45 protein-coding genes, 3 tRNA genes and 3 pseudogenes (1 of these 51 cut by a window edge) are annotated in these 57,502 nt (G+C 71.7%); 20 read left to right on the forward strand and 31 right to left on the reverse strand.

Features of this window, described 5'->3' with window-relative positions:
* Positions 1 to 320 precede the first annotated feature (320 nt).
* The 4 genes from AB0917_RS02115 (at position 321) to AB0917_RS02130 (ending at position 8,314) form a co-directional block, all read left to right on the forward strand.
* A complete protein-coding gene (locus AB0917_RS02115; RefSeq protein ID WP_366817522.1) occupies positions 321 to 1,832 on the forward strand; it encodes a cytochrome ubiquinol oxidase subunit I in 1,512 nt (503 codons plus the stop codon).
* Positions 1,833 to 1,850: 18 nt separating this feature from the next.
* A complete protein-coding gene (gene cydB / locus AB0917_RS02120; RefSeq protein ID WP_366817523.1) occupies positions 1,851 to 2,852 on the forward strand; it encodes a cytochrome d ubiquinol oxidase subunit II in 1,002 nt (333 codons plus the stop codon).
* 81 nt (positions 2,853 to 2,933) lie between these two features.
* On the forward strand, positions 2,934 to 6,527 hold the full coding sequence (gene cydD, locus AB0917_RS02125; protein ID WP_366817524.1) for a thiol reductant ABC exporter subunit CydD: 3,594 nt from the start codon (positions 2,934 to 2,936) through the stop codon (positions 6,525 to 6,527).
* An 80-nt stretch (positions 6,528 to 6,607) separates the two neighbouring features.
* Positions 6,608 to 8,314 (forward strand): GAF domain-containing protein, encoded by a 1,707-nt coding sequence (locus tag AB0917_RS02130; RefSeq protein WP_366817525.1) that lies wholly within the window; start codon positions 6,608 to 6,610, stop codon positions 8,312 to 8,314.
* Between the two features lie 68 nt (positions 8,315 to 8,382).
* Here the strand turns inward: AB0917_RS02130 and AB0917_RS02135 are convergent, their stop codons facing one another.
* The gene (locus AB0917_RS02135) at positions 8,383 to 9,228 is read right to left on the reverse strand and encodes a Cof-type HAD-IIB family hydrolase (RefSeq protein ID WP_366817526.1); all 846 of its coding nucleotides are present in this window, start codon (positions 9,226 to 9,228) and stop codon (positions 8,383 to 8,385) included.
* A gap of 255 nt (positions 9,229 to 9,483) precedes the next feature.
* Here AB0917_RS02135 and AB0917_RS02140 point away from each other — a divergent pair, with 255 nt between their 5' ends.
* Entirely contained in the window at positions 9,484 to 10,380 is an 897-nt protein-coding gene (locus AB0917_RS02140) for an LLM class flavin-dependent oxidoreductase (RefSeq protein ID WP_366817527.1), read from the forward strand.
* Positions 10,381 to 10,392: 12 nt separating this feature from the next.
* Here the strand turns inward: AB0917_RS02140 and AB0917_RS02145 are convergent, their stop codons facing one another.
* The 4 genes and pseudogenes from AB0917_RS02145 to AB0917_RS02160 all read right to left on the reverse strand — a co-directional run.
* Positions 10,393 to 10,935 (reverse strand): RNA 2'-phosphotransferase, encoded by a 543-nt coding sequence (locus tag AB0917_RS02145; RefSeq protein ID WP_366817528.1) that lies wholly within the window; start codon positions 10,933 to 10,935, stop codon positions 10,393 to 10,395.
* A 148-nt stretch (positions 10,936 to 11,083) separates the two neighbouring features.
* Positions 11,084 to 12,034 carry a MerR family transcriptional regulator gene (locus AB0917_RS02150; protein WP_366817624.1) on the reverse strand — a complete coding sequence of 317 codons (951 nt, stop codon included), beginning with the start codon at positions 12,032 to 12,034 and terminating at the stop codon, positions 11,084 to 11,086.
* Positions 12,035 to 12,096: 62 nt separating this feature from the next.
* Positions 12,097 to 13,869, reverse strand: a complete 1,773-nt coding sequence (locus tag AB0917_RS02155) for an SDR family oxidoreductase (protein ID WP_366817529.1) — start codon at positions 13,867 to 13,869, stop codon at positions 12,097 to 12,099.
* Between the two features lie 95 nt (positions 13,870 to 13,964).
* Positions 13,965 to 14,105 (reverse strand): annotated as a pseudogene (locus AB0917_RS02160) (Xaa-Pro aminopeptidase); the annotation flags it as partial.
* A gap of 273 nt (positions 14,106 to 14,378) precedes the next feature.
* Between AB0917_RS02160 and AB0917_RS02165 the strand changes: the two are divergent.
* From AB0917_RS02165 to AB0917_RS02185, 5 genes are all read left to right on the forward strand, one after another.
* Positions 14,379 to 15,497, forward strand: a complete 1,119-nt coding sequence (locus tag AB0917_RS02165) for an ABC transporter ATP-binding protein (protein WP_366817530.1) — start codon at positions 14,379 to 14,381, stop codon at positions 15,495 to 15,497.
* On the forward strand, positions 15,494 to 16,402 hold the full coding sequence (locus tag AB0917_RS02170; protein WP_366817531.1) for an ABC transporter permease: 909 nt from the start codon (positions 15,494 to 15,496) through the stop codon (positions 16,400 to 16,402). The genes AB0917_RS02165 and AB0917_RS02170 overlap by 4 nt, the downstream gene beginning before the upstream one ends.
* Positions 16,399 to 17,310, forward strand: coding sequence for an ABC transporter ATP-binding protein (locus AB0917_RS02175; RefSeq protein WP_366817532.1), 912 nt, complete (start codon positions 16,399 to 16,401; stop codon positions 17,308 to 17,310). The genes AB0917_RS02170 and AB0917_RS02175 overlap by 4 nt, the downstream gene beginning before the upstream one ends.
* A 30-nt stretch (positions 17,311 to 17,340) precedes the next feature.
* Positions 17,341 to 18,060 carry an ABC transporter permease gene (locus AB0917_RS02180; RefSeq protein ID WP_366817533.1) on the forward strand — a complete coding sequence of 240 codons (720 nt, stop codon included), beginning with the start codon at positions 17,341 to 17,343 and terminating at the stop codon, positions 18,058 to 18,060.
* A 299-nt stretch (positions 18,061 to 18,359) separates the two neighbouring features.
* Positions 18,360 to 19,067: a hypothetical protein gene (locus AB0917_RS02185; RefSeq protein WP_366817534.1), complete on the forward strand. Its 708-nt coding sequence runs from the start codon at positions 18,360 to 18,362 to the stop codon at positions 19,065 to 19,067.
* Positions 19,068 to 19,159: 92 nt separating this feature from the next.
* Here the strand turns inward: AB0917_RS02185 and AB0917_RS02190 are convergent, their stop codons facing one another.
* The 9 genes from AB0917_RS02190 to AB0917_RS02230 form a co-directional block, all read right to left on the reverse strand.
* Positions 19,160 to 19,984, reverse strand: a complete 825-nt coding sequence (locus AB0917_RS02190) for an HAD family hydrolase (RefSeq protein WP_366817535.1) — start codon at positions 19,982 to 19,984, stop codon at positions 19,160 to 19,162.
* A complete protein-coding gene (serS, locus tag AB0917_RS02195) occupies positions 19,981 to 21,258 on the reverse strand; it encodes a serine--tRNA ligase (protein WP_366391648.1) in 1,278 nt (425 codons plus the stop codon). Before serS ends, AB0917_RS02190 begins: the two co-directional genes overlap by 4 nt.
* A gap of 644 nt (positions 21,259 to 21,902) precedes the next feature.
* On the reverse strand, positions 21,903 to 22,838 hold the full coding sequence (pheA, locus tag AB0917_RS02200; protein ID WP_366817536.1) for a prephenate dehydratase: 936 nt from the start codon (positions 22,836 to 22,838) through the stop codon (positions 21,903 to 21,905).
* A 160-nt stretch (positions 22,839 to 22,998) separates the two neighbouring features.
* Complete coding sequence (efeB, locus tag AB0917_RS02205; RefSeq protein ID WP_366817625.1) at positions 22,999 to 24,282, reverse strand: iron uptake transporter deferrochelatase/peroxidase subunit; 1,284 nt, start codon at positions 24,280 to 24,282, stop codon at positions 22,999 to 23,001.
* A 38-nt stretch (positions 24,283 to 24,320) separates the two neighbouring features.
* Entirely contained in the window at positions 24,321 to 26,237 is a 1,917-nt protein-coding gene (locus tag AB0917_RS02210; RefSeq protein WP_366817537.1) for a copper resistance protein CopC, read from the reverse strand.
* Positions 26,238 to 26,247: 10 nt separating this feature from the next.
* Entirely contained in the window at positions 26,248 to 26,694 is a 447-nt protein-coding gene (locus AB0917_RS02215) for a copper chaperone PCu(A)C (RefSeq protein ID WP_366817538.1), read from the reverse strand.
* Positions 26,691 to 27,350, reverse strand: coding sequence for an SCO family protein (locus AB0917_RS02220; protein WP_366817539.1), 660 nt, complete (start codon positions 27,348 to 27,350; stop codon positions 26,691 to 26,693). The genes AB0917_RS02215 and AB0917_RS02220 overlap by 4 nt, the downstream gene beginning before the upstream one ends.
* Before the next feature lie 43 nt (positions 27,351 to 27,393).
* On the reverse strand, positions 27,394 to 28,158 hold the full coding sequence (locus tag AB0917_RS02225; RefSeq protein WP_366817626.1) for a YcnI family protein: 765 nt from the start codon (positions 28,156 to 28,158) through the stop codon (positions 27,394 to 27,396).
* 276 nt (positions 28,159 to 28,434) lie between these two features.
* Positions 28,435 to 29,307: a hypothetical protein gene (locus tag AB0917_RS02230; RefSeq protein WP_366817541.1), complete on the reverse strand. Its 873-nt coding sequence runs from the start codon at positions 29,305 to 29,307 to the stop codon at positions 28,435 to 28,437.
* Positions 29,308 to 29,612: 305 nt separating this feature from the next.
* On the opposite strand from AB0917_RS02230, the gene AB0917_RS02235 reads away from it, so the two are divergent.
* Entirely contained in the window at positions 29,613 to 30,317 is a 705-nt protein-coding gene (locus AB0917_RS02235; protein ID WP_366817542.1) for an ATP-binding protein, read from the forward strand.
* 32 nt (positions 30,318 to 30,349) lie between these two features.
* On the opposite strand, the gene AB0917_RS02240 is transcribed toward AB0917_RS02235, so the two are convergent.
* Both AB0917_RS02240 and AB0917_RS02245 read right to left on the reverse strand, forming a co-directional pair.
* Positions 30,350 to 31,831 (reverse strand): aminopeptidase P family protein, encoded by a 1,482-nt coding sequence (locus AB0917_RS02240; RefSeq protein ID WP_366817544.1) that lies wholly within the window; start codon positions 31,829 to 31,831, stop codon positions 30,350 to 30,352.
* A 125-nt stretch (positions 31,832 to 31,956) separates the two neighbouring features.
* Complete coding sequence (locus AB0917_RS02245; protein ID WP_366817545.1) at positions 31,957 to 33,330, reverse strand: PP2C family protein-serine/threonine phosphatase; 1,374 nt, start codon at positions 33,328 to 33,330, stop codon at positions 31,957 to 31,959.
* 726 nt (positions 33,331 to 34,056) lie between these two features.
* Between AB0917_RS02245 and AB0917_RS02250 the strand changes: the two genes are divergently transcribed.
* Complete coding sequence (locus AB0917_RS02250) at positions 34,057 to 34,800, forward strand: bifunctional DNA primase/polymerase (protein ID WP_366817546.1); 744 nt, start codon at positions 34,057 to 34,059, stop codon at positions 34,798 to 34,800.
* Between the two features lie 855 nt (positions 34,801 to 35,655).
* Here the strand turns inward: AB0917_RS02250 and AB0917_RS02255 are convergent.
* The 3 genes from AB0917_RS02255 to AB0917_RS02265 form a co-directional block, all read right to left on the reverse strand.
* Positions 35,656 to 36,621, reverse strand: coding sequence for a DUF5926 family protein (locus tag AB0917_RS02255; protein ID WP_366817547.1), 966 nt, complete (start codon positions 36,619 to 36,621; stop codon positions 35,656 to 35,658).
* A gap of 174 nt (positions 36,622 to 36,795) precedes the next feature.
* Positions 36,796 to 37,482 (reverse strand): ATP-binding protein, encoded by a 687-nt coding sequence (locus AB0917_RS02260; RefSeq protein ID WP_366817548.1) that lies wholly within the window; start codon positions 37,480 to 37,482, stop codon positions 36,796 to 36,798.
* Positions 37,483 to 37,565: 83 nt separating this feature from the next.
* Positions 37,566 to 38,402, reverse strand: a complete 837-nt coding sequence (locus tag AB0917_RS02265; RefSeq protein ID WP_366817549.1) for a glycerophosphodiester phosphodiesterase — start codon at positions 38,400 to 38,402, stop codon at positions 37,566 to 37,568.
* Positions 38,403 to 38,603: 201 nt separating this feature from the next.
* Between AB0917_RS02265 and AB0917_RS02270 the strand changes: the two genes are divergently transcribed.
* On the forward strand, positions 38,604 to 40,325 hold the full coding sequence (locus AB0917_RS02270; RefSeq protein ID WP_366817550.1) for a trypsin-like peptidase domain-containing protein: 1,722 nt from the start codon (positions 38,604 to 38,606) through the stop codon (positions 40,323 to 40,325).
* 84 nt (positions 40,326 to 40,409) lie between these two features.
* Positions 40,410 to 40,499: transfer RNA gene (locus tag AB0917_RS02275), tRNA-Ser, on the forward strand.
* Positions 40,500 to 40,760: 261 nt separating this feature from the next.
* On the opposite strand, the gene AB0917_RS02280 is transcribed toward AB0917_RS02275, so the two are convergent.
* Together AB0917_RS02280 and AB0917_RS02285 are read right to left on the reverse strand one after the other, a co-directional pair.
* A complete protein-coding gene (locus tag AB0917_RS02280; RefSeq protein ID WP_366817551.1) occupies positions 40,761 to 41,135 on the reverse strand; it encodes a hypothetical protein in 375 nt (124 codons plus the stop codon).
* 332 nt (positions 41,136 to 41,467) lie between these two features.
* Positions 41,468 to 42,349 (reverse strand): bifunctional DNA primase/polymerase, encoded by an 882-nt coding sequence (locus AB0917_RS02285; protein WP_366817552.1) that lies wholly within the window; start codon positions 42,347 to 42,349, stop codon positions 41,468 to 41,470.
* 332 nt (positions 42,350 to 42,681) lie between these two features.
* Here AB0917_RS02285 and AB0917_RS02290 point away from each other — a divergent pair, with 332 nt between their 5' ends.
* The 3 genes from AB0917_RS02290 (at position 42,682) to AB0917_RS02300 (ending at position 45,938) form a co-directional block, all read left to right on the forward strand.
* Entirely contained in the window at positions 42,682 to 42,996 is a 315-nt protein-coding gene (locus AB0917_RS02290) for a hypothetical protein (protein ID WP_366817553.1), read from the forward strand.
* A 576-nt stretch (positions 42,997 to 43,572) separates the two neighbouring features.
* Positions 43,573 to 44,139 carry a SigE family RNA polymerase sigma factor gene (locus tag AB0917_RS02295; protein ID WP_366817554.1) on the forward strand — a complete coding sequence of 189 codons (567 nt, stop codon included), beginning with the start codon at positions 43,573 to 43,575 and terminating at the stop codon, positions 44,137 to 44,139.
* Between the two features lie 146 nt (positions 44,140 to 44,285).
* A complete protein-coding gene (locus AB0917_RS02300) occupies positions 44,286 to 45,938 on the forward strand; it encodes a long-chain fatty acid--CoA ligase (RefSeq protein ID WP_366817555.1) in 1,653 nt (550 codons plus the stop codon).
* Between the two features lie 91 nt (positions 45,939 to 46,029).
* Here the strand turns inward: AB0917_RS02300 and AB0917_RS02305 are convergent, their stop codons facing one another.
* Both AB0917_RS02305 and AB0917_RS02310 read right to left on the reverse strand, forming a co-directional pair.
* Positions 46,030 to 50,505, reverse strand: coding sequence for a PAS domain-containing protein (locus AB0917_RS02305; RefSeq protein ID WP_366817556.1), 4,476 nt, complete (start codon positions 50,503 to 50,505; stop codon positions 46,030 to 46,032).
* A 225-nt stretch (positions 50,506 to 50,730) separates the two neighbouring features.
* Positions 50,731 to 51,288: an SSI family serine proteinase inhibitor gene (locus AB0917_RS02310; RefSeq protein WP_366817557.1), complete on the reverse strand. Its 558-nt coding sequence runs from the start codon at positions 51,286 to 51,288 to the stop codon at positions 50,731 to 50,733.
* A 398-nt stretch (positions 51,289 to 51,686) separates the two neighbouring features.
* On the opposite strand from AB0917_RS02310, the gene AB0917_RS02315 reads away from it, so the two are divergent.
* Positions 51,687 to 51,777, forward strand: a tRNA-Ser gene (locus AB0917_RS02315).
* Between the two features lie 252 nt (positions 51,778 to 52,029).
* Positions 52,030 to 52,102, forward strand: a tRNA-Arg gene (locus AB0917_RS02320).
* Between the two features lie 62 nt (positions 52,103 to 52,164).
* Here AB0917_RS02320 and AB0917_RS02325 read toward each other — a convergent pair.
* From AB0917_RS02325 to AB0917_RS02350, 6 genes and pseudogenes are all read right to left on the reverse strand, one after another.
* Positions 52,165 to 53,037: an aminoglycoside phosphotransferase gene (locus AB0917_RS02325; RefSeq protein ID WP_366817558.1), complete on the reverse strand. Its 873-nt coding sequence runs from the start codon at positions 53,035 to 53,037 to the stop codon at positions 52,165 to 52,167.
* Between the two features lie 82 nt (positions 53,038 to 53,119).
* Positions 53,120 to 53,257 carry a hypothetical protein gene (locus AB0917_RS02330; protein WP_366817559.1) on the reverse strand — a complete coding sequence of 46 codons (138 nt, stop codon included), beginning with the start codon at positions 53,255 to 53,257 and terminating at the stop codon, positions 53,120 to 53,122.
* Positions 53,254 to 53,454, reverse strand: a pseudogene (locus AB0917_RS02335) (radical SAM protein); the annotation flags it as partial. The gene AB0917_RS02330 and the pseudogene AB0917_RS02335, both read right to left, overlap by 4 nt.
* Positions 53,455 to 53,571: 117 nt before the next feature.
* Positions 53,572 to 53,718 (reverse strand): hypothetical protein, encoded by a 147-nt coding sequence (locus AB0917_RS02340; protein WP_366817560.1) that lies wholly within the window; start codon positions 53,716 to 53,718, stop codon positions 53,572 to 53,574.
* Positions 53,719 to 54,094: 376 nt separating this feature from the next.
* Positions 54,095 to 54,388: pseudogene (locus AB0917_RS02345) on the reverse strand (NUDIX hydrolase); the annotation flags it as partial.
* A gap of 11 nt (positions 54,389 to 54,399) precedes the next feature.
* Positions 54,400 to 54,675, reverse strand: coding sequence for a hypothetical protein (locus tag AB0917_RS02350; RefSeq protein ID WP_366817561.1), 276 nt, complete (start codon positions 54,673 to 54,675; stop codon positions 54,400 to 54,402).
* Between the two features lie 258 nt (positions 54,676 to 54,933).
* On the opposite strand from AB0917_RS02350, the gene AB0917_RS02355 reads away from it, so the two are divergent.
* Positions 54,934 to 55,344, forward strand: coding sequence for a hypothetical protein (locus AB0917_RS02355; protein ID WP_366817562.1), 411 nt, complete (start codon positions 54,934 to 54,936; stop codon positions 55,342 to 55,344).
* Here the strand turns inward: AB0917_RS02355 and AB0917_RS02360 are convergent.
* Positions 55,331 to 56,605, reverse strand: coding sequence for an FAD-dependent oxidoreductase (locus tag AB0917_RS02360; protein ID WP_366817563.1), 1,275 nt, complete (start codon positions 56,603 to 56,605; stop codon positions 55,331 to 55,333). The genes AB0917_RS02355 and AB0917_RS02360 overlap by 14 nt on opposite strands.
* A 95-nt stretch (positions 56,606 to 56,700) precedes the next feature.
* Positions 56,701 to 57,502 carry the 3' portion of an RNA polymerase sigma factor SigJ gene (gene sigJ / locus AB0917_RS02365; RefSeq protein WP_366817564.1) on the reverse strand. The gene runs 143 nt beyond the window's last position, so the window shows 802 of its 945 coding nt (coding positions 144-945); its start codon lies beyond the right edge, outside the window; it ends in the stop codon at positions 56,701 to 56,703.

Consider the following 57,502-nt stretch of genomic DNA (forward strand, 5'->3'; position numbering starts at 1 on the left):
CGGCGAGGTCGGCCCGTACTCGCAGCAGCAGTGGTACACCCGCGACAGCTCGGTCGGCGGCTGGACCAACGGCGTCTGGAACATGACGTTCTCGTCCGGGGCCTTCTGCGTGGGCCCCGGGGGCCTCCGGGGCCCACGGGAGCGAAAAGGGGTACCCCCGGTCGAACGGTCCGAAAGTGTGTGCGCCATAATTGCTTGTGAATGTGAACGCGTTCACAAGCGTGCCCCGTTTGGCCCACGATCAGTGGGATTAAAGGGGCAGAGTGCCCGGTGGCCACGGCGACGTGGTGTCACCACGGCGACGTAAGGAGAAAGACGACGTGGACCTCGCTCTGGCGCCGGAGACCCTGGCGCGATGGCAGTTCGGCATCACCACCGTCTACCACTTCCTCTTCGTTCCGCTGACGATCTCGCTCGCCGCGCTCACCGCCGGCCTGCAGACCGCCTGGGTGCGGACGAACAACGAGAAGTACCTCAGGGCCACCAAGTTCTGGGGCAAGCTGTTCCTGATCAACATCGCCATGGGCGTGGTCACGGGCATCGTCCAGGAGTTCCAGTTCGGCATGAACTGGTCGGACTACTCGCGCTTCGTCGGTGACATCTTCGGCGCTCCGCTCGCCTTCGAGGCGCTGATCGCCTTCTTCTTCGAGTCCACCTTCATCGGACTGTGGATCTTCGGCTGGGACCGGCTGCCGAAGAAGATCCACCTCGCCTGCATGTGGATGGTCTCGCTCGGCACGATCCTCTCCGCCTACTTCATCCTGGCCGCCAACTCCTGGATGCAGCACCCGGTCGGCTACCGCATCAACGAGGAGCGCGGCCGCGCCGAGCTCACCGACTTCTGGCAGGTGCTCACCCAGGACACCGCGATCACCCAGTTCTTCCACACCATCACGGCGGCCTTCCTGGTCGGCGGGGCCTTCATGGTCGGCATCGCCGCCTTCCACCTCGCGCGCAAGAAGCACATCCCGGTGATGCGGACCTCTCTGCGCCTGGGACTGATCACGGTGGTGATCGCCGGAATGCTCACCGCCGTCAGCGGCGACAGCCTGGCCAAGGTCATGTTCCGCCAGCAGCCGATGAAGATGGCCGCCGCCGAGGCCCTGTGGGACGGCGAGGACGGCGCACCGTTCTCGATCTTCGCGTACGGCGACGTCAGCAAGGGCCACAACTCCGTCGAGATCTCGCTCCCCGGTGTGCTCTCCTTCCTCGCCAACAACGACCCGAACTCGCACGTCCCCGGCATCAACGACATCAACAAGACGCTGGAGGAGAAGTACGGCCCCGGCGACTACCGGCCCAACATCCCGGTCGCCTTCTGGAGCTTCCGCTGGATGATCGGCTTCGGGATGGCCTCCTTCGGCCTCGGCCTCCTGGGGCTCTGGCTGACCCGGAGGAAGTTCCTGCTGCCACCGGCGCTGCGGACCGGTGAGGACGAGGTCCCCAACCTGGTCCTCTTCCGGAACAAGGCGCTCAGCCCGAAGTTCACCAAGCTCTACTGGCTCACCGCGCTCTGGACCCTGCTCTTCCCGCTCATCGCCAACTCCTGGGGCTGGATCTTCACCGAGATGGGCCGCCAGCCGTGGGTGGTCTACGGGGTGCTCCAGACCCGCGACGGGGTCTCCCCCGGCGTATCGCAGGGCGAGATCCTCACCTCGATGATCCTCTTCACCCTCATCTACGCCGTGCTCGCGGTCATCGAGGTCAAGCTGCTCGTGAAGTACATCAAGGCCGGGCCGCCGGAGCTCACCGAGTCCGACCTCAACCCGCCCACCCGGATCAACGGCCACGACGACGAAGACGCCGACCGGCCCATGGCCTTCTCGTACTGAGAGCACAGGAGCTGAGAGATGGAACTCCACGACGTCTGGTTCGTGCTCATAGCCGTCCTCTGGATCGGCTACTTCTTCCTGGAGGGATTCGACTTCGGCATCGGGGTCCTCACCAAGCTGCTCGCCCGGGACCGCAAGGAGCGGCGAGTCCTCATCAACACGATCGGACCCGTCTGGGACGGCAACGAGGTCTGGCTGCTCACCGCGGGCGGCGCCACCTTCGCGGCCTTCCCCGAGTGGTACGCCACGCTGTTCTCCGGGTTCTACCTGCCGCTGCTGATCATCCTGCTCTGCCTGATCCTGCGTGGGGTGGCCTTCGAGTACCGCGCCAAGCGGAACGGGGAGCGGTGGCAGACCAACTGGGAGACCACCATCTTCTGGACCTCGCTGATCCCCGCGCTGCTCTGGGGTGTGGCGTTCGGGAACATCGTGCGGGGCGTGAAGATCGACGCCGACATGGAGTACGTCGGCACCTTCTTCGACCTGCTGAACCCGTACGCGATCCTCGGCGGACTCGTCACGCTCTCCCTCTTCACCTTCCACGGTGCGGTGTTCGCCGCGCTCAAGACGGCCGGGGACATCCGGGTGCGGGCGCGCTCGCTGGCGCTGAAGCTCGGCCTGGTGACGGCGGTGCTCGCGCTGGGTTTCCTGCTCTGGACCCAGGCCGTCGACGGCGGCCGGTGGAGCCTCGTGGCGCTGATCGTGGCGGTGGCGGCCCTGGTGGCGGCGATCGGTGCCATCGCCAAGGGGCGCGAGGGCTGGTCGTTCGCGTTCTCGGGGCTGACGATCGTGGCGGCGGTGGGGATGCTCTTCCTGACGCTCTTCCCGAACGTCATGCCATCCTCGCTGAACGAGGCATGGAACCTCACGGTCACCAATGCCTCGTCCACGCCGTACACGCTGAAGATCATGACCTGGTGCGCGGGCATCGCCACGCCCATGGTGCTGCTGTACCAGAGCTGGACGTACTGGGTGTTCCGCAAGCGGATCGGCACCCAGCACATCGCGGACGCGCACTGATCCGCACCGGCCCCGACGGGCCGTGTTTCACGTGAAACACGGCCCGGCCCACCTCGCTGATCCCGCTGGGGGATGTTTCACGTGAAACCGATCGACCCGCGTCTGCTGCGGTACGCCCGTGCCACCCGCTTCTTCCTGGCGGCCGTGGTGGCCCTCGGTCTGGTCGGCGCCGCGCTGGTGATCGCCCAGGCGATGCTCATCGCCGAGATCGTGGTGGGCGGTTTCGAGGACGGGCTCACGGTCACCCAGCTCCGTACCCCGCTGCTCCTGCTCGTGGGGGTCGCCCTCGGGCGCGCCCTGGTCGCCTGGCTCACCGAACTGGCGGCCCACCGGGCGAGCGCGGCGGTCAAGTCCGAACTGCGCGGCCGGCTCCTGGAGCGGGCCGCGCTTCTGGGCCCCGGCTGGCTGAGCGGGCAGCGCACCGGCTCCCTGGTGGCGCTGGCGACACGCGGGGTCGACGCGCTCGACGACTACTTCGCGCGCTATCTGCCGCAGCTCGGGCTCGCGGTCGTCGTGCCGGTGGCCGTGCTGGCCCGGATCGTCACCGAGGACTGGGTCTCGGCGGCGATCATCGTGGTCACGCTGCCCCTCATCCCCCTCTTCATGATCCTGATCGGCTGGGCCACCCAGTCCCGGATGGACCGGCAGTGGCAGCTGCTGTCCCGGCTCTCCGGCCACTTCCTGGACGTCGTCGCCGGGCTGCCGACGCTCAAGGTCTTCGGCCGCGCCAAGGCTCAGGCCGAGTCGATCCGCACCATCACCACGCAGTACCGCCGGGCCACCCTGCGCACCCTGCGGATCGCCTTCCTCTCCTCGTTCGCCCTGGAGCTGCTCGCGACCCTGTCGGTCGCGCTCGTCGCCGTCACCATCGGGATGCGGCTCGTGCACGGGGAGCTCGACCTCTACACCGGGCTGGTGGTCCTGATCCTGGCGCCGGAGGCCTATCTGCCGATCCGGCAGGTCGGGGCGCAGTACCACGCGGCGGCGGAGGGGCTCTCGGCCGCCGAGGAGATCTTCGCGGTCCTGGAGACCGAGCCCCGAGCCGCGGGCACCGAGGAGGTCCCGGACTCCACGCGCCTGGAGCTGGCGGAGGTGACCGTACGCCACGAGGGCCGCACCGATCCGTCGCTGGACGCCGCCTCCCTCACCGTCGAGCCGGGGGAGACCGTCGCCCTGGTCGGGCCGAGCGGCGTCGGCAAGTCCACTCTGCTGAACGTGGTCCTGGGGTTCGCCGTACCCGACGAGGGACACGTCCGGGTCGGCGGCCGGGACCTCGCGGATCTGGACCTGGAGCGCTGGCGAAGCCGGATCGCCTGGGTCCCCCAGCGCCCGCACCTCTTCGCGGGCACGATCGCGGAGAACGTACGCCTCGCCCGGCCCGACGCCGACGACGAGGCGGTGGTGGCGGCGCTGCGGGACGCCGGGGCGTACGACTTCGTCGCCGAGCTGCCCGACGGGGAGCGGACCCGGCTGGGCGAGGACGGCGCCGGGCTCTCCGCGGGCCAGCGCCAGCGCCTCGCCCTGGCCCGCGCGTTCCTGGCCGACCGGCCGCTGCTGCTCCTGGACGAGCCGACCGCGAGCCTGGACGGGGAGACGGAGGCGGGGATCGTCGACGCCGTACGGAGGCTGGCGGCGGGGCGGACCGTGCTGCTGGTCGTCCACCGTCCGGCGCTGCTGGCGGTGGCGGACCGCGTGGTGACGCTGGAGCCGCAGGGAGCTGGTGCTCCTCAGCCCGCCGGTACCACCGCCGCGTCCGGCCTGCCCGTGCCGCAGGCTCTCGCGGGCGGTGAGCCGCTGGACGCGCGCCGCCCCGGAGACGTGCTGGAAGCCGCGGACCTGCTGGAGCCGGCGGACGTGCGCGGGTCCGAGGGCGGCCCGGAGGCCGACGCGGCCCCGGAGACCGGACTGCTGCGGGAGACCGCCGCCCGCTCCGGGCGGGTCCTCGCCCGGGTCCGTGAGGCGGCGGGCGCGCAGCGCGGGCAGCTGGCCCTGGCGCTGCTGCTGGGCAGTCTCGCCGTGGGGTCGGCCGTGGGGCTCATGGCCGTCTCCGGCTGGCTGATCTCCCGCGCCTCCGAACAGCCGCCGGTGCTCTACCTGATGATGGCCGTCACCGCGACGCGCGCCTTCGGTATCGGCCGGGCGGTGTTCCGGTACGCGGAGCGCCTCGTCTCCCACGACGCCGTGCTCAAGCTGCTCGCCGAACTCCGGGTGGCGGTGTACCGGGGCCTCGAACGCGTCGCACCCGCCGGTCTGCGCACGGTGCGCCGGGGCGACCTGCTCTCCCGGCTCGTCGCCGACGTGGACGCGCTCCAGGACTACTGGCTGCGCTGGCTGCTGCCCGCCGGGACCGCGCTCACGGTCTCCGTGGCCGCCGCCGGGTTCACCGGCTGGCTGCTGCCCGAGGCGGGTGTGATCCTGGCGGTCGGGCTGCTGGTCGCCGGGGTCGGCGTGCCGCTGGTCAGCGGTGCCTTCGCCCGCCGTACGGAACGTCAGCTGGCGCCCGCGCGCGCCGCCCTGGCCACCCGGGTCACCGATCTCCTCGGCGGTACGGCCGAGCTGACCGTCGCCGGGGCGCTCCCGGCCCGGCAGGCCCACATGCGGGCGGCCGACGGCCTGCTGACCCGGATCGCCTCCCGCGCGGCCACCGCGACGGCCCTGGGTGGCGGGCTCTCCGCCCTGGTCTGCGGGCTCACGGTGGTGGCGGCCGCGTTCGTCGCCGTCCCCGCCGTGAACGACGGCCGGCTGGCCGGGGTCGCGCTCGCGGTGGTGGTGCTCACCCCGCTCGCCGCCTTCGAGGCCGTCGCCGGAATGCCGCTCGCCGTCCAGTACCGCCAGCGGGTTCTGCGGAGTGCGGAGCGGGTGTACGAGGTGCTCGACGCCCCCGTACCCGTACGGGAGCCGGCGGCCCCGGCCGATGCGCCCGCCTCGCCGTTCCCGCTGGAGGTGCGGGGGCTGTCGGCCCGCTACCCGGGGGCCGAGCACGACGTACTGGAGTCGCTGGACCTGACCCTGGTGCCCGGCCGCCGCATCGCGGTCGTCGGCCCCTCCGGCTCGGGCAAGACGACCCTTGCCCAGGTCCTCCTCCGCTTCCTGGACGCGTCGTCGGGGACGTACAGCCTCGGCGGTGTGGAGGCGGCCGACCTGGACGGCGACACCGTACGGCGGTCCGTGGGCCTGTGCGCCCAGGACGCCCACGTCTTCGACAGCTCGATCCGCGAGAACCTGCGCCTCGCCCGTACCGGAGCCACCGACGCCGAGCTGGACGACGCCCTCTCCCGGGCCCGGCTGCTGGAGTGGGTCCGCTCCCTGCCCGAGGGGCTCGACACCCCGGTGGGCGAGCACGGCGCGCGGCTCTCCGGCGGGCAGCGCCAGCGCCTCGCCCTGGCCCGTGCGCTCCTGGCCGACTTCCCTGTCCTCGTCCTGGACGAGCCGGCCGAGCACCTGGACCTGGCGACCGCCGACGCGCTCACCGCCGACCTGCTGGCGGCGACCGAAGGGCGGACGACCGTCCTGATCACCCACCGGCTGGCCGGGGTCGAGGCGGTCGACGAGGTGCTGGTGCTGGAGGCGGGCCGGGTGGCGCAACGGGGGCCGTACGCGGAGCTGGCCGCCGAGGAGGGGCCGCTGCGCCGGATGCTGGAGCGGGAGGCGGAGACGGTGGTGGCGGGGGCGTGAGTCCGTGGGTGCCCGGCTGAGGACCCAGGGACGGGAAAACTCGACTTTCCTCACCCATCGCCACTAACTAGTCTCAGGTCATGGCAGAGCCGGACCCGCAGGACCCACTCGATGCCGCCACCGAGGCCACCCGCAGCCTGCGGGGCCTGTCCGCCGAGCTCACCGCCCGGGTCCCGCAGCTGCTGGAAGCGATGCGTTCGGTCGGCACGGGGCTGGAGCTGCACTCCACCCTGAACCGCATCTGCGCGACTGCGGCGGAGCTCGCCCACGCCCGGTACGCCGCCATCGGCGTCGTCGACGAGGCGGGCGCGGGGCTCTCCGACTTCGTCACCCACGGAGTCCCGGAGGAGGTCGCACGGGCGATCGGGCGCAGACCCGACGGCCACCGGGGCCTGCTGGGCGCGCTGATCCGCGACCCCGAACCCGTACGGCTGGCCGATCTGACCGACGATCCGCGCTCGGCCGGCTTCCCGCCGGGCCACCCCCGGATGCGGACCTTCCTCGGTGTGCCGATCCGGGTCCAGGGAGAGGTCTTCGGCAACCTCTACCTGGCCGAGAAGCAGGACGGCGGCGAGTTCAGCGACTACGACCTGCACATGGTGCGGGTGCTCGCCACCGAGGCCGGGATCGCCATCGGCAACGCCCGGCTGTACGAGGCGGCGCGCCAGCGGGAGCGCTGGATCGACGGTTCGGTGGCGGTGACCACCGCCCTCCTCTCGGGCGGGGATGCCGACGACGCGCTCTCCGTGGTCGCCGAACAGGCCCGCCACCTCGCCGATTCGGCTGCCGGGATCGTGCTGCTGCCCACCGGGGACGGCGGACTGGAGATCGTCGCCGTCTCCGCCGACGACCCCTCGGACTCGCTGGGGGTGATCATCCCGGCCCGGAGCGCGGTGGTCGCGAGGCTGATGGCCGGGGAGGCGGTCTTCATCGACGACTCGGCCGCCGACGGCCGGATGGTCACCAGACTGGCCGGCCGGTTCGGGCCCAGCATGCTGCTGCCGCTGCGGAGCGGCGGCAGGGTGCTCGGCGCCCTGGCGACGCCCCGGGCGCGGGGCGCGCGTCCCTTCAGCCGGACCGAGCGGACGCTCGCCACCCAGTTCGCCTCGCAGGCCGCCCTCGCGCTGATGATGGCCGAGGCGCAGCGGGACCGGGAGCGGCTGGCCGTCTACGAGGACCGCGACCGGATCGCCCGCGACCTCCACGACCTCGTCATCCAGCGCCTCTTCGCCACCGGGATGATGCTGGAGAGCGCCCAGCGCAGGTCGGTGGTGCCCGAGGTACGGACCGGGGTGGGCCGGGCGGTCGACGAGCTGGACGTGACCATCCAGGAGATCCGTACGGCCATCTTCGCGCTCCAGCAGGAGCCGGCCGAGGCCCCTTCCGGGCTCCGCACCCGCGTCCTGCGGGAGATCAACATGGCGGCGGTCCCGCTCGGTTTCAAGCCCTCGCACCGCTTCCTGGGCGCCGTCGACTCGCTCGTCGGCGAGCTGACCGGCAAGAACCTCGTCGCCGCGCTGCGCGAGGCCCTGTCCAACGCCTTCCGGCACGCCGAGGCATCGGTGATCGACGTGGTCGTGGACGCCACGGCGACCCTGCCGGACGGCCGGGCCGCGGTGCGCCTGTCGGTGGCCGACGACGGGGTGGGCATCCCGGAGGGCGGGCGCCGCAGCGGCCTGCGCAACCTGGCGCGCCGGGCCGAGTCGCTGGGCGGGGCGAGCTGGTTCGGCCCGGGGATCGGAGAAGGCGGGGGCGGTACGACGGTGGTGTGGGAGGCGCCGCTGTGACCGGCGGGTCGAGCGGCCGGGGCGTGCGGTCGCCGGGTGGCGTTGCGAGCCGGTGATTCGGTGGGGGATCAGCGGGCGGCGAGGATCCGCTCGATGACCACGGCCACCCCGTCCTCCTCGTTGGTGAGGGTCTGCCCCGAGGCGGCGGCCAGTGCGGCGGGGTGGGCGTTGCCCATCGCGTACGAGGCACCGGCCCAGCCGAGCATCTCGACGTCGTTGGGCATGTCCCCGAAGGCGACCACGTCGGCGGCGGAGATGCCGCGCTCGGCGCAGCAGGCGGCGAGCGTGCTGGCCTTGGAGACCCCGAGCCCGCTGACCTCCAGGAGCGCGGAGGGGCTGGACCGGGTGATGGAGGCCCGTTCCCCGGCCGCCGTACGGGCCAGGGCGAGGAAGGCGTCCGGGGGCATCTCGGTGTGGTGGGCGAGGAGCTTGAGCACGGGAGCACCGTCGCCCGGCACGTCCTCGTGGAGCAGCTTCTCCGCGATGGCGACCGTGGCGCCGGGGTCCAGGTGGAAGGGCGGGTAGGACGGCTCGTAGTTGATGCCGGTGGTCATCTCGACGGCGAAGGAGGTACCGGGGGCGACGTCGCGCAGGGTGCGCACGACGTCCAGGGCGGCCTCGCGCTCCAGCGCCCGTACGGTGAGCAACTCGCGGTCCGCCCGCAGATCGGTGACCACGGCGCCGTTCGCGCAGATCGCCAGCCCGTGACCCTGCACATGGTCGCTGACGACGCCCATCCAGCGGGCCGGCCTGCCGGTGACGAAGAAGACCTCGATCCCGGCCTCCTCGGCCGCGGCGAGCGCGGCGACGGTGCGCGCGGAGAGCGTCTTGTCGTCGCGCAGCAGGGTGCCGTCTAGGTCGGTCGCGATCAGCCGGGTCACGGCAGGCAGAGGCGCATCGGTAGCTGGGGTCACCTGGCCATTCTCGCCCACCCAGCTGCACGTGCGTGCGGAGGGGCGCACATTTGAGTGGGCGCGCCTCTGATCTGCAACCATGCCTATGGCATATGCCAGCAGGTTCCGGACGGAGGCGGCGAGCCCGTCGGCACCTTGCGGGAAGCCGGGCGGGATGGGAGAGATCCGGGCCGGAACGTGTCCTGTTCGACAACTGCCGCGGTGACGCCGCGGGGTCGATGCGCCACCTGCTCGGCCTCTCGTAGGGTCGCCCTCATGCGACTGAGCACTGTGATCCTGCCGATCGACCGCTGGCACGACGGCGGCCGAGACATGTGGCGCCGAGCCGAGGAACTCGGCTTCCACACCGCCTACACCTACGACCACCTGTCCTGGCGGAGCTTCCGCGACCGGACGTGGTTCGGCGCGATCCCCACGCTCACCGCCGCCGCGACGGCCACGCAGCGGCTGCGCCTGGGAACGCTGGTCACCTCGCCGAACTTCCGCCACCCCGTGACCCTGGCCAAGGAGCTGATCTCCCTGGACGACATCTCCGGCGGCCGGATCACCCTCGGCATCGGCGCCGGCGGCAGCGGGTTCGACGCCACCGCGCTGGGGCAGGAGGCCTGGACCCCGCATGAGCGCGCCGACCGCTTCGGAGAGTTCGTCCCGCTCCTGGACCGGCTGCTCACCGAGGACGCGGTGACCTGGCAGGGGACGCACTACTCCGCCGTGGAGGCCCGCAACATCCCGGGCTGCGTCCAGCGGCCCCGGCTGCCCTTCGCGGTCGCCGCGACCGGCCCGCGCGGGCTGAAGCTGGCCGCCCGGTACGGGCAGGCGTGGGTCACCACCGGCGACCCGAAGCTGTACGAGACCGGCACCCCCGAGCAGTCGGTGGAAGCCCTCCGGGGACAGAGCCGGAGGCTCGCCGCCGCCTGCGCGGAGATCGGCCGGGACGCGACCGAGCTGGACCGGATCCTGCTCACCGGGTTCACGCCCGACCGCAACGCCCCCATGGAGTCGGTGGACGCCTTCGTCGACTTCGCGGGCCGCCACGCGGAGCTCGGGTTCACCGAGATCGCCGTCCACGCCCCGATCCCGGGCTCCGACTTCGACATCGATCCGGCCGTCTACGAGCGCATCGCGACGGAGGTACCCGCCCAGCTGGCCTGACGGCCAGGGGGTTCACCCGCGCAGCAGCAGGAACTGAGGGGGTACGGCCTCGGCGAGCCAGACCCCGTTGGCGCTGACCCGGAAGACGTGGCCGGCGCGGTGCATGGCGCCCGCGTCCACGGTGAGCACCAGGGGGCGGCCGCGCCGGGCGCCGACCCGGGTGGCCGTCTCGCGGTCGGGGGAGAGGTGGACGTGGTGGCGGGCCATGGGGCGCAGGCCCTCGGCCCGGATCGCGTCCAGCACCCGGGCCACCGTGCCGTGGTAGAGGTACGCCGGCGGCTGCGCGGGCGGCAGGTCCAGGTCGACGGTGACGGTGTGGCCCTGGTTGGCGCGGATGCGGTCGCCGTCCACCGTGAAGCGGCGCTTGTCGTTGACGGTGACGACGTGGTCGAGCTCGGCGCGGGTGATGGCGAAGCCGTGCCGGGCCGCCGCGCTCAGCAGTGTCTCGATGTCCACCCAGCCGTTGTCGTCGAGCGCGATGCCGATGTGCTCCGGCTGGTGCCGCAGATGCTTCGAGAGGTACTTGGACACCTTGACAGTGCGACGTTCGTCCATCCCGCCAGCGTGCCCGTGGGCGGTTCATCGGCGCATCCGGATTTCTTACAGGATTCCTTTCAGCTTTTTCCGTACCGATGTTTGATCCACAGCCAACTCGGCTTATCCACAGGAGATTTGACAGCTCTGTGGACAACTGGCGGGTGATTTAACCGCTTTCATCAACCTTGCTGTGGTTTGCGTGCGATGACGCGAGTGCGTCCAACGTGCGTGCCTGCACCTCGCGTTCGGCGGCGGCGGCGACGAAGGCCGCCACCTGGTCCGCGCCGACCAGCTCCTGCACGGCCTGCGTTGTACGTGCGGGAAGCAGGACCGGGCGGGTCTCGCTCCCCTCGATGACGCTCTGCCGCGAGCCGAGGTGGTGGTTCAGGTGACGGGTGGCGAACGTCCGCATCGCGCGTGCCAGTTCGGCGTCGACCGTCTGCTGCGCGAGCGGCCGCAGGCGGCGGACCATCGATGCCGCCTCGGCCGCGTCGGAGTCGGTGGGCGGCCGGTGGCCGAGATAGCGGGCGAAGACGTGCTCGGTGGTGAACTCCAGGAAACGGGAGGCTATGTGCTCGACCTGGCCGCGCAGTTCCTTGAGGTGGCCGGAGATGGCGAGCAGCGGAACGCCCGCCGCGTACAACTCGACGGCCACCGCCAGCTCTTGCGGGCTCGGTACGAGGAACTCGTCGGCCCGGCCCGGGACGCGCTCCAGCACCCCGAGCGCCACCGCCTCCTCGATCGCCTCGTCGTCCTGCGAGCCGCCGAACCTCTCGTCCAGCTCCTCGCGGGTGATCCGGTCGGCCTCCTCGTCGGTCCAGGGGCCGTGCACCTCGGCGACCAGGCCGAGCACCCCGCCCAGTCCCCGCCCCGCGTCCCACGCCTCCAGCAGCTCCTTGATGCTGGCCAGGGTGTAGCCGCGCTCCAGCAGGTCCGCGATCCGGAGCAGCCGGGCCAGGTGCGCCTGGCCGTACACATTGGCCCGCCCGCGCCGCTCGGGCGTCGGCAGCAGCCCCCGGTCCTGGTACGCCCGGATCGTGCGCACCGTGGCCCCGCTGGCATGGGCCAGGTCCTCGATCCGGTACTCGGCGCCGCCGCCCCGGCCCTCCGCCGGCACGGGCCCCGGCCCGGAGCGCGCGCCGGCCGCACGTCCGTCCGGCGGTGCCGCCTCGCGCCTGCTCACAGCGGCGACTTCAGCCGGGCGACGCCCCGCAGCACCCCGGGACTGAGCCGGGAGAGCAGCCGCGCGCCGCGCGCCTCCGGAGTCACCGGAACCACGGCGCGGTTGCGCACGACCGCGTCCAGGATCGCGTCGGCGACCTTCTCCGGCGGGTAGTTGCGCCGCCCGTAGAGCTGGGTGGCCCGCTTCCGCAGCCGCTGCTCCTCCGCCGCGTCGGCCCCGGCGAACCGGGCGGTGGCGGTGATGTTGGTGTTGACGATGCCGGGGCATATGGCGCTGACCCCGATCGACTTCTCCGCCAGCTCGGCCCGCAGGCATTCGCTCAGCATCAGCACGGCGGCCTTCGAGGTGCTGTACGCGGGCAGGGCGCGGGAGGGCTGGTAGGCCGCGGCCGACGCGGTGTTGACGATATGGCCGCCCTGGCCCCGGTCGGCCATCTGCTTGCCGAAGATCCGGCAGCCGTGGATGACGCCCCAGAGATTGACGTCGAGGACGCTCTTCCACTCCTCGCTCGTGGTCTCCAGGAAGGGACCGGACAGCCCGATCCCGGCGTTGTTGACCAGGACGTCGACGATGCCGCACTCGGTGGCGACCTTCTCGGCGAGCTTCTCCATCGCCGCCTCGTCACCGACGTCGACCGCCTCGCCCCAGGCGGCCGGAGCCCCGATCAGCCGGGCCAGCTCCGCCGTCCTGGCCACCCCCTCCGCATCGCGGTCCACGGCCACCACGCGGGCGCCGGCCTCGGCGAACGCGAAGGCCGTGGCCCGGCCGATCCCGGAGGCCGCTCCCGTCACCAGGACCAGCCGGCCGCCGAACCGCTCCGCGTACCGCCCCTTCGCCACCGGCTGCCGGACCGGCGGTGCCGCCCGGCCGTCGGCCTCGTTGGCGGCGGCGAACTCGCCGATCCACGCCGCCAGTTGGTCGGGCCGGGTGCGCGGCACCCAGTGCTTGGCCGGAAGCGACCGGCGCACCAGCCGGGGGACCCACTGCTCCAGGTCGTCGTAGAGCCGCTCGGAGAGGAAGGAGTCGCCGGTCGGCGTGATGAGCTGGACCGGCGCGTGGGCGTAGGCGTCCGCCCGCGGTCTGCCCAGCCGGGCGCGGACGTTGTCCCGGTAGAGCCAGGCCCCGTGCGCCGCGTCGTCGGGCAGGGAGGCGGTCGGGTACTCGCCCGCGGGCACCTTCTCCAACCGCTGGAGGATACCTGGCCACCGCTTGCCGAGGGGCCCGCGCCAGGCCAGCTCCGGCAGCACCGGCGTATGGAGCATGTACACATACCAGGACTTGGCGCCCTGGCCGAGGAGCTGACCGACCCGGCGCGGGGTGGGCCGGGCCATCCGCTGCTTGATCCAGTGCCCGAAGTGGTCCAGGGAGGGACCGGACATCGAGGTGAACGAGGCGATCCTGCCCTCGGTCCGTCCGACCGTGACGAACTCCCAGGACTGCACGGACCCCCAGTCGTGCCCGACGACATGGACCGGCCGGTCCGGGCTGACGGCGTCGATCACCGCGAGGAAGTCGTCGGTCAGCTTCTCCAGGGTGAAGCCGCCGCGCAGGGGCTTGGGCGCCGTCGACCTGCCGTGGCCCCGGACGTCGTACAGCACGACGTGCCACTGCTCGGCCAGCCGCAGGGCGACCTCGGACCAGACCTCTTTGCTGTCCGGGTATCCGTGGACCAGCACCACCGTCGGCCGGTTACCGTCCCCCAGCTCGGCGACGCACAGCTCGATGCCGCCCGTACGCACCCGGCGCTCGCGCGCTCCCGGCAGATTCACGCCGCCACCTTCTCCTCGGCCCGGTGCCGCCCATGCGGCAGATCGTCGTCCGGCCGGAGAGCGCTCCGCTCGGGGATGAACGGCATGCCCGGCTCCAGCCGCCGTATCCGGGCCGCCTCGCGCTCGGTCACCCCCGGTCCGAGCCGACCGGCGACGGCCTCCGCGCAGGCGAGGTGCTGCACATGCCTGAACCCCCGTGGCTCCGGGGCGTTTTCGTCCTGCGCTGCCGAGACCATGCCACCGTCCGTTCCCTCGTCCGTTCCCTGACGTGTGCGGTACGTGCCCGTAACGTGACACTGATGAATGTGACAATGTCCAGCGGCTGCGTCAAGAGGTGTGCACGGCCTGTGGACAACTCCCGGCCCGGAGCGCTTCGGTGCCCCGGCCGGCGCGAAGGCCGGTGTGCGCGGCCTGTGGACGACCGCCGGGCCGGTGGTCCTCCCGCGGCCCCGGATGCCGGAACTCCTCCTTCGCGGGGTCCCCCTACGGGGCCGTACGCCTGGAGTCTGATGCCGATCCAGCCGTCAGGGCTGACGATCCCTGTGGTCCACGCCACTACCGTCGTATCCGTGACTGCCGTTATCGCGACCGAAGCCCTGAGCAAGCGGTTCCCCCGGGTGACCGCGCTCGACCGGCTCACGTTGGACATCGGACCAGGTGTGACCGGTCTGGTGGGTTCCAACGGAGCCGGCAAGTCCACGCTGATCAAGATCCTTCTTGGTCTCTCCCCCGCCACCGAAGGCCGGGCCGCGGTGCTCGGGCTGGACGTGGCGACCAGCGGCGCCGCCATCCGGGAGCGGGTGGGGTACATGCCGGAGCACGACTGCCTCCCGCCCGATGTGTCGGCCACCGAGTTTGTCGTGCACATGGCCCGCATGTCGGGGCTGCCGCCGACCGCGGCCCGTGAGCGCACCGCCGACACCCTGCGCCACGTCGGCCTCTACGAGGAGCGCTACCGCCCCATCGGCGGCTACTCGACCGGCATGAAGCAGCGGGTGAAGCTGGCCCAGGCCCTGGTCCACGACCCTCAGCTGGTCCTCCTCGACGAGCCGACCAACGGCCTGGACCCGGTCGGCCGGGACGAGATGCTCGGCCTGATCCGCCGCATCCACACCGACTTCGGCATCTCCGTCCTGGTGACCTCGCACCTCCTGGGCGAGCTGGAACGCACCTGCGACCACGTCGTCGTCATCGACGGCGGCGCCCTCCTGCGCTCCAGCTCCACCAGTGACTTCACCCAGACCACCACCACCCTCGCGGTCGAGGTGACCGACAGCGACACCCACCCCGACGGCACCGACGCCCTGCGCCGGACCCTCACGGAGGCCGGGGTCGCGCTGGTCGGCCAGGACGGCCTCGACGCGGAAGGGCTGCCGGGCGCGGGACACATCCTGCTGGTCGAGGCCACCGGCGAGGAGACGTACGACCTGGTCCGCGACAGCGTCGCCGGGCTCGGTCTCGGCCTCGTCCGCATGGAGCAGCGCCGCCACCACATCGCCGAGGTCTTCCGTACCGAACAGGGCGGGGCGCACACCACCGCCGTCCCGGCCCAGGCCGCCACCACGGGGGCCGCACAGCAGGCCGCCACGCCGGGGTCGTACCAGAAAGAAGGGGAGCGGTCGCGATGAGCACCGAGACCAAGGCCGCGGCCGGGCGCGACACCTCCCGGATCCACAACATCGGCTACCGCTCCTACGACGGCAGGCGGCTCGGCCGGGCCTACGCCCGCCGGTCGCTCTACTCGCAGACCCTGCGGGGCTCCTTCGGACTCGGCCGTTCCGCCAAGTCCAAGGTGCTGCCCATGCTGCTGTTCGGCGTGATGACACTGGTCGCCGCGATCCTGGTGGCCGTCTCCATGGCCGCGCCGGACGCCACCAAACTCGTCGTCAAGTACACCTCGTACGCGATCTATCTGCAGGCGGTCATCGGCCTCTTCATCGCCGCACAGGCCCCGCAGGCGGTCTCCAGGGACCTCCGTTTCAAGAGCGTCCCCCTGTACTTCTCACGGCCGATCGAACGCGCCGACTACGTGCTGGCGAAGCTCGCCGCCACGGCGTCCGCGCTCTTCATCCTCACCGGCGCGCCGCTGCTCATCCTCTATGTGGGCTCTCTGCTCGCGAAGTTCGACTTCGTCGACCAGACCAAGTGGTTCGGCCAGGGACTGGTGTCGGTGGCGCTGCTGTCCGTGCTCTTCGCCGGTCTGGGCCTGGTGATGGCGGCACTGACCCCGCGCCGGGGCTTCGGCGTCGCCGCGGTGATCGCGGTGCTCACCATCTCCTACGGTGCCGTCTCCACGGTCCAGGCCATCGCCTGGGAGACCGGGTCGCCCGGGGCCGTCGAGTGGCTCGGGCTCTTCTCCCCGATCACCCTGATCGACGGCGTACAGACCGCGTTCCTCGGCGCGACCTCCGCCTTCCCCGGAGGGGAAGGCCCGGGGGCCGGTGCCGGAGTGGTCTACCTGTTCGTTGTTCTCGCGCTCGTCGCCGGCTCGTACGCCGTCCTGATGCGCCGCTACCGGAGGGTCGGGCTGTGACCACCATCGAGATCGACCACACCTCGCGCTGGTTCGGCAATGTGGTCGCCGTCAACGACGTCTCCATGACGGTGGGCCCCGGCGTCACCGGACTGCTCGGCCCCAACGGCGCCGGGAAGTCCACGCTCATCAACATGATGGGCGGCTTCCTCGCCCCCTCGACGGGGAAGGTCACGCTCGACGGAGAGCCGATCTGGCGCAACGAGAGCGTCTACAAGGCGATCGGCATCGTCCCGGAGCGGGAGGGGATGTACGACTTCCTGACCGGCAAGGAGTTCGTCGTCGCCAACGCCGAACTCCACGGCCTGGGCGGAGCGGAGGCCCAGCGGGCGCTGGCCACGGTCCAGATGGAGTACGCGCAGGACCGCAAGATCTCCACGTACAGCAAGGGCATGCGCCAGCGCGTGAAGATGGCGTCCGCGCTGGTCCACGATCCCTCGGTGCTGCTGCTGGACGAGCCGTTCAACGGGATGGACCCGCGCCAGCGGATGCAGCTGATGGAGCTGCTGCGGCGGATGGGGGCCGAGGGCCGTACGGTCCTGTTCTCCTCCCACATCCTCGAAGAGGTCGAACAGCTGGCCTCGCACATCGAGGTGATCGTGGCGGGCCGGCACGCGGCCTCCGGCGACTTCCGGAAGATCCGCCGGCTGATGACGGACCGGCCGCACCGCTATCTGGTCCGCTCCAGCGACGACCGGGCGCTGGCGGCCGCGCTCATCGCCGACCCGTCGACGGCCGGTATCGAGGTCGACCTGACCGAGAAGGCCCTGCGCATCCAGGCCGTCGACTTCGGGCGCTTCACCGAACTGCTGCCGAAGGTGGCCCGTGAACAGGGCATCCGGCTGCTGACCGTCTCCCCGTCCGACGAGTCCCTCGAATCGGTCTTTTCCTACCTCGTAGCGGCCTGAGTAGTGGCCTGAAAGGAGCTGTGCACCGTCATGTACGACCCCACAGTCGCCCGGCTCACCTACCGGGCCCTGCTCGGCCGGCGCCGGGCCGCCATCCTGTTCGTCCTTCCCGCGCTGCTGCTGCTCCTCGCGGCGGCGGTCCGCATGTTCGCCGGGGCGGACGACCAGGTCGCCGCCAACGTCCTCGGCGGTTTCGCCATCGCCACGATGGTGCCGCTGATCGGCGTGATCGCCGGAACCGGGGCGATCGGCCCCGAGATCGACGACGGCTCGATCGTCTACCTGCTGGCCAAGCCGGTGAAGCGCCCCACGATCATCTGCACCAAGCTGATCGTCGCCATCGCGGTGACCATGGTCTTCTCCGCCCTGCCGACCCTGCTCGCGGGGCTGATCCTGAACGGCAACGGGCAGCAGATCGCGATCGCCTACACGATCGCGGCGCTGGTCGCCTCGATCGCGTACAGCGCGCTGTTCCTCCTCCTGGGCACCGTCAGCCGCCACGCGGTGGTCATCGGCCTGGTGTACGCGCTGGTCTGGGAGGCCCTCTTCGGCAGCCTGGTGCCGGGTGCGCGGACCCTCAGCGTCCAGCAGTGGTCCCTCGCCGTCGCCGAGAAGGTGGCCGGCCAGGGCATGGTCACCTCGGACGTGGGACTGCCGCTCGCGACGGTCCTGCTGGCCGCCGTCACCGTGGCCGCCACCTGGTACGCGGGCCAGAAGCTGCGCGCGCTGAAGCTGGCCGGGGAGGAGTGATCCCGGCCTGAGGTCCCGATGCTCTCTACGCGGCCCCCGCCTTCTTCAGGCGGGGGTTGTCGTATGACCGGGACAGATGCGTGCGTAACCGTACGTTTATCGGGTCGTTGGGCAGGGTGCGTGGAGGCAACTGGAATCCGTGGCGTCGTAGCGTTCGTGAAATCGGGGAGTGCCGGACCCGGGTGAGGCAGAGCCCACCGGTCCGGTCATCGAGTGAGTGGCAACCGTGAGCGTCCTCCACCCCTGCGGCCCGGGGTAGGGGCCGTCCCTTGTCATTCCCTCGTACGGAAGGCATGCCCATGCCCACGGAAGTCGCCCTGCTCGAATCGCGCGCGCTGCGCGTCGAGCAGATGGGGCGCGTCGACATCCTCGACAAGGTGAAGAGCCTTGTCATGCTCCCGGACGGAATTCACGTTCGCACAGAGGACGTGGCACGTTACTTCGAAGTATCCACAGAGGTCATCAAGAAGGTGACCCAGCGCCATCGGGAAGAGGTGACAGAGAACGGCCTCAAGCTTCTCCGAGGCTCTGAGCTGCGAGCCTTCCATAGGGACATGTTGTCCCTATGGGGCGGTGGGGAGGGGGAAAGTTATCCACAGGCAGCCACTCAGCTGACCCTCTACACCCGCCGAACCGTCCTCAACGTCGCCATGCTTCTTCGCGACAGCGACATCGCCCGATGCGTCCGTACGTACCTCCTCGACGCCGAGGAGTCGCTGCGGGCCCGGTACGACTCGCTCGACCTGAGGGTCACCCGGATCGAGAGCTGCCTCGCCGATGTCGGCAGTGCGCTCCAGGAGCTCGGGCCGGTGCTCTGCCGGATGTCGGAGCGGCTGGACAGCCTGGACCGGAAGGTGGAGGCGACGCAGCAGGTGGTCGGCGCGATGAGCGTGCGGCTGTCGGACCTGTCGCAGGACGTCGTACGGATGGACGCCCGGTTCGACGCGCGGATGGAGGCCTTCGCGCACCAGATGAAGGACCTGCGGCGCCGCTCCGGACGCCGCTGAGCCGGCACGGCTGACGGAAGAGGAAGGCCCTGTCCCCACCGCAGGGAGATCCTGCGGTGGGGGACAGGGCCGAGGGCCGGCAAGCCCCTCCGTCAGTGCGGCGTGGCGAGGGAGCCCGTGCGGAGCAGCTCCTCCAGGACCACCGCGATGCCGTCGTGCTCGTTGGACGCGGTGATCTCGTGCGCCACGGCCTTCAGGGTGTCGTGGGCGTTGGCCATGGCCACGCCGTGCTGTGCCCAGCCGAACATCGGGATGTCGTTCGGCATGTCACCGAAGGCGATGGTGTCGGCGGCCTTCACGCCGAGCCGGCGGGCGGCCAGCGAGAGGCCGGTCGCCTTGCTCAGCCCGAGCGGGAGGATCTCCACCACGCCGGGGCCTGCCATGACCACGTCGACCAGGTTGCCGACGGCCGCCCGCGCCGCGGTGGCCAGGGCGTCGTCGTCGAGCTCCGGGTGCTGGAGGTAGACCTTGTTCAGGGGGGCGGTCCACATCTCGGCGGAGTCGTCCACGAAGACGTACGGGAGCGGCCCCTCCTGCACCCGGTAGCCGGGGCCGACCAGCACCTCGCCCTCCAGGCCGTCGCGGCTGGCGGCCAGTGCCAGCGGGCCGACCTCCGCCTCGACCTTGGACAGCGCGAGCCCGGCGAGCTGCCGGTCCAGGGTCAGCGAGGTCAGCAGCTTGTGCTCGCCCGCGTGGTAGACCTGTGCGCCCTGGCCGCAGACGGCGAGGCCGTCGTACCCGAGGTCGTCCAGGATGTACCGGGTCCAGGGGACCGAACGCCCGGTGACGATGATGTGCGCGGCACCGGCCGACGTGGCGGCGGCCAGCGCCTCGCGTGTGCGCTCGGAGACCGTGTCGTCCCCGCGCAGCAGGGTGCCGTCGAGGTCGGTCGCGACGAGCTTGAAGGGAAAGGTCACTTGGAGACCGGCTCCAGGACCTCGCGCCCGCCGAGGTACGGGCGGAGCACCTCGGGCACCCGGACCGAACCGTCGGGCAGCTGGTGGTTCTCCAGGAGCGCCACGATGGTGCGCGGTACGGCGCAGAGGGTGCCGTTCAGCGTGGCCAGCGGCTGGACCTTCTTGCCCTCGCGCATCCGGACGGAGAGGCGGCGGGCCTGGAAGCTGTCGCAGTTCGACGCGGAGGTCAGCTCGCGGTACTTGCCCTGGGTCGGGATCCACGCCTCGCAGTCGAACTTGCGCGAGGCCGACGCGCCGAGGTCGCCGGTGGCGACGTCGATGACCTGGAAGGGCAGTTCGAGGCCGGTGAGCCACTGCTTCTCCCACTCCAGGAGCCTGCGGTGCTCGGCCTCGGCGTCGGCCGGGTCGACGTACGAGAACATCTCGACCTTGTCGAACTGGTGGACGCGGAAGATGCCGCGGGTGTCCTTGCCGTACGTCCCTGCCTCGCGGCGGAAGCAGGGGGAGAAGCCCGCGTAGCGCAGGGGCAGCTTGTCCGCCTCGACGATCTCGTCCATGTGGTACGCGGCGAGCGGCACCTCCGAGGTGCCGACCAGGTAGTAGTCGTCCTTCTCCAGGTGGTACACGTTCTCCGCGGCCTGGCCGAGGAAGCCGGTGCCCTCCATGGCGCGCGGGCGGACCAGCGCGGGGGTCAGCATCGGGACGAAGCCGGCCTCGGTGGCCTGGGCGATCGCCGCGTTGACGAGGGCCAGCTCCAGGAGGGCGCCGACGCCCGTGAGGTAGTAGAACCGCGAACCGGAGACCTTGGCCCCGCGCTCCATGTCGATGGCGCCGAGCGCCTCGCCGAGCTCCAGGTGGTCCTTGGGCTCGAAGCCCTCGGCGCCGAAGTCACGGATGGTGCCGTGCGTCTCCAGGACGACGAAGTCCTCCTCGCCGCCGACCGGCACGTCCTCGTGGACGATGTTGCCGAGCTGGAGGAGCAGGCGCTTGGCCTCGGCGTCGGCCTCGTCCTGGGCGGCGTCGGCAGCCTTGACGTCGGCCTTGAGCTGATCGGCCTTCTTGAGGAGCTCGGCGCGCTCCTCGGGGGTGGCCTTGGGGATCAGCTTGCCGAGCTGCTTCTGCTCGGAGCGGAGTTCGTCGAAGCGGACGCCGGACGACCTGCGCAGCTCGTCGGCGGAGAGCAGGGCGTCGACGAGCGCGACGTCCTCTCCACGGGCGCGCTGGGAGGCGCGAACACGGTCGGGGTCCTCACGGAGCAGGCGAAGGTCAATCACCCCTCCAGGCTACCGGTGCGCGGATCTCGCACTCGAACCGATATTGCCGAGCGTGTCACTTTGACCGAATTGCCGGAATTGATATTTCTGGGGTGAATCGCAGGGCGGGGTCCGGGGATTGCGTCAATAACGGCGGTTAACTCCCCTGAACAGGGCAGAAGGTGCGGGCTCTCTTGACGTACGAGCCTTGGATGAAGGGGTAGTTGGAGGCCCGTCCCCTGGGGTTGTCCACAGGAGGGGCCGTTCCGGGATAGTTATCCACAGGCTGTGAAGAAGTTCTGTGGATGCCGGAACGAAATGCTCCGGAAGGTCGACGAGGGCTTCTGGATTCCCTGGACTTCCGCGCCGAAACCCGTCCCACACGCTCATTCGGGTGGCAATTCGTCGCTCTGATGAGTTGATCAAGGGAATTCGGGCGACCCGAGTGGTCTCGTGTCGAGTCGGCCCTCTGTGGATGCATCCGGACCCGCTGCGTCGATTTGTCGATGATGTCGCATGGCGGTGTCGACTTGTCCCCAGGTCGAGAGGCCATCCTGTGGATAACTCTGTGGGTGGATGACTATCTGTAGGTAGGACCTCAGCGCAGCGCAGGGGGCGGCCCGGACCGGAGCAGTCCGCTCCGGGCCCGGCTGCGGCGACCGCCGTCAGATCCGCCCGTCCTGGCTGCGCGCCAGCCAGTCGGAGGCTTCGGTGAAAGCGCTGTCCGAGGTGCCCGCCCGCAGCGGCCGGACCTCGTCGACCGAGACGCCCGCCCGCGGGTACGAACCGAGGAACCGCACCTTCGGGCAGATCCGCTTCAGTCCCATCAGGGCCTCCCCCACCCGCCGGTCCGCGATGTGCCCCTCGGCGTCCACGGCGAAGCAGTAGTTGCCGATCCCCTCGCCGGTCGGGCGCGACTGGATCAGCATCAGGTTGACGCCGCGCACCGCGAACTCCTGGAGCAGCTCCAGCAGGGCACCGGGATGGTCGTCGCCCAGCCAGATCACCACGGACGTCTTGTCGGCCCCGGTCGGGGCGGACGGCCGGGCCGGGCGGCCCACCAGGACGAAGCGGGTCTGGGCGTTGTCCGCGTCGTGGATCTCCGTGACCAGCGGTTCGAGGCCGTAGGTGGCGGCGGCGAACTCACCGGCGAACGCGGCGTCGTAGCGCCCCTCCTGGACCAGCCGCGCGCCGTCCGCGTTGGATGCCGCCGACTCCCACACGGCCTGCGGGAGGTGGGCCGCCATCCAGTTGCGGACCTGCGGCTGGGCGGCCGGGTGCGCGGTGACCGTCTTGATGTCCGACAGCTTGGTGCCCGGTCGCACGAGCAGCGCGAAGGTGATGGAGAGCAGCACCTCGCGGTAGATCATCAGCGGCTCGCCGCTGGTCAGCTCGTCGAGCGTGGCCGTGATGCCGCCCTCGACGGAGTTCTCGATCGGCACGAGGGCCGCCGCCGCCTCCCCGTTGCGTACGGCGTCCAGGGCCGCCGGTACGGAGACCATCGGGACGAGCTCGCGGGTGGCGGATTCCGGGAGCGTGCGGAGGGCGACCTCGGTGAAGGTCCCTTCGGGACCCAGATAGGCGTAGCGCGTGGCTGACATACGCTCACCCTATTGCGCCGTACGGCGAGGGCGGCGCCGTCTCAGAATCCGGTCGGGGCGGGGGCGTACGGGGCTTTCGAGCCCGCCCCCGACACGCCTGGACCACGCCCCCGCGCAACCACCGCACGCCCCCGGTCCCGCGCACACCCCCGGCGCCCCCTCAGGACTCCAGCAGCCGCTGCCCCACGTACTCGCCCTCCGCCGCCCCGCCCGGCACCGCGAACAGCCCGCTGGCCTCGTGCCGGATGAACGGCGACAGCGCGTCGCCCCGGTCGAGCTTGCGCTGCACCGGCACGAACCCCTTGAACGGGTCCGCCTGCCAGCAGACGAAGAGCAGCCCCGCGTCCGGAGCGCCGTCCTGCGCCATCCCGTCGTGGTACGAGAACGGGCGCCGCAACATGGCGGCCCCGCCGTTCTTCTCGGGGGAGGAGATCCGGGCATGGGCGTTGTCGGGGATCACCAGCCTCCCGTCCGGGCCCGCCTTGTCGAGGTCCATCGCGGTGGTCTCGCTCCCGCCGCTCAGCGGCGCCCCGTCCGCCTTGCGCCGACCGATGACCCGCTCCTGCCGGTCCACCGGAAGCTTCTCCCAGTCGTCCAGCAGCATCCTGATCCGGCGGACGACGGCGTACGAACCGCCCTCCAGCCACTCGTGCGGGGTGCCGGGGGAGGCGGGCACGAAGACCCGCCGCTCGAAGTCCTCGTCGGCCGGCTTCGGGTTGTTGGTCCCGTCGACCTGGCCCATCAGGTTGCGGGCGGTCATCGGCCGGGTCGTGGCCCCAGGGGTGCGGTTGAAGCCGTTCATCTGCCACCGCACCTTTACTGTTCCCGCGCCCTCCTTCTGTACGGCCCGCAGGGCGTGGAAGGCGACGAGTGCGTCGTCGGCGCCGATCTGCACCCACAGGTCGCCGTCGGAGCGCCTGGCGTCGAGCTGGTCGGAGGAGAACGCGGGCAGCGGGTCGAGCCCGGCGGGCAGCCGCGAGGTGAGGCCCGTACGCGCGAAGAACGTACGGCCGAAGCCGAAGGTGACGGTCAGGGAGGAGGGGCCCGCGTCCAGCGCGACCCCGGTGTCGTGGCCGGGGCCGTCCGGTGAGCCCGCCGCCGGGCGGCCCGCCATCAGCTCCCGCGCCACGGCCGACCAGCGCCGCATCAGGGCCACGGCCTCCTTGCGGCCCGCGCCCGCGACCAGGTCGAAGGCGACGAGGTGGCCCCGGGCCTGAAGCGGAGTGGTGATCCCCGGTTGATGTTTCCCGTGAAACATCGCCTCGGTGGAGCCGACGGCGCTCAAGGCGGCCGGTGCGTCGGGGCGGGTCGCGGCGTACCCGGCCGCCCCGCCCGCGCCGCCCAGCACCAGCCCGGCGGCGCCCGCCGCGCCGACCCCGCCCAGCAGCCGTCGCCGCGAGACCCCGGCGGGGCCGGGCGCGTCGGACGTGCCGGTCGTAGCGATCCGGTCCGGGGCCTGCTTGCTGGTCTTGCTCACCGTACTCAGCCGATCTTCACGTTCTTGTCGATGGTCACCTGGTCGATGTCCGACGTCCGTACCGTCACGTCGACCTTCCACTCCCCCGCCATCGGGATCTGGACGCCGCTCACCGACCAGTGCCCCTCGGCGATCCGGTCGGGCACGACCGGCAGCGGGCCGATCTCCTGTGCCTCCAGGGTGAGGGCGACCTTCAGCTCGGGGACGTCCATCGGCTTGCCGTCGCTGCCGTCGACCCACACGTGCAGCCCGTTGGAGCCGGTGCGCCCGGGGTCGATGTCGATGCGGACGGTTCCCTTGCCGTTCTCGCCGCCGGTGTCGAAGGGCATGCTCAGGTTGACGGGCCCGGCAGCCGCGGGGGCGGCGGCCGCCGTGGCAGCACCCGCGGCCTCCTCCGTACGGCCCGGTTCGGTCGACGTCAGCACGGTGGTGACGGCCAGCAGCACGACGGCGATAGCCGCCTCGGCCAGGACCGAGCGGCGCAGCCCGGAACGCTCCGGGTCGGCGTCCCGTATCCGCTTCTTCTTCGTGGCCGTCAGTACGGCCTGCTGACGGGCCAGTTGGGCGGCGCGCTCAGGGGCGACGTCGTCGGCGGCCTCCGGCTCCACGGCCTCCGCCTCCGCGGCGGCTTCCGGCGCCTCGGAGGCCACCGGGACGTCCGTGAGCCGACCCGTCCACCGCCGCGAGAACCACGCCACGGCGAGCAGGAGGGCGATCAGCGCCACCTTGAGGAGCAGCAGCTGCCCGTACCGCGTCCCGGTCAGCGCCGACCAGGAGCCGACCTGCCGCCACGACTGGTAGATCCCGGTCGCCGCGAGGACGAGCACGCTGCCGAACGCGACCCGGGAGAACCTCCGTACGGCACCGCTCCCGATGTCCGGCGTCCGGTACAGCGCCACCAGGAGCGCGACGAGGCCGCCGAGCCAGGCGGCGACGGCCAGCAGGTGCGCCACGTCGACCGGCATGGCGATGCCCGTCTGGATGCCGGTCGAGGCGTGCTCGGACATGGCCCAGGTGGCGGCGATGCCCGCCGCGACGACCCCGCCGCCGACGGCCAGGCCGAAGGTGAGGTCCTTCTTCTCGACCGCGTCCTCACGCCGGGCGTACGTACCGAACAGGACGGCGATGAACAGCGCGGCCGCGCCGAGCAGCAGCAGCCGCGAGACCAGGGCGGCGCCCGGCTTGGTGTCCAGGACGGCCTGGAGCCCCGCCAGGTCGAAGGCGTCGGCGAACTTCCCGCTGCCGGTGTACGGGTTGCGCAGCAGCAGCATGACCAGGGTCGCCGCGGTCAGGGTGATCCAGCCCCGCACCACGAGCCGCTGCATCGGCCGGGCGGACGCGCCTCGGGGCCAGCAGCCCAGCACGAAGGCCGCGCCGCCCACGAGCAGGACGAACCCGGCGTACGCGGCGTACCGCGCGATGTCGTAGACGGTACCGACCGGGCCGCCGCCCACCTCCTCGGTGGGCAGGGCCACGGTGGTCTCGGAGGGGGCGCCGATGGAGAACGTGAAGGCGCCGGAGATGGGGTGGCTGTCGGCCGAGATGGCCTGCCAGGCCACCGTGTAGGTGCCCTCCGGCAGGCCGGGGAGGAGGTCGACGCCGTACCGGACGGTGGAGTCGTCGGACAGGTTCCCCGGCTCGGCGCCGGTGTCGGCGCGCTTGCCGCTGGGGTCCAGGACCCGGATCGACCCGTCGCCGACGGCGATGGCCTCGGAGAAGCTGAGGGTGACCTGCTCGGGCGCGGTGGCCACCACCGCCCCGTCCTGCGGGTCGCTCCCGGTGAGGGCGGCGTGCGCGGACGCCGGTCCGGCGCCGGCCAGCATCAGCCCGAGGAGCAGGCCGGTGAGGGCGGCGACGAGCGCGGCGGCGAGCGGCCGCCGTATCGGGGAGGCTCCGAGGAGCGGGGCGGTGGCAGTCGTCACGGTCGGTCCCTCACTGCTTCTTCGGGTTGTGGGTGGTTTCCTTCACCGGCAGGTCGACCGTGATGGGGTCGGCCTTCTCGAAGTGCAGCTCGACGGGGACCTTCTCGCCCTGCTTGGGCTTCTGCTTGAGCTTCATGAACATGATGTGGTTGCCGCCACGTTCGAGGTCGAGCTCGCCACCGGCCGGCACCTCGAACGACGAGACCTCGCGCATCCTCTGGTTCTTCGTCTCGTGGATCGTGACGTCGTCGGAGAGAGGACTGGTCACCGAGGTGAGCCGGTCGGCGGAGGACCCGCTGTTCTGTACGACGAGGAAGCCGGCGGCCATGTCACTGACGGGCTGCGGCATGAACGCGCCGACGACCTTCAGTTGGGGCCCGCTGTCCGTGGAGCACCCCGCCAGCGCCATCCCCGTGGTCAGGGCGAGGGCGCCGGCGAGGGTCGTGCGGCGGTTCACGGGGTCTCCCCCTTGATCAGCTGGGGGAGGTCCTTCGCGTACTCCTCGGCGGTGGTGTTCTCGCCGTACAGCACGTATCCGCCGTCCGTCTTCGGGGAGAAGGCGACGACCTGCGCCCCGTGCATGGAGACGACGGTCCCGTCCTTCTCCTTCGTCGGCGGCTCGATGCCGATGCCGATCTGCCGCGCCCCCGCCTGGATGGTGGGGAAGTCGCCGGTCAGGCCGGTGAAGGTGGGGTCCTGGGCCTTGAGCCACTTGCCGAGGGAGGCGGGGGTGTCCCGCTCGGGGTCGGTGGTGACGAAGACGACCTGGAGCTTGTCCTGGTCGGCCTTGGGCAGGTCCCGCTTGGCGATGGAGATGTTGCTCATCGTCAGCGGGCAGACGTCGGGGCAGTTGGTGTAGCCGAAGTAGATGAGCGTCGGCTTGCCCTTGGTCGCCTCGCGGAGGTCGTACTCCTTGCCGTCGGTGTCGGTGAGGACGAGGTTGGGCTTGGTGAACGGCTGGTCGAGGACGGTCGCGGCCTTGGTCTTCGGCGATGCCTCGACATCGGCGATCGCCGTCGAGCCCGCCTTGTCGTCGCCGCTGCCGCAGGCCGAGAGGGCCAGTGCGGCCGCGGCGGCGAACGCCACGGCCGTCACTGCTTTTCTGTTGCGCATGAAGGAGTGTCCTGAATGTGGTGCGGGTGGTGGAACCGGCGGGTCAGGCCGTGCGGCGGCGGCCGGCGAGCACGCCGAACGCGACGCCCGCGACGCCGACGAGGATGCCGATGATGCCCAGGGTGCGGGCCGTGGTGTCGCTGGAGGAGGAGGACGCGGCGGGCGTCTCCTTCTTGTCGCCCTCGGCCGACGCGGCCTTGTCGTCGGCCTTGTGGTCGTCGTCACCGGCCTCGTCGGCCGCGCCGCCGCCGTGGCCGTCGCCGGAGGAGGCGGAGAGCGCCAGGACCGGGGCCGGGCTGTCGGGCTCCTCGCCGTTGGCCGTGGGCTCCTCGATCCAGCGGACGACTTCCTTGTTGTCGTACGTCTGGATGGCCTTGAAGACCAGCTGGTCGGCGTCCTCGGGAAGCTGCCCGACGGAGACCGGGAACTGCTGGAAGTAGCCGGGCTCGATCTTGGAGCCGTCGGCGGTCCAGGTCACCTTGGTGACGGCCTCGTCGATCTTCCGGCCGTGCACCTCCAGGGGCTTGTCGAGCTTGCCCTTGGTGATCTCGATCTTCCAGCCCGGCACGGCCTCGGGGGTGACGGAGGAGAGCGGGTGGTCGGCGGGGAAGTTCACTTCGAGCTTGACCGTGGAGGCCTGGTCCCGCTCGTTGGGGACCTTGAAGTTGAGGGTGGCGTAACCGCCCTTGGCGGCCTCGCCCTGCGGCTGGACGCTGACGTGCGCGGCGGCGGGGCCGGCGAGCAGCAGGACGGTGGAGGCGGCGACGCCGGCGGCGATGGCGATGCGGGAGAAGTTGGTGGCGTTCATGGCGCTCATGGCAGGAATCACTCCACAGAGGAAAAGGAACACGGCATACCGGCGCGCGGGTGCGCGACGGCGGCACGACACCTCGTCCGGCCGTGAGGAATCCCGTGAGCTCGGGTGAGGAGCCCCGTGAGCTCCGGTGAGGAGCCCGGTGAGAGGTCCCGTGGGACGTCCCGTGAGGAATCCGGCCGTGGCCGCGGTCGAGCCCTCCACGAGCCGTCCATGGAAGGACGGCCCTCGTGAACGGTGGTCCGTACGGCGATGGGCGCAGGTGTCGCGTCAGGCTGCGAGGGCGTACGGGGCCGGAGGCCCGCGCCTGACCACCAGGTGCTGCAGAGGGTCCCCGGTGGCGGGCGCCGGGGCGTCATCGGCCGTACGCAGGGCGCGCGGGCCCCCCGCGAGCTGCTCGCGTACTCCGGCGCGCAGGGCGCGTACGAGCGCGAGCGCGGCGCGCAGGGAGCGCAACCGGGCCCCGGCCGCCAGCTCCTGGGCGCCCCGCGCCGAGAGCCGTGCCAGCCGGAAGAGGGCGGCCTCGCCGCGCCGCAGCAGCCAGCCGGCGGCGAGCGCGGCCAGCAGGTGCGCCAGGAACATCGGCAGGCCCGGCAGCAGTGCGGCCACCGAGGCGTACGCCGACGCCATGCCCGATCCGCCGTCGGGAGCCGCCGCGGTGGCGGCCCCGGCGGTGGTGGTCCCCGCCGACACGACATGGCCGTGGCCCTGCGTGACCGTGGAGGGGTCTATGCCCGCCGTGGAGACGATGCGGTGGGCGTCGGCGGCGTCGATCTGGCCCGGACCGGCCCCGCACACGAGCCCGGCGGCGAAACGGATCAACGAGTTCTCGCCGCTGCCCGGGGGCGCGGAGGCGGCGACGGCCCGCGCGCTGCCGTGGCTGCCGTACGCGAAGAGGACGTGCAGGGCGACCTGGCCGCCCGCCAGCGCACCGGCGATCGACGGCAGGGAGCGTTCCCGTCCGGCGAGGGCGGAGGCCACCGCCAGCACGCCGAGGAATCCGGCGAGCAGCGTCCACGCGGGGACCGGCGAACCGGCGGCGAAGGCGTGTCCCGCCGCGGACAGCACGACGCAGACCGCGGTGAACACCGCGGCCCTCATGAGCCGCAGACCGGCTCCGGCGTGTGCGACAGGCGTGGACATGGCCGGGACATCATCGCACTGCGCACCCCTCCGTGGCACGGCAGGTCCAAAACATCAGCCTCCATCCGCAAGCGCGCTTGTTGTGGCTGTTCGCGGGGGATGTACGGACTGTGGACGCGCCGCTTCCGGAGCCCGCCCGGCCCCCGGCTCGGCCCCCGCCGGGGTGGTCCTCGGGGCGGCCATACACCCGTGCGCGGAATATCCGCATCCGCCGAATGAGGGCTCTCACAGTCGATCCGTGCTTACGAAGTGCCTTGTGCGGCAATACGTATCGGTACGTCGAGCCGCAGCCAGGAGGCTGGAGCATGAGCATCTGGTGGTCACTCCATTTGCGGCGCGAAGCTGCGAGCGTTCCGCTCGCCCGTCGTTTTCTGCTCGGCACCATGGAAACCGCCGGGGTGGATCCGGACATCTCCTTCGACCTTTCGGTCGCGCTCAGTGAAGCCTGCGCCAACGCCGTCGAGCACGGCGGCGACCGGTCGGGCCTCGAAGAGCACGGGGAGCACGGTGAATCCGGAGCTGAAAGGCCCTTGGCGGACTCCGGGCAGTACCGGGTCACGGCTTATCTGGACGGCGAGAAATGCCGTATCGAGGTGGCCGACTCGGGGCCGGGCTTTCCCGCCCGGCGCGCGCTTCGCCCAGCCGCGCACACCGAACACGCGGAGCACATCGAACGAACCCGACACGCAGAGCACATCGAATGGGCCCGGTACGCGGAGCAGATGGACCGAGCCCAGGACCAGGAGCCGATCGAACGGCCCCAGGGCCAGGAGCACATCGAACGGGCCCAGCACACGGAGCACTTCGAACAGCCCCAGGGCCCCGGGCCCGTCGGTGCGCAGCCCACGTTCGCCGCGTACATCCCCTGCGTCGCCGAGAGCGGCCGCGGGCTGGACCTCATCGAGCAGCTCGCCGACCACGTCCAGTTCGGCAACCGGCCGGGCCGGGGCGCGGTGGTGAGCTTCGACAAGGTCCTGAAATGGCGGGAGGGCGCGCTGCTCATGGTGTGAGCGGCGCGCCCTGTGAGGCCTGGGACGAGGGGTCAGCCCTTCAGCTGAGCCATCCAGGCCTCGACCTCGTCGGCCCGGCGGGGCAGCTTGTCGGACAGGTTCCGGTTGCCGTCCTCGGTGACCAGGATGTCGTCCTCGATCCGGACGCCGATGCCCCGGTACTCCTCGGGCACGGTCAGGTCGTCGGCCTGGAAGTACAGGCCCGGCTCCACGGTCAGGCAGACACCCGGCTCCAGGATGCCGTCGACGTACGCCTCGGTGCGCGCGACGGCGCAGTCGTGGACGTCCATGCCGAGCATGTGACCGGTGCCGTGCAGGGTCCAGCGGCGCTGGAGGCCGAGCTCCAGGACCTTGTCCACGGAGAGGTCCCCGAGCAGGCCCCACTCGACGAGCTTCTCGGCGAGCACGCGCTGCGAGGCGTCGTGGAAGTCGCGGAAGGTGGCACCGGGCTTCACGGCGGCGATGCCCGCCTCCTGGGCCTCGTACACCGCGTCGTAGATCTTGCGCTGGAGCGGCGAGAACGTGCCGTTGATCGGCAGGGTGCGCGTCACGTCGGCGGTGTAGAGCTCGTTGGTCTCCACGCCGGCGTCCAGGAGCAGCAGGTCGCCGGCGCGGACGGCACCGTCGTTGCGGACCCAGTGCAGGGTGGTGGCGTGCGGACCGGCGGCGCAGATCGAGCCGTAGCCGATGTCGTTGCCCTCGATGCGGGCGCGCAGGAAGAACGTGCCCTCGATGAAGCGCTCGCTGGTCGCCTCGGCCTTGTCCAGGCTCTTGACGACGTCCTCGAAGCCGCGGGCGGTGGCGTCGCACGCCTTCTGCAGCTCGGCGATCTCGAAGGCGTCCTTCACGAGGCGGGCCTCGGAGAGGTGGACGCGCAGCTCCTCGTCGCGCTCGGCGGTGACCTTGTCGGTGAGGGCGGCCTCGATGGACGCGTCGTGACCGCGCACGGTGCGGACCGGGCCGGTGGCCTCGGTCAGCGCGGCGGCGACCTCGCGGACGTCCTTCGCGGGGATGCCCAGCAGCTGCTCGGCCTCGGCGAGGGAGTGCCGGCGGCCGACCCACAGCTCGCCCTGGCCGTCCAGCCAGAACTCGCCGTTCTCCCGGTTGGAGCGGGGCAGCAGGTAGATGGTGGCCTGGTGGCCGCTCGCGCCGGTCGGCTCCAGGACGAGGACGCCGTCCTGGGTCTGGTCGCCGGTGAGGTACGCGTACTCGGTGGAGGCGCGGAAGGCGTACTCGGTGTCGTTGGAGCGGGTCCTGAGGGCGCCCGCGGGGATGACCAGACGCTCGCCGGGGAAGCGCGCGGAGAGCGCGGCGCGGCGGGCGGCGGTGTGCCCGGCCTGGGCGATCGGTTCGAGACCGCGCAGCTCGGTGTCGGCCCAGCCCGACTTCATGTTCTCGGCAAGCTCGTCGGAGACGCCCGGGTACAGGCCGTTCTTCCGCTGCTTGATCGGCTTCGCCGCTTCGTTCTCTTCGGTCTCCTGCTCCGGGGTCTCCGGGATGAGCTCCTCAGACACGATGTGTTTCTCCTTGATACGACACTGGACCATCACCCATCGTACGGGCGTACGGAAGGGGGCCCAGGGCCGAAGGACCTGTTACCGAGGAGGTGGGAGCCCTCACTCGGAAGAGGCGGGAGACCTCAGTCGAAGTGTGCGGCGAGGACCACCACGTCCTCGGTGGAGTCGCTCCGATCGAGCCCGTCGGGCAGCATCGTGCGCAGGACGTGGTCGGCGACGGCGGCGGGATCGTGCCGGCCCGCCTTCGGTACGGAAGCGGCGGCCGAGTGCAGCCGGGCGAAGGCGCGGTCCATCGCGTCGCCGGTGCGGCGCAGCAGGCCGTCCGTGTAGAGAAGCACCGTTTCTCCCGGCGCGGGGGAGAACTCCACGCTCGGCGCCTCCCAGCAGGCGAGCATCCCCAGCGGGGCGGAGAGCGTGGTCTCGACGAACTCGCAGCGCCTCTCGCCGAGCACCAGCGGCGGGGTGTGCCCGGCCCCGGCGAGCACGACCTTGCGGGCGGCGGGTTCGCAGTAGGCGAAGAGGGCGGTGGCGGTCCGCGCGGGCTCGGTCAGCCGGAGCAGGAGTTCGAGATCGGAGAGTACGGCGACGGGGTCCTCGCCCTCCATCACGGCGTACGCCCGCAGGCTGGCGCGCAGCCGGCCCATGGCGGCCATCGCGCTCGGCCCCGATCCGCCGACGGAGCCGACCGCGAGCCCGAGCGTGTGGTCGGGCAGCGGCAGCGCGTCGTACCAGTCGCCGCCGCCCCTGGGGCCGGTCCGGTGCCGGGCGGCCAGCTGTACGCCGGGGATGCGGGGCAGCCGGCTGGGCAGCAGCTCCTCGGCGACGGTCGCGACGTCGGCGCGGGCGCGTTCCAGCTCGATCAGGCGGGCCAGGTGCTCGGTGGCGTAGCGCGCGTACAGGCCGACGAGGTGGCGCTGCTTCTCCGAGGGCTCCCCCGGCTCGTCGTAGAGCCAGGCGGCGCCGCCGAGCCGGCCGGCCGCCTGGGAGGCGAGGGGCAGGGCGTAACTGGCGGCGTAGCCGAGCCGGGTGGCGACCTCGCGGTTGCGGGGGTCCAGGTGGGTGTCGCCGAGCAGGTCGGGGGTGGCGACCCCGTCCGCGGTCCCCGGGAGCCCGTCGAGGACGCGGCCCAGGGCGGTGGCGGAGCGCTCCACGGTTTCGAGGTGACCGAGATCGGCGGGGGTGAGCCCGAGGCCGAGGATGGTGGACGGCCTCGCGCCGCTGTCCGCGGGTTCCAGTACGAGGAGTCCGCGGCGGGCGCCGACGAGGGCGGCTCCGGCGTGCAGCAGCTCGTTCAGGGCGGCGTCGAGGGTGGCGGTGCCGGCCAGCCGCTCGGTGAGTTCGTGCAGCGTCGTGAGGTCCGAGACCCAGCCCGCGAGCCGGTCCTGGATGAAGGCTCCGGGCGCTGCCGGAACCTCCCTCAGGGGAGCGGCAGTGTGCGTTGAAACCGGAACTTCCGGGTCGATTCCAGCCACTTTCGGCAAGTGTGGGGCACTCATGGCAGCCAGCTTTCAGGCCGGTGCGATTCGTCGAATAGCATCGCAAACCCCCATGTGATTCTGCGCCACTACCAATGCATCCACATGTACACGCACAAGTAACCTGATGTCCAGCATTGTCCTCCGGAGGCTCGCCGGATTCGCTCCCCTCCAGTGTTAGTCAACTTGGCCGAAAATTGCACCCTCCGGCGGCTATTTGCGGTCGACTGGGGCAGCTCAACAAGAGGTACCTCCGGGGTGAAATCCCCGGGTCGGCGTCATTCCGGGCAGGCTGGGTACGTAATCGACGATGCTCAGGGCAGACGCTTCAGGGCGGATGTTCAGGCGGACGCCCGGGATGGATGTCAGGGGCAGATGCTCGGGGCGGACGCCCGGGGCGGATGTGATCGCCCAGGAACCTGGCAGCACGTCCGGACGTCCTTACCCATGACGGTCGCGATCAGTGACGGTCATGTCTCCGCCCCACGCGGCGGGGTTCGGGCCCGGCCGGCAGGCACGAGGCGCCCGTGACAGGCGCTTCCGGCTCCACGCAGCTCGGCACCACCCCAGAACGGTTCCACTCGGATCGGTTCCACTCGGCTCGGCTCGGCTCACGCTCGGTATCGAAGGCACGCCCGTACCGCAGAACCTGATGAGCACGTACGCACAGCGAAGAGACGTACACGCGCTGTCCTTCACGCGTGGCGTCATGTGGACTCGGCGTTCAACGGAAAGGAACGAGCGCTCATGCGCGAGATCCTCGGAAGGCGACGCAGGCTCCGGCTCCGGCGCAAGGAGGGGGCCGCCCGCCTCGACGCGGCCCTGACCTTCGCCACCGCATGGCGATGGCCCGTGCTTCCCGGAGCCGGGACAGCGTCGGCCGCCCTACAGGACGGGCGTGGCGTCGGCTGCGCCTGCCTCGACCCCGACTGCGCCGTTCCCGGCGCGCACCCCTTCGATCCCGGACTGCTGGCCGCCACCACGGACGAGCGCATGGTGCGCTGGTGGTGGACCAACCGCCCCGCCGCCCCGGTGATGCTGGCGACCGGTGGCCGGGCCCCCTGCGCGGTGAGCCTGCCCGCGCTGGCCGGGGCGAGAGCGCTGGTCGCCCTGGACCGCATGGGCATGCGGCTGGGGCCCGTGGTGGCGACGCCCACCCGGTGGTCGCTGCTGGTGGCCCCGTACACGCTGGAACGGCTCGGCGAGCTGCTGTACAGCAAGGACTGGGTGCCCAGCTCGCTCCGGTTCCACGGGGAGGGCGGCTATCTCGTCCTGCCCCCGTCCGAGATCGGCGCGGGCCAGGTGCGCTGGGAGCGGGCCCCTTCACCTCCGGCGGCCTCGGTCCCGGCGGCCCCTGTCTTCCGCCGGGCCGTGAAGGGCGGCGCTCCGGTGGGGGCGGCTCCCTGGCTCCCGGACGTCGAGGCGGTCCTGGACGCGCTGGTCGAGGCGAGCACGAGCGCCCCGGACGGCGGCAGCCGACTCGCTTACTGACGGGCGCTCGGGTACGGGCGGGCGGGTGCCGGCGGGCGGGTGCGGGCGGCTCGCCCGCCCGTACCCGTTCAGTCCCTGTCCCTGCCCTGCATCGATGCCGTCGGATCCCCCGAATGTCCACGCGTATCCGCGATTGTCCGCGTGGACGGCAAGGGGGACACCGTGAATATCCGCATGATCGGACTTACGGCTGTCGCCGTGTTCGCGCGCCGGATTCCGATCGTCGCTTCCGTGGGTGTCGGTGAAAAATCTGTGGACAGCTCATCAGAAAGCCGTGAAAGGATGCTTTCTGATGAGGTGTCCGCAGACGGCACCGCGTCCTCTTCTCTGCCACCGCCGAAATCGCCATCGAGAATTCCTGTTGAGGGCATGGGTGGTTCCCACGGCGCTGCACGGTGCGGCTGTCCGGCGGGGCGGTGCGGCTGTCCTGCGGTGCGGTGCGGTCCCGAGCTGGTGACGCCGGAGGGCGACGAGGCGCGGAACTCCGTCCCGTACTCCCGCTGATGGGGTCGGCCGGCGGCCCCGGCGTTTATGTGACGGTGGCGGAGTGCGCGGGCGCGGGGCCGGTGAGGGGGGCGCCGCCGCTGTTGTGCGCCGGGCGCATCGGGCCGAGTCCGCGGAGGCGGGTTCCGGGCGGCGGGGCGAGGGGTTCCGGGGGCCGGACGGTACGGGCCGCGTCCGGAGACGAAGGCGCCCGGTCGCTGGCGACGGGGGATGCACCAGCGACCGGGCTTCTAGAACGGTAACAAGAGATCTGCCGTTCGCAAATTCGATCTCGCCTATGAGGGCGGGGATTTACTTGTGAGTACGGTGAGTTGTGACGCGGGTCACCGACTCGGCGGGGCGCCGCCAGGGTCAGCTGAGCGTCACCTGGCGGTTGGTGAGGCCACCGCGCGCACGGCGCTCCTCGGCGGTGAGCGGGGCGTCGGAGGCGAGTGCCGTCGCCAGCCGCTCGGCGAACGCGACGGCGGGCTTCTCGCACGCCTCGGCCCCCATCGAGCTCGGCAGATCCCAGACGGGAACGACCAGACCGTGCGCCCGGAACGAGCCGACCAGCCGGGTGTCCTCGCCGAGCGAGGAGGTGCCGGCGGCGTGCAGCCGGGCGAGGGCGTCGAGGAGCTGCTCCTCGGGGTGCGGCATGACCCAGCGGAGGTGGTTCTTCTCCGGGGTCTCGCACCAGTACGCGGCGTCGACGCCGGAGAGCAGCGTCGTCGGGATCGCGGCGGCGTTCGCGCGCTCCAGGGAGGCGGACACCTCGGGGGCGGCGTTCTCCGCGTCGGGCACCCAGAACTCGAACCCCGTGTGGACGACCGGCTCGAACGCGGCGTCCGGGTCGAGCAGATCCTGCAGGCGCGGCCCGTCGGCCGGTACGCGGCGGGCGGTGACCGGGGTGCCGGGCTCGACCTCCAGCGCACGCTGGAGAGTGTCCGCGAGGTCGCGGCTGAGGTCGCCGGAGGAGGTGTCGTTCTGCAGGGCGAGCAGGACGGAACCGTCGTCGCGGCGCAGGGCCGGCCAGGCCATCGGCAGAACGGTCGCCAGCGTCACCGACGGAACGCCCTCGGGCAGTCCGCCCTTCAGCGTCAGCTCGACCGTGGCGGCGGGCACCAGCTCGCGCAGGGCGACCCAGTCGCACTCACCCGCGAGGCCCTCGAACGGGCGGTGGACCAGCTCGGTCACGGCCTGGGCCGCGGCACGTCCGTGACACGCCTTGTAGCGACGGCCCGAACCGCACGGGCAGGGCTCACGGGCCCCGACGACCGGGATCTCACCGCCCTTGAGCTGCTGCTTCCCGGCCTTGGTCTGAGGGCGCTTCTTGGCCATGGTGGGCATTCTCCCGATTGCGACAGTGCGGTCTCGGCGCGAGCCTAGCCGCCCGCGACACCACCACGGCACACGCGCCGGTCACCACCCCCGCCGGCCGGCACCTCCGCCGGCCGACACCCTCGTCAGCGGCGCCACATCCGTCAGTCGCAGCCTTCGAGGACCACGGCTCTCTCAGCTCGCGTCGTCGAGGACGTCGGAGAAGTCCAGCCCTTCGAATCCGGTCAGCCCGCCGACCGAGCCCAGTGCGTCCCTCCCCAGTGCGTCCCTGCCTCGCCCGGCCCTGCCGCCCAGAGCGTCCCTGCCCGGTCCGCTCCCGCTCAGCCCGGGTGGCTTCTGGGAGGAGACATGGGCCCAGACGGTGACTTCGCCCGACGAGTCGTCCCGTACGCCCCACTCCTGAGCCAGGGCGCTGATGATGTTGAGCCCCCGGCCGCCGCGCGCCGTCACCGAAGGGGTGGACGGAACGGGCCGGGTCGGCCCGCCGCCGTCGGTGACCTCCACGGTCAGCCCGCCGCTCGTCTCCACCCGCCAGGCGGCCCGGATGTCGCCGTCACCGACATCCGTGTGCCGCCCCAGCGGTCTGCCGTGTCTACAGGCGTTGCTGAGCAGTTCGGAAAGAATGAGAACAGCGTCGTCCACGACCGCGTCCGACACCCCGTTGCTGCGCAACTGCTCACGCATCCGGTGTCGTGCCTGCCCCACGCCCGCAGGGCCATGAGGAACGGCCATGCTCGACGACGCAGGCACCTCTTGTGCCACCACCAACGCCACCCCCGAGACCTCCTTTGCCCCACGCCACGGGTTGGATGCCCCACTGAGCTGCACCGGAAACCGGCCAGGGGGCGGTCGGTGACGCACTCGACACGACTGAACGCGCGGTGAATGCGCCGGTGTACTCCCTGTCATGGTCGTGATGGGTGGTGCTGGGGTGCTGTTGTGTGCTAAATGCGGCCCAGTTGGGACAGAACCTGCTTCGGCCGGTTGGTGATGATCGCTTCGACGCCGAGTTCGGCGCAGAGCTCCACGTCGGCCGGTTCGTTCACGGTCCACACGTGGACCCGGTGGCCCGCCCGGTGCAGCCGCTCGATGTATCCGGGGTGGCTGCGCACGATCCGCATGCCGGGGCCGGCGATCCGGGAACCGGCGGGGAGCCGTCCGTCGCGCAGCCGGGGGGACACGAACTGCATCAGGTAGACCGTGGGCAGAGTGGGGGCGGCGGCCTGGACGCGGTGCAGGGAGCGCCCGGAGAAGCTCATGATGCGGATGGGGGAGGGCTCGTCGGCGGGCGGTGAGGCCAGGCCGAAGCGGTCCAGCAGGTGCAGGAGCCGCTCCTCGACCTGTCCGGCCCAACGGGTGGGGTGCTTCGTCTCGATGGCCAGCTGGAGAGGCCGCCCGGTGGCCCGCACCTCGGTGAAGAGCTCCAGGAGCCGTTCCAGGGTGAGTACGGAGGTGAGCTCGCCCGGCACCGGATCCCAGTCCGGCGACTCCTCGTGGTCCTTCCAGGAGCCGAAGTCGAGGGCGGCGAGATCGGCGAGCTCCAGGGCGGAGACGGCGCCGCGCCCGTTCGACGTACGGTTCACCCGGCGGTCGTGTACGCAGACGAGGTGGCCGTCGGCGGTCAGCCGGACGTCGCACTCCAGGGCGTCGGCACCGTCCTCGATCGCCTTGCGGTAGGCGGCCAGGGTGTGTTCGGGGGCATCGTCGGACGCCCCGCGATGGGCGACGACCTGGATCGAGGTGTGCGCGCTGCGCTGCCGTGCGTGGGTCACCTTCGTCATGGTGTCACCGCCACGGGGGTAGGTGAGCACATGTCACCCTGGAGGTCTGTTTTGTCTGATGTAAAGATTGGTGTGCGGATGCACAGGTCCTGCTTACAGTGGCCCGACGTGCTGTGGGAAAAGCTGACCGCAGACACGTGCACAGCGGATTTCTTGCCGAACGCCGACTGGATGCCGAGTGGAACCGAGGAGTAAAGAGCTGTGAGCACCGAGAACGAGGGCACCGAGGGCAACGCGGTACCGGCCGTGCCGTCCGTTCCGCCCGCACCTCCCGTGCCGGCCACCACTCCCGACCCGGCCGCGGACGACGCCACGACTCCGGCGCCTCCGACCGCGGACGGCACCATGACTCCGGCGCCTCCGAGGGCGGACGGCGTGCGCGAGGAGTCCACGGGCGGCTCCGGTACGGAGGCCACGCCCCCGGCCGCCCCGGCCGCGCCCCCCACTCCGGCGCACGCGGACGCACCGCGCCACACCCCCACGCACCAGGGCTCCCCGACGCACGCGGCCGCCCCGCAGGACTCCGCGGCACACCCCGGCGGGCCCGCGCCCCACCAGGTCCACGCCTCTCACTCGCCCCACACCCCGCAGCAGCCCTCCCAGCCGCCCCACCCCCCGTACGGCGCAGCGCCCGAGCCCCCCGCCGACGCCGCCTCCTGGCCCCCGCCCCCGCCCGCGGTCCCGTCGTACGGCGGCGGCGCGGCCCACACGCCCGGCGGCGGCATCGGCAACGGGAGCGGCAACGGCCCGGTCTGGGGCGCCCCGGTCCCGCAGCCCGGCCCCTCCCACGGCAACGGGAAGCGCCGGGGCGCGGGCGGACTGGTCGCGGCGGTGGCGGTGGCGGCACTGGTCGCGGGCGGCGTCGGCGGCGCGTTCGGCTACTGGGCGGCCGACCGCAACGACAACGGCTCCTCCGGCAGTTCGACCACGGTCTCCGCATCGGACTCCCCGAGGGACCTCAAGCGCCCGGCGGGCACCGTGGCCGGGGTCGCGGCGAAGGCGCTCCCCAGCGTGGTCACGATCGACGCGCAGGGCGGCGACGGCGAGGGCGGCACGGGTACGGGCTTCGTCTACGACAAGGAGGGCCACATCCTCACGAACAACCACGTGGTGGCCTCCGCGGCGGAGTCCGGCGAACTGTCGGCGACGTTCTCCGACGGCAAGAAGTACGCGGCCGAGGTCGTCGGCCGGGCCCAGGGCTACGACGTGGCCGTGCTCAAGCTCAAGAACCCCCCGTCGGGTCTGACCCCCCTCCCTCTCGGCAACTCGGAGAGCGTGGCGGTCGGCGATTCGACGATCGCGATCGGCGCCCCCTTCGGCCTGTCCAACACGGTCACGACAGGCATCATCAGCGCGAAGAACCGCCCGGTCGCCTCCGGGGACGGCTCCAGCAGCAAGAACTCGTACATGAGCGCCCTCCAGACCGACGCCTCGATCAACCCGGGCAACTCCGGCGGCCCGCTGCTGGACGCGACGGGCGCGGTCATCGGCATCAACTCCGCGATCCAGTCGACGGGCGGCGGCCTGGGCCAGTCCCAGGCCGGCTCGATCGGCCTCGGCTTCGCGATCCCGATCAACCAGGCGAAGAACGTCGCCGAGCAGCTGATCAAGACGGGCAGGCCGGTCTACCCGGTGATCGGCGCGACGGTGACGATGGAGGAGAAGACCGGCGGCGCCGCCATCTCCGCCGAGGGCGCGGGCGGCACCCCCGCCATCACCCCGGACGGCCCGGCGGCCAAGGCGGGCTTGAAGCCGGGCGACGTGATCACCAAGTTCAACGACACCGTTATCGACAGCGGCCCGACCCTGATCGGCGAGATCTGGACCCGCAAGCCCGGCGAGAAGGTGACCCTGACGTACGAGCGCGACGGCAAGACCGCCACGGCCGAAGTCACCCTGGGCCAGCGCGAAGGCGACAACTGACCGGCTAGGCTGTCCTACGCGTCGAACCGGCCCCACGGGGCCTGACGGCCCATCGGCCGTCACGGCCCGGGGCCGCCGACGCGGGGTGGGTTGCCCGAGCGGCCTAAGGGAACGGTCTTGAAAACCGTCGTGGCAGCGATGTCACCGTGGGTTCAAATCCCACACCCACCGCCAGGTGAACGGCCCCTGACCAGGAGAATCGGTCGGGGGCCGCTTTCGTTGCGTACTGCTCGTACGGGGAGGGCGACGGAAGGAGGGGCCCGGGGGCACCCGGAGGGTGTCTCCGTCCAGCTCCATCCGTCGTACGCGCCCGTACACGGTGTTCTGGACGGGGGTTGAGCAGGCATGGGTGTCGAAGCTGAGAGCGATGTCCTGGGTGCCGGGCTCTGGGTGCTGGGCTCTGGGCGCTGGGCTCTGTGAAGGCACACATGAACGTCAGCGAGAACGCGTCCTCGTCGTCCGGCTCGGCGATTCCGGTGCCGGCTGTAGTGACCCCAGGGCCCCCAGCACCACCGGCATGCCCTTTCTCCGGGCCACGACCAGGACCCGTACGCCCCCGTCCTCGCACTCCAGCACCAACGACCGGCTGTCGACGGCTGGGCCCTCGGGGTTGCCCGTTCTGTAGGGCGGGCGGAGGCGGAGTGGGGCGAGGGTGCTCGGGACCTCCTTGCGGTGGAAGACGCCCGTCGGGTCCAGGGTGGTCGCCAGGATGACCGGGCCCACCCCACCGGTGGCCGTGAGACCGGTCTGCCAGGGGTAGGCCTTGGCCGTACGTCGACTGCTCCACCGTGTCGCGAGCGTGCCCAGCACGGCCGCCACTCCGAACAGGGCGATGCCGAGGCCGAGGGGGTGCGGTAGTCGCCTCGTACGTCCGCGTTCGTGTACCGCCGCGCGGATGCGGAGTCCACGTACCGGATCTGGGCCCGCCAGGAGGTGACCTCGACCTTTGTTCCCGGGCGGGCCACCGGGTGCTCCTGCGGGTCGCCGCCGAGGCGTGTGCGGGTGGACGTGCCGTCGGCCTGCGTGATGTGGTCGTGAGGGCGGAAGCGGTACGGGTGTTTCCTGCACAGAGGTACGCCGCTCGTTGCCGGGGGCCGGCAACGGAGGATTGCGCGCACTCACCTCCGTCCCTCGCCGCGAACTCAGTAGCCCTGCCCCCGTGTCAGCCGTTCCGCCGAGGCGATGGCGGCGCGGGCCTCCGTCTCCGTGAGGCCCGTGCGGACCGCGGCGGTGGTGAGGGCGTCGGCCAGGGCGTCACCGAAGCCGTGCTCGTAGGCGCGGCAGGCCGCCCAGAACAGGCGGGTGTTGCGCTGGCCCTCGTGGGCCGCCAGGACGAACTGGATCAGGCCTTCGCCCCGGCGGCCGGGGGCCGTTTCCCTGCCGGGAGTGCTGGGTTCGCGTCGTGGAGGCGTCAGGAGGCGCAGCAGCGCGCGGGGGCAGGGGGCCGGGGGGAGATGGGCGGTGCCGGGTGCCAGGCGGTAGCGGCCGTGGGTGGTGACCGAGCCGGGGCCGACCAGGTAGCCGCCGTTGCCGCGGACGTCGATGCCGGGGGCGAGGCGGCCGGCCGAGTTGGGGACCGTGGTGTCGGCGGGGGCGGTGAGCCAGAGGTGGCGGCCGCCGCTCGGGGTGAGCACGGTGACCGTCGGCGGGATGGTGAACAGGTGCTGGAGCGCCAGCTGCTGGAGGGCGCCCACCGAGTCGTTGCCGTGCGCGGTGTCGATGTCCAGGTCGACGCCGATGAGCCGGTGCGGGGCGCGTCCGCAGGCGATGCCGTAGCCGGTGGCCCGGGGTGCGGCGGCGAAGAGGGCGCGGATGGCCGCGGGGTCGGTGGTGGCGTCGTGCACCCCGTGGCCCGGCAGCCCGCACTCGCCCCGGCAGTGGGCCGGCGGCTGCTCGCCGTGGTGGGGGGAGCGCAGCGCGGGGAGCTTGGTGGCGGACAGGGGGAAGACGGGGAGCCCGCGCCCGGCGGCGGAGAGGGCGTGGGCGAGGGCCAGGGTGGCGGTCTGCCGGTCGATGGTGGCCATGGGCCTAGTCTCGTACACCTGTTCGAGTATGGGAAGTGGGGGAAGGTGTGGGGAGGGCGGAGGGGGGCAGTGGCGAAACGCTTTTTCCTGTGGGGCAAGGGGTGGCGTGGTGGCATCGCCCGCCTGGACATTCCCTGCCGCATAGGAGGTTTATCGCCTCTTCTTCATGCTTGCGGGGGAATCAGGCGGCACAGCATGGTTCGCCGGGGATGTGCTGGGCAACTCTGGTCTCGCGACGTCGTGACCAGCGCCGGGGCGGTCGGCCAACTTCCCCGGAACCAGCCGCACATGGACCTTTGAAGCCGCACTTCCGGTTCCCTGGAGGAATTGACATGGCAAGCATCCGTACCGCTCGTGTTCTCGCCGCAGTCGCCGCGCTGCCTCTGACCGTCGCGCTCTGCGGCGGAGTGGCCCTGGCGGACAACGGCTCCTTCGCGAACGACGGATCGAACGCGGCCGTGGCGACGGTCGGCGGCAGTGGCGTCGGCGGCAACAACACCGGCAACTCCTCGACCACCCAGCAGCAGGCCGTCGGACCCGGCGCGTCCAACCAGAACACCTCGGCCCAGGTGAGCGGGTCGGCCTTCACCGCCATCGACCAGTCGGACCACAGCGTCGCCGTGAACTTCACCCCGTTCTTCTGGTGAAGTCCCGTGGGCGGTGCGCCTAGGGTGACGCCTCTTCGGTGAACAGGAGGTCGGCGCCTCCCGGGGGGTGGGTGCCGGTCGTCTGAACAGCAGCCCGTGCGGCGGCACTTCGGTGTCCCGTACGGGCTGTCGCCGTTGTTCTCGTCGCTCGGCCAGGCGCGCGGAACCCGGCGGCGTACTTCCATGGGAAGCCGATCACGCTCACGGGTCACGCTCACCGATCGCGATCACCGATCACCGATCACGCCCACCGGTCACGCTCGCCGATCACGCCCACCGATCGCGCGGCCTCCCGCTGGGTCGTCGAATCGCTGCGGCTGCTGGACTGCTGCCGGGGCTGATCCTCGGCGCGTACGGTGGCCGGCCCTCGGTACGGAAGGCGGTGGGCCCCCGGCGCGGACAGCTGGTCACCGGCGCGGGGCCCCGTACGGAGTCGGGGGCGGACCCCTACGGCCCGGCCGTGGGCCCTCCACCTTCAGGAGGTGGAGGGTGTGCTGCCCCTACAACCTGAGGCGGACGGCGCTTCGGGACCTGGGGGCGATCCCCCGGGCGGCCCCCGCTCCTAGCGTTGGGTACATGACCACGCCAGTCTGCACGGGCGCCTCCAGGGCGGCTTCCGCCACCGCCGCCGGCCACCACGCGTACACGCCGTACGCGTCGTTCTCCTCGTACGTCAGGGCCCGGGGCCCGGTCCTGCTGCGCACCGCGCGCTCGCTCACCGCGAACCCGTGCGACGCGGAGGACCTGCTGCAGACCGCGCTCGCCAAGACGTACGTCGCGTGGGAGCGGATCGAGGACCACCGGGCGCTCGACGGCTATGTCCGCCGGGCGCTGCTGAACACCCGGACCTCGCAGTGGCGCAAGCGCAAGGTCGACGAGTTCGCCTGTGAGGAGCTGCCCGAGCAGGGCGGCGTCCCGGCGCCCGATCCGGCCGAGCAGCAGTCCCTGCACGACGCGATGTGGCGCGCGGTGCTCAAGCTCCCGGACCGCCAGCGCGCGATGGTCGTCCTGCGGTACTACGAGGACCTCAGCGAGGCCCAGACGGCCGAGGTGCTCGGGGTGTCGGTCGGTACGGTGAAGAGCGCCGTCTCCCGCGCCCTCGGCAAGCTCCGTGAGGACCCGGAGCTGACGCCGGTGCGTTGAGGGCTCAGCGATCTCGGAACAGTGCTCCGCGGGGCCCGGAACGCCCCCGGACAGGAATTTTCTCCCGCCAGTAGTGACATACCGCTTGGTATGTGCGCAGAATCAGCGCAACCTTACTGCCGCGTAGCGCCTACCGGGAGGACGCCGTGCTGAGCACCATGCAGGACGTACCGCTGACTGTCACCCGCATCCTGCACCACGGGATGACGATCCATGGGAAGTCGCAGGTCACGACCTGGACCGGCGAACCCGAGCCGCACCGACGCACCTTCGCCGAGATCGGCACCCGCGCGACCCAGCTGGCCAACGCGCTCCGCGACGAGCTGGGCATCGACGGCGACCAGCGGGTCGCCACCCTCATGTGGAACAACGCCGTCCATGTGGAGGCCTACCTCGCGATCCCCTCCATGGGCGCCGTGCTCCACACCCTCAACCTCCGGCTGCCGCCCGAACAACTCGCCTGGATCGTCAACCACGCGGACGACAAGGTGGTGATCGCGGACGGCACACTGCTGCCGCTCCTCGTGCCGCTCCTGCCCCACCTCCCGAGCGTCGAGCACGTGGTCGTGTCCGGGCCCGGCGACCGCTCGGCGCTCGCCGGGGTCGCGCCGCGCGTGCACGAGTACGAGGAGCTGATCGCGGGCCGCCCGACCACGTACGACTGGCCCGAGCTGGACGAACGCCAGGCCGCGGCCATGTGTTACACCTCCGGCACCACCGGGGACCCCAAGGGCGTCGTCTACTCCCACCGCTCGATCTACCTGCACTCCATGCAGGTCAACATGTCCGAGTCGATGGGGCTGACCGACAAGGACACCACGCTCGTCGTCGTCCCCCAATTTCACGTGAACGCCTGGGGGCTGCCGCACGCCACGTTCATGAGCGGCGTCAACATGCTCATGCCGGACCGCTTCCTCCAGCCCGCGCCCCTCGCCGAGATGATCGAGCGCGAGCGCCCCACGCACGCCGCCGCGGTCCCCACCATCTGGCAGGGACTCCTCGCCGAGGTCACCGCCAACCCGCGCGACCTCACCTCCATGGCCAACGTGACCATCGGCGGCGCGGCCTGCCCGCCCTCCCTGATGGAGGCGTACGACAAGCTCGGTGTCCGGCTCTGCCACGCCTGGGGCATGACGGAGACCTCGCCGCTGGGCACCATGGCCCACCCGCCGGCCGGACTGAGCGCCGAGGAGGAGTGGCCGTACCGCATCACCCAGGGCCGCTTCCCGGCCGGTGTGGAGGCCCGGCTGGTCGGTCCGGCGGGCGAGCACCTGCCGTGGGACGGCGAGTCGGCCGGTGAGCTGGAGGTCCGTGGTGCCTGGATCGCCGCCTCGTACTACGGCGGGGCCGACGGCGAGCACCTGCGGCCCGAGGACAAGTTCAGCGAGGACGGCTGGCTGAAGACCGGCGACGTCGGCCTGATCAGCAGCGACGGCTATCTCACCCTCACCGACCGGGCCAAGGACGTCATCAAGTCGGGTGGCGAGTGGATCTCCAGCGTCGACCTGGAGAACGCGCTGATGGCCCACCCGGACGTCGCGGAGGCGGCCGTCGTCGCCGTACCGGACGAGAAGTGGGGCGAGCGGCCGCTGGCGACGGTGGTCCTCAAGGAGGGCACGGCCGGGACCGACTACGAGGCGCTGAAGGCGTTCCTCGCCGAGTCGGGCATCGCGAAGTGGCAGCTGCCGGAGCGCTGGTCGGTGATCCCCGCCGTACCGAAGACGAGCGTCGGCAAGTTCGACAAGAAGGTGATCCGGAAGCAGTACGCGGACGGGGAGCTGGACGTCACCCAGCTCTGACCTCTCGTCTTGGTTTCACGTGAAACAGGGCGGGGGCGGTACGGATCATCCGTACCGCCCCCGCCCTGTTGTGTGCGTGCGTCCTGGGTTCCTAGTTGGTGCCTATCTTCGCCAGCAGGTCGACGATCCGGGACTGCACCTCGTCGCTGGTGGACCGCTCCGCCAGGAAGAGAACGGTTTCCCCGGAAGCGAGCCGCGGCAGCTCCGAGGGGTCCATCCCGGCCGAGGTGTAGACGACCAGCGGAGTGCGGTTCAGCTGTCCGTTGGCCCGTAGCCAGTCGATGATCCCGGCGCGCCGGCGGCGTACCTGCATCAGGTCCATGACCACCAGGTTCGGCCGCATCCGGCCCGCCAGGTCGACGGCCTCGCTGTCGGTCGCCGCGCGGGCGATCTGCATCCCGCGCCGCTCCAGGGTCTGGGCCAGCGCCGCCGCGATCTCCTCGTGCTCCTCGATCAGGAGGACGCGGGGCGGGTGCTGCTCGCTGTCGCGGGGGGCCAGCGCCTTGAGGAGCACGGCCGGGTCGGCCCCGTACGCGGCCTCCCGGGTCGCCTGCCCCAGACCGGCCGTGACCAGCACCGGGACCTCGGCGGCGACCGCTGCCTGGCGCAGCGACTGCAACGCCGTACGCGTGATGGGACCGGTCAGCGGGTCGACGAAGAGCGCGGCGGGGAACGCGGCGATCTGGGCGTCGACCTCCTCACGGGAGTTGACGATCACCGGACGGTAGCCCCGGTCGCTGAGCGCCTGCTGGGTCGGTACGTCGGGGGCGGGCCAGACGAGCAGCCGGCGCGGGTTGTCCAGCGGCTCGGGCGGCAGCTCGTCGTCGAGGGGGTGGGGCTGCGGCCGGTTGGCGACCTCCACCGCGCCGCCGGGCCCGTCCAGCGGCTCCGGGCCCTCGGCACCCTCGTCGGGCGCCCCTATGGCGTACGCGCGCCCCTCGGCCACCGGAGGCGCCAGCAACTGGCCGGAACCGGAGCCGGAGGCAGGGGCGGAGCTGGGGTTGGGGTTGGGGTTGGTCGCGGGTGTCTGGGGCGGCTGGGGTCCCTGGGGCGCTTGAGCGGGCTGGGGGCCCTGGGGGTGCTGGCTCTGTGCGTCCGGGGCGGCGGGGTCCGTGCCGGTGGTGGACGGCTGGGCGGTGGGGCGCTCGCCCTCGGGAGGAGCGGCGAGCTTGCGGCGCCGGCCGGCACCGCCGAGGCTCTGCTGCTGGCCGGGCTGGCCGGGCTGGCCGGGCTGGCCGGGCTGGTTCGGCTGTGCGGGCTGGCCGGGCTGAGCGAGTTGGTTGGGCTGGGCGGGCTGGTGCGGCTGGTGAGGGAGGTGCTGCGCGAACGGCACCCCCTGGCCCAGCGTCCGCACGCTGAACGCCCGCCCCTGGGTGGAGTCCGGGCCACCGCCCGCCATCGGCTCCTCGGCGGGCAACGGCTGCCGCCGGGCATCCGGCACCGCGAGGCCCGCGTCGGAGTCGGCCGGGTGCGCCGCGGGGACGGCCGCGGTGCCGGTGGTGTGGGCGGTCCGGCCGGTGCCGCCCCAGGACCGGTCGTCCGGTGCGGGGCGGGGGCCGTGCGGGGCCGCGTCGGGGGCCGGGACCTGCGGTGCGGCGCCCCAGGGCTGCTCGTCCGGCGCCGTGTCCGGGCCGTGGAGCGGTACGCCGTCGCCGGAGCCCTGGTCCGGGGTGCCGGGCCAGTCGGCGTGGGGTGCGTGCGGGGGCATGGGGTGGGCCTGCGGGGGCGTGTGACCGGCCTCCGGGGCGGTGCGCGCGTGGTGGTTCTCGTCGCCGGGCGGGGGGACGGGGGCGTTGACCGGTGCCTGTACGGGCGCGGGTGCGGCCTCGGGGGCGGTGTCCGGGGCGGTCGGTGCCCGGTCGGCGTCGGCGGGCGGCAGGGCGAAGGCGGTACGCGGACCGGCCTCGGCTGCGGTGCGCTCCTGGGCGGCGGCCAGGGCTCGGCGGGCCCGTCGCCCACCGGGCTGCTGGGCCTGTGCCTGTGCCTGGGCTGGAGCCGGGGTCGATGCCTGCCCTTGTGCCTGGCCGAGGGCGTGGGCCTCGCCCAGGGGCTGGTTCTGGCCGCTCTGGCCGCTCCGGCCCTGCTCGGAGCCCGTACCGCCGTTGCCGGCCGCGAGGGCGGGGAGCGCCGGGCGGTGCTCCCCCTCGCGCCGTGCCCGACGCCCGGAGGGCGGTACCGGCTGCTGCGGGTCGGCCGGGACGCCCTGCGGGGGCACGGTCTGCCCGCGCTGGGGGCGCCCGGCGCCCTGGGCACCCTCGGCCGCGGTGACGACGGACCCCTCGGAAGGCGCGGCGGGCGCGGCGGAGGTCAGCGCGAGGGCCTGGCGTTGCTGGGGCTGGGGCTGCTGAGCTTGCAGCTGGGCTGCCCCCTGCTCGGCCTCCGACGCTCCGGGCCCGGCCGGACCGACGTGCGACGAACCGACCGGAGGCAGAACGTTCTGGGACGGACCGCCCTGAGGCAGGCCGATTTCGGGCGGCCCGATCTGCGGCGGACCGCCCTGAGGAGCACCGCTCCCCGCCGCGCCGGTCTCCGCCGGACCGCTGCCCACCGCCGCGCCGATCTCCGCCGGGCTGGGCCGTCCACGCCTGCGCCCCGACCCCTCGCCGGCCTGTTGGGCCGGGATCAGCTCGGGAGCCGTCTCCTCGGGCGCCGCGGGCCCACGGCGGGCCCGGCGCCGCCCGGTCGGCTCGGCGACGGGACCGTCCCCCGGTCCTGCCGCTCCCGGGACCCCTGCCTCGGCGGCGACCGCTTCGGCCTCGGGCGCTCCGCCGGGGCTGCCCAGGAACGCGTCGGTCGACGACCGGCGCGCCCGGCGCCGCCCGCCACTGGTGACACCCGGCGCCCCGACACCCTCGGGGGAGGGCGGCTGCGGAGCCACGGCCGGCTCCACAGGGGCTTCCGGGGGCGCGATGGTGCCCGAGCCGGCGCCGATCGGGATGTCGAGCACGTACGCGCTGCCGCTCATCCCCGGCATCTCGTGCGTCTGGAGGACACCGCCGTGGGCCTGGACGATGCCGCGCACGATCGGCTCGTGCACCGGGTCTCCCCCGGCGAACGGCCCGCGCACCTCGATCCGGACGGCGTCACCGCGCTGGGCGGCGGCCACGACCACCGTCGAGTCGACGTAACCGGTGCCGGGAACGGTCCGGGTCTTGCCCGTCGAGTCGACGCCGCAGACGTCCGCGACCAGATGGGCGAGGGCGGTGGCGAGCTGACGCGCGTCGACCTCGGCCTCGATCGGCGGGGCGTGCACGGCGAACTGGGCGCGCCCCGGGCCGATCAGCTCGACCGCTCCGTCGATACCGCCCGTCACGATCCCGTCGACCATCGCGGGGGCCTTGTGCAGCCCCTCCACGCCGGAGTCGAGGCGCTGGTAGCCCAGCACGTTGTCGACGAGGGTGGTCATCCGGGCGTACCCGGCGGCCAGGTGGTGCAGGATCTGGTTGGCCTCGGGCCACAGCTGCCCGGCCGGGTCGGCGGCGAGCGTGGACAGCTCACCGCGCAGCTCCTCCAGGGGCCCGCGCAGCGAACCGCCGAGGACGGCCGTGAGCTGGGAGTGCTGGGCGCCCAGGGCGGCGATCCGCTCGGTCTGCTCCTCCAGCTCGGCGGCGTACCGCTCGCTCCGGTCGGCCAGCTCGGCGGCGTGGGCCTCCTTGAGCGCCTCCAGCTCGGCCGCTTGAGCCTCCTTGAGGGCGGTGACCTCGTCGGAGTGGCTCGTGGTCAGCTCGGCGACGACGTTCTTGTGCTGGGCGGAGAGTTCCTCGTACGGCCTGCGGTCGGTGAAGGTCATCACGGCGCCGACGAGCTGGTCCCCGTCGCGCACCGGCGCGGTCGTCAGGTCCACCGGCACCTGAGCACCGCTCTTGGACCAGAGCACCTGGCCGCGTACGCGGTGCTTGCGCCCGGACTTGAGGGTGTCGGCGAGCGGCGACTCCTCGTACGGGAACGGCTCGCCCTCCGCCCGCGAGTGCAGGATCAGCGGGTGCAGCTCCTGGCCGCCGAGGTCACTGGCCCGGAAGCCGAGGATCTGGGCGGCGGCGGGGTTGACGAGGACGACGCGCCCGTCCGTGTCGGTGCCCACGACGCCCTCGGAGGCGGCGCGCAGGATCATCTCGGTCTGGCGCTGCGAACGGGCCAGCTCGGCCTCGGTGTCGACGGTGCCGGAGAGGTCCCGTACGACGAGCATGAGCAGCTCGTCACCGGTGTAGCTGGAGTGGATGTCGTTGTACGCGGCCTGACCGCTGTCCAGGCTCGCGCTGGTGACCTCGACCGGGTACTCGTGCCGGTCCGTGCGGCGCGCGACCATGCGCGTCGGCTTGGTCCTGCCCTGCTCGTCCGCAGCCTCGGGCCGGCGCATCGATCCCGGGATCAGCTGGGAGTCGAACTCCGGCAGCAGATCCAGCAGTCCGCGACCGACGAGCGCGGTGCCCGGGGTCTCGAACATTTCGAGGGCGATGGCGTTGGCGTTGACGACCGTGCCGTTGCAATTGACGAGCAGAAGCCCGTCCGGAAGGGCATCGAGTATGGCTGCGAGGCGAGCAGTGCCTCGGGATGGCCTGCTGCTCACGACGACGCTTCCTCCCTGATTACCGCACCTTGCCGACAGCGGGCCCCATCTTGCCCCTCGGGCCGCAGACTGTCACTGGAGGAGTCTAAGGCCAGGGGAGGGGCTGGGGGCGGCGGATGAGGGGGAGCTCTCACCAAGGTTCTGTGCGCGGCGCCCCCGCCACCTGCCTGAGAAGTGAGCGTCCGCGCACCCTGTGACGTGCGCGGACGCTCGGTGGTACGGGACCTATCGGACGTCGGGGAGCACCGGCACCAGGTTGTTCCAGCGCGAGATCTCGCAGCCGTCGCCCCGGGTCACGGTGGTGTCCACGGCCCTGCCCTCCCACGTCCCGACGATGCGGGCGGAGGCGTCGCCTCCGTAGATCATGGTGCACATGGTGCCCTCGGGCGCCGCCCGGAACAGCTCCTGCCCCGCCCGGGTGGCGCCGGCCTCCGCGAGCCGGTCGCAGGCGCCCTGCCGCTCCGGGTGCGTGCCCCCGGTCGGCCCGCAGGTCAGCTCGAACGTCCCGTCGGCCCCGGCGACCCCGGAGCGCTCCACGGTCACGGTGAGCCGGGTCCGCGCGGCGGGCTCCTCCTTGCCCCCGCCGTTGCCGTTGCCGCCGCCCAGGAACGAGGGGAGCGGCGGGAGCGGCACAGGCAGCGGCCCGAGCGCGGGATGGGCGGCGGAGAGGGGCCCGGAGGTGGGCACGGCGGAGGGCAGCGGGCCGGAGGCGGTCGCGGCGGGTGCGGTGGTGGACAGGGCGGCGAGCGATACGACGGCGGCGAGAGCGAGACGGCGCAACATGCGGGCTCCTGTATCTCTGCACCCCGGAATCTCTGCATCACGGGCGACCGCGGATGCGACGGACGACGGGATGCGGACGACGGGATGACGGGCGACGAACGACGGGCGCCGAACGACGGGTGAAGCGCGACGAACGGCGGAGTAGCGGGGACGGAGCGGAAGGACGGAGAGGCGGGCGGCGGGCCGATCGCTCCCGATCGCTCCGGGCCGCCCCGACCGGCGGAGGCCGAAGCCCCCACGCCTCTCTAACGCGCCTGCCGCCCGGACGTTGCGCCACCACGCCGAAGTGCTTTGCTCTGGCCCCCGCATGGCTAGTAACGTGAGCGGCGATTGGTGGCACGGCGTTCGACTGTGTCATCATCTGCACGCACCACTCGCGTCCGCGCGAGGTGTGTGGAGGAGGCGTCGCCTAGTCCGGTCTATGGCGCCGCACTGCTAATGCGGTTTGGGTCTTAAAGCCCATCGAGGGTTCAAATCCCTCCGCCTCCGCTCCACCCCGAAGCCCCGTGCCCCTGGCACGGGGCTTCGGCCGTTCCTGGCGCGGGGCCGTCCGTGTCGTCCGCGCCACCCCGCGCCATCCGTGTCGTCCGTCCGGCGTGGTCAAGGGGGCGGCCGAGATCGGCCCCAGAAGGGTGTTTCCGCAGGTCAGGTGGGGTGCAGGCAATGGATTTCGCGTCACGGCGCAGGTCATGTAATGTTGTTCCCGCAACGCCGACCAGGCAGAAAAGCCCGGAACGCCAAGCACTCGTAGCTTAACGGATAGAGCATCTGACTACGGATCAGAAGGTTGCAGGTTCGAATCCTGCCGAGTGCACAAGAAGTACCAGGTCAAGGCCCCAAACCTTCTCAGAGGTTTGGGGCCTTCCTCGTGTGATCTCACTTTTTCTCACATCTTTGTTGATCTTGCCTCGCTGGGCGGAGAGTCCGGCTCAACCAACTCTGGTGTGCGTGCCAGGCGGTCGCGGCGGTCGTGAGGCGCAGGGCCCACGGATCAGGGTCGCCGTTGCTGATCTCGGACCACAGGTTGTGGTTGGCGGCGGCGAAGGCGGTGATGCCCTCGGCGGGGGCGGTGTGCCAGGAGGGGATCTCGGCGGCCCAGTGTTCGGCGGATGCGGGGGCGTGACCGGCGGCGATGAGCCAGATGATCCAGTAGCCGGCGTCGAGCCAGGCCGCTCCACGGGTGGCCCAGGCCCAGTCGACCAGGCGGGCCCGGTCGCCCTGGGGTGCGTGAGCGTCGACGAGGACGTTGGCGTTGTTCAGGTCGGTGTGGAGCAGGTGGGTCCCGGCGAAGAAGCGGAGGTCGTCGGGGTGGGCGGCGTAGTGCTCCAGGCGCTGTTCGGCGTGACGTAGTTCGATGCCGGGGCACGGGGTCTCGCCCAGGCGGCGCAGGAGGGCGGCGACTTCGGGGAGGTCGGGGGAGCCGGGGGCGTAGTCGGCATGGTGGCCGGTGAGGGCTTCGAAGCCGAGGATGTCCCAGCCTGCGGCTTCGACGCGCCAGCGGAGGGCGGGGGCCAGGCCGGTGAGGAAGGGGGCGATGGCGGCCTCCCGGTGCTGGGTCCAGGCGCGGGGGTGTTCGGTGCGTAGGCCCTTGATGTGCCAAGTGCCCGTGGCGGAGGTGATGCGGGCCGCGATCTCGCTGTTGAAGCCCTCGGCCGTTTCATCGACTGTGAGGAGGGAGCCGGTGTGTTCTTCGACGGCGGTGAGGGCGGCGGGCGGCAGCCGGTCGAGGCCGATGCGGGTGGTCGCCATGGGGCTTCATTCTTCCAGGAGGGGCGGGGACTTCGGGTGGAAGAACGTCCCGAAGCCCCCGTGGTTCTGTCCGGCCGGTTGTCTACCGGTACGGGTTGTCGTCGTTGCAGCCTGGGACGGCGCCCTCGGTCAGCACCTCGAGGTCATCCAGGAGGATCACCCCCTGGGGCTCCTCCGGCACCGGCGGTCGGGGGCCGATCTCCACCATGACAGCGGTCATGACGCTTCCTCGCTTCCGTGTTGGCAGTAGGTGTTCAGTGGTGCCTTCGCCTCCTGGTACGCCTTGGCGAGCGGTCGGCAGACCCGGCAGGTGCCGGAGAGCCGACAGCCGCCGCAGCCATCGGTGCGAAGCGTCTGGGCATCGGCGATGCCGGGCAGACGGAGGAGTCCGTCCAGGCCCTCGGACATGAGGTCGACGGGCACTCTGTTCCTGCTTCGAGCACGGGGGAAGTCGTACGGCGGGTAGCGGCCCGGGTCCTCTGGGAGACCTGTACTGGACGCGGTGACCTGGTGGAGGCTGCCCTTCCCCTTGACTCAGAGCAGCAGGCTCAACGTCGCGGGCTGGGCACCGGACTCCCGGTCCACCGCGGTCTCACCGGCCTGCTCGCTCGCGAGCTTCGAGGCCGGAGGTGTCGCCACGAACACGTCAGCGGATGAAACATTGATCTTGAACGACGGCACGGTTTCCCCTTGGGGGCAGCAGGCAGAGTGACTCGCTCACAGACATCCAGGCAGCCCAGGCCGCCGGGGCAACAGTGATCGCCTACGCCCACAAGGCCCACAAGGCCCAGCCTTTCACCGAAGCGCAAGCCGACGCGATCATCGACGACATGCGCACCATCGCCCACGTCCTCACTACGAACTAACCGCTCGCGCTCAGCGACTGCCCCGCCCATAGTTCGCATCCGCACCACCCGCGCATCACTCATGCCAGAAGGCCGTGGCTGACTGCCGTCGATTACCCGATCAACAGCAGCCCCTCTGCCCGGGGCAGGGGCCATTCACCAGGGCCTCCGGTGTTCGCATTGAGGCCTCAGGAAGCTGCCCCGCCGTCAGGTCAGCGGATTGCCTCGTCCCGCAGCGCGTAGAGCAGCCCGACGAGGGAGCCGCTGCTGACGATTTCGCGGCGGTCGATCATGCCTCGGACGCTGGCCAGCGGGGGTCCACTCGATGCGGTCCGATTCGTTTCTCTCGGTCGGGAGGCCTCGTATGTGGTTCCGTCGGCGCGGAAGAGGTGGTGCTGGGAGTTGGTGATGCCGTTGGCCGGCTCAGCGTGGATCAGGGGCCTTACCGGGCCGGGGCGCCAGCCGGTTTCCTCCAGGACTTCGCGGGCTGCTGCCTCGGCCGGGGAGAGACCGCGATCTAGGTGTGCGGGTCGGTGATGTGGGTCTGCGCGTTCATGATCACATCGTGGAGGCGTCCCGGCTGCACGCCTTCGTGTGCCATCCACTCATCCAGGCGGGGGCGCAGGTGCTTGGCCAGCCCGTGCCCGTGTCGGCGCAGGGCGGAGCGGTTGATCGAAATCTCTTCCTGGATCTCTCGTCGTAGGGCGTCCGTCCAGCCCTGCTCGCGGTCGGTCGGCTCCAGCGGGGCCTTCAGGGCAGCCACTGCCTTGTCCAGAGCTTCTGCCAGATCCACGGTTCTCCCGCCACGCACGCTTCTGATGGCCGACTGTTCGGCGCTGTACCGCAGCCTAGGCAGCTGCCCCGTTCGCTGCCGAGTGCTCCGGCTTGAGATCCCTGCTCATCGGGACTACGGGCGGGGATCTGTCGGAGAGCGGCACTGAGCGCGGAGCGGGTGTGTGGAGTTTGTTTATCGGCCTACCGTTGCGGACTGCGGGGAGGCCTTGCGGGCGCGTGCTCTGAGGACGGCCGCAGGGCGGGGCAGGTGCTGGTGATGTTGCTGGCCGTTGTTGTCCCTGTGCTGCTTTTTGTGCTGGTTGCCGGCATGGGGCCGTTACTGAGCGTGCTCGTGCCGGTGCTCTCGTTGGGAATCATGATCGTGGCCCTGGAGTTGGGGCTGCGTACTCAGACTCGGCCGTTGTTCAGCATCGTGGAGCCGTACGGGGAGTGCCGCATGGTGGCCGATGAGCGGGGTGCGGTCAGTGCCGGTGAGCGGGCCTCGTTCACCGCGGAGTGGCCGGTGCACAGCGGGCACCTGGAGACCCCTCGGCTCTTCGTGCTCTTCGTGCTCTTCGGGGGTGAACGCTCGGCCGGGGTCGCCGTGCTGCCCGAGCGGGATGCCCAGGATCCCGCGGATGTGGAGCGTCTCCGGGGGATCCTGGGGCGGAACATCAAGCGGTTGTAGCCTCCGTCGGTGTCGGAGTCGGTGCTGAGTCCGGGACGAGGTGGCGCCGGCGGGTCGGCCTGCCCAAGGTGGGGTTGGTGACGCCCCAGGCCGCGCCCTTGCAGACCAGCTCCTTGTAGAGGGCGGCGGTCCGGCCGGTGAGGGCGGCGGGGCGGGCCTGGTCGTCGGCGGTGACGTACTGGATCAGGCCCTCCTTGCGGCCCAGCGAGATGCACTGGTTGAAGTAGCGCAGCGGCACGGTCGTGGGCTTGGTGCCGGTGAGGCGGGACGCGATGGAGTCGGCGGCCTGCCATGCGGTGGGGACGCCCGAGGCGCACGACATGCGCAGCGGCTTGTCGCCGGGGCCCATCACCATGGCCGCGTCGCCGATGGCGTACACGTCCGGGTGCGAGACCGAGCGCATGGTGCCGTCGACCACGATCTGGCCCGTGCCGTTGACCTCCAGAGCGGTCGCCTGCGCGATCGGGTGGACCGCGAAGCCGGTGGTCCACACGGTGACGGCTGCCGGGATGGTGGTGCCGGTGCCGGTGCCGGTGCCGGTGGTGGTGATGTGGTCGGCCCGGTCGGTGGTGGGTTCGGTGGTGATGTGGTCGGTGGTGACGGCGGTGATGGTCGTGTGCTCGTGCACGGTGATGCCGAGCTGGTCGCAGACCTTCCGCAGGTGGCGGCGGCCCTTGGGGGAGAGCCAGTCGCCGAGCGTGCCGCGGGTGGCGAGGGCCACGTCGAGGTCCGGGCGGGTCTCGGCGATCTCGGTCGCGGCCTCCAGGCCGGTGAGGCCGCCGCCCACGACGACCACGGGCTGGCCGGCTCCCAGGGCAGCCAGGCGCTCGCGCAGCCGGAGGGCTCCGGGGCGGCCGGCGATGTCGTGGGCGTGTTCGGCGGTGCCGGGGACGCCGTGGGTGTTCCAGGTGCTGCCGAGGGCGTACACGAGGGTGTCGTACGCGATCTCCTCGGTGCCGCTCCCGTTCCCGTCCTCGGTTCCGCCTCCTTCCGTGACGGACACCGTTCCGCGGTTCACGTCGACGGCGGTGACTTTCGCGAGCCGCAGCCGTACGCCGGTGCCGGCGAACATCTCGCTGAAGGGGCGGGCCTTGAGCTCCTGGCCGACCGCCAGCTGGTGCATCCGGACGCGCTCGACGAAGTCCGGCTCGGCGTTGACGAGGGTGATGGCGACGTCCTCGGGGCGCAGCCGCCTGGCGAGGCGACCGGCGGCGATCGCTCCGGCGTATCCGGCGCCGATGACGATGATGCGGTGCTGCATGACCTGACTCCTGTCTCGCGCGGGTTCGCCCCTTGAACCGGGCAGCCCGCTCTTTCCTGACAGGTTTGTGATGTGACCTGCATCACACGGGGTGGTCAGAAGGCGTGCAGCCGGGGCTCCCCGTGGTCGGTGGCCGCCCACTGCCGGGTCGCGCGTTCGAGCTTGTCCGGGTTGGCCTGGTTGCGGAACGCGGCGATGCCCTCGGGGGTGATCTCCAGGCACATGACGCCGACGACCCGGCCGTCGACGACCGCCACGAGGGCGGGGGCGCCGTTGGCGGTCGTGGCGTGGACCTCGGCGGGGCCGCCCAGGAGGTCGCGCTTGGCCTTGCTGGGCTTGAACAGGCCCCGCATGAACTTCGCGACCGCCACGGCCCCCTCGAACGCCTTGGTGCGGGCCGGCACCTTTCCGCCGCCGTCGCCGACCGCGATGGCGTCCGAGGTCAGGAGCCGTACGAGCGGCTCGGTCCGCCCGCTGGTGGCGGCGGCGAGGAACTCCTCGACGATCGGCCGGGCGGCGGCCTCGTCGATCTCGGTGCGGGCCCTCCCCTGCGCGACGTGCTTCTTGGCGCGGTGGAAGATCTGCTGGCAGGAGGCCTCGGTGATGTCGAGGATCTCCGCGATCTTCCGGTGCGGGTAGTCGAACGCCTCCCGCAGCACGTACACCACCCGCTCGTTGGGCGAGAGGCGCTCCATGAGGGCGAGGACGGCGTACGAGACCGACTCGCGCTGCTCGGCGGTGTCGGCGGGGCCCAGCATCGGGTCGCCGGCGAGCAGCGGTTCGGGCAGCCACTGGCCCACGTACGACTCGCGGCGGGCGCGGGCAGAGGTGAGCTGGTTGAGGCAGACGTTGGTGAGGACCTTGGTCAGCCAGGCCTCGGGGACCTCGATGCGGTCG

The organism is Streptomyces sp. NPDC007346, assembly GCF_040703535.1.
Taxonomy (GTDB): Bacteria; Actinomycetota; Actinomycetes; order Streptomycetales; family Streptomycetaceae; genus Streptomyces.

Bases quoted from the DNA above. Each gene is read 5' to 3' on its own strand.
- AB0917_RS02220 (WP_366817539.1), bottom strand. From the start codon at position 27,350: ATGCGCAACAGAAAAGCAGTGACGGCCGTGGCGTTCGCCGCCGCGGCC.
- AB0917_RS02360 (WP_366817563.1), bottom strand. From the start codon at position 56,605: ATGCAGCACCGCATCATCGTCATCGGCGCCGGATACGCCGGAGCGATC.
- AB0917_RS02330 (WP_366817559.1), bottom strand. From the start codon at position 53,257: ATGACCGCTGTCATGGTGGAGATCGGCCCCCGACCGCCGGTGCCGGAG.
- AB0917_RS02140 (WP_366817527.1), top strand. From the start codon at position 9,484: ATGCGACTGAGCACTGTGATCCTGCCGATCGACCGCTGGCACGACGGC.
- AB0917_RS02250 (WP_366817546.1), top strand. From the start codon at position 34,057: ATGCGCGAGATCCTCGGAAGGCGACGCAGGCTCCGGCTCCGGCGCAAG.
- AB0917_RS02295 (WP_366817554.1), top strand. From the start codon at position 43,573: ATGACCACGCCAGTCTGCACGGGCGCCTCCAGGGCGGCTTCCGCCACC.
- AB0917_RS02225 (WP_366817626.1), bottom strand. From the start codon at position 28,158: ATGAACGCCACCAACTTCTCCCGCATCGCCATCGCCGCCGGCGTCGCC.
- AB0917_RS02145 (WP_366817528.1), bottom strand. From the start codon at position 10,935: ATGGACGAACGTCGCACTGTCAAGGTGTCCAAGTACCTCTCGAAGCAT.
- AB0917_RS02180 (WP_366817533.1), top strand. From the start codon at position 17,341: ATGTACGACCCCACAGTCGCCCGGCTCACCTACCGGGCCCTGCTCGGC.
- cydB (WP_366817523.1), top strand. From the start codon at position 1,851: ATGGAACTCCACGACGTCTGGTTCGTGCTCATAGCCGTCCTCTGGATC.
- AB0917_RS02325 (WP_366817558.1), bottom strand. From the start codon at position 53,037: ATGGCGACCACCCGCATCGGCCTCGACCGGCTGCCGCCCGCCGCCCTC.
- AB0917_RS02310 (WP_366817557.1), bottom strand. From the start codon at position 51,288: ATGTTGCGCCGTCTCGCTCTCGCCGCCGTCGTATCGCTCGCCGCCCTG.
- AB0917_RS02170 (WP_366817531.1), top strand. From the start codon at position 15,494: ATGAGCACCGAGACCAAGGCCGCGGCCGGGCGCGACACCTCCCGGATC.
- AB0917_RS02165 (WP_366817530.1), top strand. From the start codon at position 14,379: ATGCCGATCCAGCCGTCAGGGCTGACGATCCCTGTGGTCCACGCCACT.
- AB0917_RS02255 (WP_366817547.1), bottom strand. From the start codon at position 36,621: ATGGCCAAGAAGCGCCCTCAGACCAAGGCCGGGAAGCAGCAGCTCAAG.
- AB0917_RS02245 (WP_366817545.1), bottom strand. From the start codon at position 33,330: ATGAGTGCCCCACACTTGCCGAAAGTGGCTGGAATCGACCCGGAAGTT.
- AB0917_RS02230 (WP_366817541.1), bottom strand. From the start codon at position 29,307: ATGTCCACGCCTGTCGCACACGCCGGAGCCGGTCTGCGGCTCATGAGG.
- AB0917_RS02185 (WP_366817534.1), top strand. From the start codon at position 18,360: ATGCCCACGGAAGTCGCCCTGCTCGAATCGCGCGCGCTGCGCGTCGAG.
- AB0917_RS02290 (WP_366817553.1), top strand. From the start codon at position 42,682: ATGGCAAGCATCCGTACCGCTCGTGTTCTCGCCGCAGTCGCCGCGCTG.
- pheA (WP_366817536.1), bottom strand. From the start codon at position 22,838: ATGTCAGCCACGCGCTACGCCTATCTGGGTCCCGAAGGGACCTTCACC.
- AB0917_RS02355 (WP_366817562.1), top strand. From the start codon at position 54,934: ATGTTGCTGGCCGTTGTTGTCCCTGTGCTGCTTTTTGTGCTGGTTGCC.
- AB0917_RS02235 (WP_366817542.1), top strand. From the start codon at position 29,613: ATGAGCATCTGGTGGTCACTCCATTTGCGGCGCGAAGCTGCGAGCGTT.
- AB0917_RS02265 (WP_366817549.1), bottom strand. From the start codon at position 38,402: ATGACGAAGGTGACCCACGCACGGCAGCGCAGCGCGCACACCTCGATC.
- AB0917_RS02285 (WP_366817552.1), bottom strand. From the start codon at position 42,349: ATGGCCACCATCGACCGGCAGACCGCCACCCTGGCCCTCGCCCACGCC.
- AB0917_RS02130 (WP_366817525.1), top strand. From the start codon at position 6,608: ATGGCAGAGCCGGACCCGCAGGACCCACTCGATGCCGCCACCGAGGCC.